We start from the raw sequence: 57,671 nt of genomic DNA, 5'->3' as shown, positions 1-57,671 counted from the left end.
TTGATTGCTGTGGGTGCCCGTTTCGATGACCGAGTCACGGGCAAGCTCGATACCTTTGCGCCAAACGCTAAAGTCATCCATATCGATATCGATGCCGCTGAAATCCACAAGTTGCGCCAAGCCAATGCACCAGTACGTGGAGAGATCCCTGCCGTGCTTCCTCAGCTCGAGTTGACGCAAGACATCACCCCTTGGGTGAAGCACAGTGAAAGTCTGCGTAGTGACTTTAAATGGAACTACAATCACCCAGGCGAACTTATCTACGCCCCAGGCCTGCTGAATCAGCTGTCTGACATGATGCCAGACAGTTCGATCGTCTCAACCGACGTTGGTCAACACCAAATGTGGGCAGCGCAGCACATTCAACCACGCGAACCACAAAACTTCATCACATCAGCAGGCCTTGGCACCATGGGCTTTGGCCTTCCTGCTGCAATGGGTGCGGCAGTGGCGCGTCCTGATGACCAATCTATCCTTATTACAGGTGATGGGTCATTTATGATGAACGTGCAAGAGCTGGGGACACTTAAGCGTCGTCAAATCCCAGTGAAAATCGTTCTGCTCAATAACCAACGCCTAGGCATGGTTCGTCAATGGCAATCACTGTTCTTTGACGGACGCCATAGTGAAACGATTTTGGATGACAACCCAGATTTCGTCATGCTAGCAAAAGCTTTTGATATTCCTGGAAAAACCATCACCAAGAAAGAAGAAGTTGAGCCAGCACTGAAAGAAATGCTAGAAAGTAAGACGTCATACTTACTTCATGTTTTAATCGATGAAGAAGAAAACGTATGGCCACTTGTACCACCAGGTGCATCAAACAATGACATGCTGGAGAACACCTAACATGGAAAGATACTTAATCGACATCAAAGCTGACGATAAACCGGTACTGTTAGAGCGTGTTCTTCGCGTCGTGCGTCACCGCGGATTTGTGGTGAAACAAGTGGCTGGCACTCAAAATCACGAAAGCAAGGTTGCCAGCGTTGAAATCATTGTCGACAGCGATCGCCCTATCTCATTCTTAACCAATCAAATTGAGAAGCTTTGGGATGTGCGCACTGTTGAAGTCACGCAAATCGCTCGTGACGAACTCCCAAATAACAATTTACAACAAAAAATCTGTGCATAAGGAAGGCAATAAATGGCTACAAAAACAGCAGACTACATTTGGTTTAATGGTGAAATGGTTCCTTGGGCGGAGGCAAATGTACACGTTTTGACTCACGCGATGCACTATGGAACGTCAGTATTCGAAGGTGTACGTTGCTACAACACACCCAAAGGCCCAATTGTCTTCCGCCATCTAGAGCACGCAAAGCGCCTTAAAGATTCGGCAAAAATCTATCGCTTCCCAATCCCGTACACGGTTGAGGAGATCATGGAAGCAACGCGTGAAACCTTGCGTCAAAACAAACTTGAAAGCGCCTACATTCGCCCACTGGGCTTTGTTGGCAATGTAGGTCTAGGTGTATGCCCACCAGTCGGTACTGAAATGGATCTGATCATTGCGGCTTTCCCTTGGGGTTCTTACCTAGGTGAAGAAGCACTAGAGAAAGGCGTGGACGCGATGATCTCGAGCTGGAACCGCGCAGCGCCAAACACCATTCCTACCGCAGCAAAAGCGGGGGGTAACTACCTATCTTCACTACTTGTCGGTGGTGAAGCCCGTCGTCACGGTTACGACGAAGGTATCGCACTAAGCGTAGATGGTTACCTATCTGAAGGTGCAGGCGAAAACATCTTTGTGATTAAAGATGGTGTCATCACCACACCACCAGCAACCAGTGCAATCCTGCCGGGTATCACTCGCGATTCCATCATGACAATCGCTCGTGATCACGGTTATGAAGTTCGTGAAGCAAACATTGCTCGTGAAGCACTTTACCTAGCAGATGAAGTCTTTATGACCGGTACAGCAGCAGAGGTCGTTCCTGTTGCCACTATCGATAAGATTGAAGTCGGCACAGGCAAACGCGGCCCAATCACCAAAGAGCTCCAAGAAGCTTACTTCGGCCTATTCAATGGCACTACAGAAGACAAATGGGGTTGGCTCGATTACGTGTACCCACAAGACGCAGAAAAAGCTTAAAAAGCACCGGCAAATATAGGAAGTAACACAATGCCAAAATACAGATCAGCAACCACAACACATGGACGCAATATGGCCGGTGCGCGCGCTTTATGGCGTGCGACAGGTGTCAAAGACGAAGATTTCGGTAAACCGATCATCGCCGTGGTGAACTCATTCACCCAGTTTGTACCAGGCCACGTTCACCTAAAAGATATGGGCCAATTGGTTGCAGGTGAAATAGAAAAAGCTGGCGGTATCGCCAAAGAATTTAACACCATCGCCGTTGATGATGGTATCGCGATGGGCCACGGCGGCATGCTGTACTCACTGCCCTCACGTGAGCTTATCGCAGATTCGGTAGAGTACATGGTCAACGCGCACTGCGCCGATGCCATGGTATGTATCTCTAACTGTGACAAAATCACTCCGGGAATGCTGATGGCGTCAATGCGCCTAAACATCCCAGTAATCTTTGTCTCTGGCGGTCCAATGGAAGCGGGTAAAACCAAGCTTTCTGACCAAATAATCAAACTCGACCTTGTAGATGCGATGATCCAAGGCGCTGACCCGAAAGTCTCAGACGAGCAGAGTGAGCAGATCGAGCGTAGTGCTTGTCCTACTTGTGGTTCATGTTCAGGTATGTTCACGGCAAACTCGATGAACTGTCTAACTGAAGCACTAGGCCTTTCTCAGCCAGGTAATGGCTCAATGCTAGCAACGCACGCAGACCGTGAGCAGCTCTTCATCAACGCAGGTAAACGCATTGTTGAACTAACTAAACGTTACTACGAGCAAGACGACGAATCTGCATTGCCACGCAACATCGCAACATTTGATGCGTTTGAAAATGCGATGGCACTCGATATCGCGATGGGTGGCTCTACCAACACTATTCTTCACCTACTTGCAGCAGCGCAAGAAGGTGAAGTTGACTTCGATATGGAAGATATCGATCGCCTATCTCGCCAAGTTCCTCACCTATGTAAAGTGGCGCCATCAACCCAGAAATATCATATGGAAGATGTACACCGCGCAGGTGGTGTCATGGCGATTCTTGGTGAACTGGACCGCGCAGGCCTACTTCATAATCAAGCTCGCACGGTACTTGGTCTTTCGATGAAAGAGCAACTTGCGAAGTACGACATCATCCAAACGGAAGACGAAGACGTGTTGAAGTTCTTCCGCGCAGGCCCTGCTGGTATTCGTACCACTAAAGCGTTTTCACAAGATTGTCGCTGGGACCGTCTTGATGATGACCGCACTGAAGGTTGTATCCGTTCCATCGATAACGCGTTCTCACAAGAAGGTGGCCTAGCGGTACTTTCAGGCAATATCGCCCTTGATGGCTGTATCGTTAAGACAGCAGGTGTTGATGAAAGCATCCACAAATTCACCGGCCCTGCGGTTGTATTTGAAAGCCAAGAAGATGCGGTTGAAGGCATCTTAGGCGGCAAAGTCAAAGCCGGTGATGTTGTGGTGATTCGCTATGAAGGCCCTAAGGGTGGTCCGGGCATGCAAGAAATGCTCTACCCAACCACTTACCTAAAATCGATGGGTCTTGGTAAAGAGTGTGCTCTGCTGACTGATGGCCGTTTCTCGGGTGGTACATCAGGTCTGTCTATCGGTCACGCTTCTCCTGAAGCAGCAAACGGCGGCGCAATTGGTCTGGTAAAACAAGGCGATATTATCGCGATTGATATTCCTAACCGTTCAATCTCTCTAGAAGTATCTGAACAAGAGCTTGCAGAGCGCCGTGCAAAACAAGACGAGTTAGGCTGGAAACCAGTTGACCGTCAACGTGAAGTTTCATTTGCACTAAAAGCGTACGCAAGTATGGCGACCAGTGCAGACAAAGGCGCTGTACGAGATAAATCTAAGCTAGAGGACTAGCTTATGACTCTCACAAACCAAACTGGCGCAGATTATCTGCGCCAGATATTAAGAGCTCCAGTCTACGAGGTGGCAACGGTAACGCCACTTCAAGAGATGCCCCGCTTAGCCGCTCGCATTGGCAACAATGTACAAATCAAGCGTGAAGACCGCCAACCGGTGCACTCGTTCAAGCTGCGCGGTGCGTACAACATGGTGGCGAGCCTAACGGATGAGCAAAAAGCAGCAGGCGTAATTGCAGCATCAGCAGGTAACCACGCTCAAGGCATGGCGCTGTCTGGCACCAAACTCGGGATTAAGACCACCATTGTGATGCCAAAAACCACCCCAGACATCAAAGTCGAGGCGGTTCGGGGATTTGGTGGTAACGTGGTTTTACACGGTAGCAACTTTGATGAAGCCAAAGCCGAAGCAGAACGCTTGTCTGCTGAGCATGGCTACACTTTTGTGCCCCCATTCGATCACCCACTTGTGATTGCAGGTCAAGGGACGATTGGTATGGAGATGCTGCAGCAAAATGGCCATCTCGATTACATCTTCGTGCCTGTCGGTGGCGGCGGTCTTGCTGCAGGTGTTGCGGTGCTGGTGAAACAGCTGATGCCTGAAATCAAAGTGATTTCGGTTGAGCCTGAAGATTCTGCTTGTCTAAAAGCAGCACTCGATGCGGGCGAACCTGTGGTGCTTGACCAAGTCAGCATGTTTGCCGACGGTGTTGCGGTAAAACGCATCGGTGAAGAGACGTTCCGTTTATGTCAGCAATTCATCGATGGTCATATTTCGGTATCCAGTGATGAAATCTGTGCGGCCGTCAAAGACATCTTCGAAGACACTCGTGCGATTGCAGAGCCGTCTGGCGCGTTAGCTTTGGCAGGGTTAAAAAAGTTTGCCGAGCAAAACGAGCTTAAGGGTAAGAATCTAGGTACGGTTTTATCAGGGGCCAATACCAACTTCCACGGTCTACGCTATGTTTCTGAGCGTTGTGAACTGGGTGAAAAACGTGAAGGCTTGCTGGCAGTGACGATTCCTGAACGTCAGGGCGCTTTCTTCGAGTTCTGCAATCTCATTGGCGGCCGAGCGGTAACGGAATTTAACTACCGTTACAACGATGACGCGTTAGCTAATATTTTCGTCGGTGTCCGCCTGCAAGGTGGCCAAGATGAGCTAAACCACATCATTCACGATCTACGTGATGGAGGCTACCCAGTGGTAGACCTCTCCGATGACGAAATGGCAAAACTGCACGTACGCTACATGATTGGTGGTAAGCCTTCCAAGCCTCTCAAAGAGCGTTTGTACAGCTTTGAGTTCCCAGAGTACCCAGGAGCGCTACTGAAATTCTTGAGCACGCTCGGAACACACTGGAATATCAGCTTATTCAACTATCGCAATCACGGCGCGGATTATGGTCGTGTCCTATGTGGTTTTGAGCTTGATGAATCAGACTTATCCCGCTTCTCAGCACATCTGCGCGAACTTGGTTACCGGTGCAAGGACGAAACCGACAACCCGTCATACAAGTTCTTCCTCTCTTAACAATCTTAGAGCCAGTCAATCGACTGGCTCTAATTTTTATTGCCGCATTGCCACAGAATGCGTGATACGCATAGATATAATGCTAAAGTTTCATTTTAGTCATACCCAAATTAGGTCTACACTCATAACCAGTTTTTAAATTGCTGCTCTATTTGTGGAGATCACTATGTTTAACGCACTGATTCTAAACCAAGAAGAAAAACGTACTATCGCAACCATCGAACAGATCGATGAAGCGCAACTGCCGGAAGGCGAAGTACTGATCGATGTGGACTACTCATCACTAAACTACAAAGACGGTTTAGCAATCACAGGTAAGGGAAAAATCATCCGTAACTTCCCTATGGTACCGGGCATCGATCTCGCGGGTACAGTAGTAAGCTCAGTCGATGACCGTTACCAAGCAGGCGACAAAGTTGTGCTTACTGGTTGGGGAGTGGGTGAGAACCACTGGGGCGGCATGGCACAGCGTGCACGCCTAAAAGCAGATTGGCTAGTGCCACTACCAAAAGGTATCGACAGCAAAAAAGCCATGATGGTCGGTACAGCGGGCTTCACTGCAATGCTGTGTGTTCAAGCCATCATTGATGGTGGCGTGAAACCAGAAGACGGTGAAGTCCTAGTCACTGGCGCAAGTGGTGGTGTTGGCTCTGTAGCGGTGACGCTTCTATCAACACTAGGCTACAAAGTGGCAGCAGTGACAGGCCGCATTGAACAGAACGGTCCACTACTTGAAAAACTGGGTGCGAGCCGCATCATCGACCGCGTAGAGTTTGAAGAGCCAGCGCGCCCACTCGAAAAACAAGTTTGGGCAGGTGCGGTTGATACCGTTGGTAGCAAAGTGCTCGCGAAAGTGCTCGCTCAAATGGATTACAACAGCGTCGTTGCAGCGTGTGGTCTGGCTGGTGGCTTTGACCTACCAACAACAGTAATGCCATTCATCCTACGTAACGTGCGCTTACAGGGTGTGGACTCGGTCATGTGTCCAACAGACAAACGAATCGCAGCATGGGAAAAACTGGTTGAGCTACTTCCAGAGAGCTACTTTGAGCAAGCATGTACCGAGGTTGAATTAGCCGAAGCACCAAAATACGCAGAAGATATAACTAACGGCCAAGTCACGGGTCGTGTTGTGATTAAGCTGTAATAAACGCGACAAAGAAAAAGAGCCAGCACCTGTAATGCTGGCTCTTTTACATTTAGTCCAATCCAATGTCGTCAATGCGTTTAGCAATCAAGCGACTGCACTCTTCCTTTACAATTCCTCGCAACCACTCCTGAGCCGGAGAGTGCTCACAACGTGGGTGCCAAATCATTGAGTAGTCAAACGGCGTAAACTGAAATGGTAACGGCTTAATGACTAAGTCGTAACGCTCTGCGACTAGATACGCTAAGTCAGCGGGTACGGTAATAATGATGGGCATGGTATCAACGATCGCCAGCGCCGCTTCCAAATGGTAGGCACGCAGTACCATCTTACGCTTTGGCTGATCGACCAGTGCCCCCTCAATTAACGCTTTCACTCCATCACTGATTGCGATCATCGCGTGCGGATAAGTCAGATAATCCGCCAAGCTCATTTCTGCGTCCGCTAATGGATGCTGTTTAGAGAGCAAACAAAGCACCCCTACTCGGCCTAAGATCTCACTACGCAAAGGCTCAACAGGACCAATCGGGCGGCAAATGGCTAAATCAGCATTCTCGTAAGTGAGTTGGTCTGCCAATCTGTCATGCTGCAAGGGTAAAAAGTTAAACGAGACATTTGGCGCTTCTTGATAAATACGCGGCAAGGCAAACGGCAATATGGTTTGCATCGCGTAATCGGTCGTGGCGATAGTAAAGGTCTGATCGCAGCTTTGTGGATCGAACTCCAGCGGTGACAGCAACTGACGCAATGACTCGAGTGGCTCTCCCAAAGACCGATCAATTTCCAGCGCTTTTTCGGTTGGAATCAAATGCTGCCCTTGGCGGGTAAAGAGTGGATCTCCTAACATGTCACGCAACCGTCCTAGCACTCGACTCATCGCCGACTGGCTCAGATTTAAACGGTTTGCCGCTTTGCTTACGCTGCACTCTTCGATTAAAACGCGCAGTGCCACCAGCAAATTTAGATCACGACGATAGATGTCTTCTAGTTCCACGTTCTGCCAAGGTCATTAAAATGGGATGCGCTATTGTACCTTTTTCAGGCAAAAAAAATCCCGCTTTTCAGCGGGGAAGCCCAAGAAAACTGGGGATAGTGTCGGAATGTAGTTGAGTGTAGTGGCAAGTGCGGACAATAGTTGGAAGTCTATTGACCGTTCTCATGCTCTTCAGATGCACTCGGCCAGCGGTGCATCTCGAGCCAAATCCCTACGACCGTCGCGCCCATACCAAGTAACGGCATAAATGACGACGATTCAGATGGTGAACGTAAAACAAGAGCGCAAAAGGAAATAAAACACAGCACTGAATAGATTGTTAGCCGATCTAAAGCTGTCATAATATCTGCTCTCCGTTTTAAATGTTACCAACTTGTTAACTAAGTTAAAACAAAATGATCACTTTGCCAAGGGGTTATTGAATATTTTTTCTTCAGCAGTATCATCTAGGCCCAACTGAGGTAAAACAGATATGACCATGACATTCAATCCAGAACAGGCAAATAAAACACTAGAGGCAGAAGGATTACGTTGCCCAGAGCCAGTAATGATGGTCAGGAAGACAATTCGAACTATGCAAGATGGGGAAGTTTTGTTGGTCAAAGCAGACGACCCATCAACCACTCGAGATATCCCGAGTTTCTGTCGCTTTATGGATCATCAATTAATTGGTTCTCAGACAGAGGCGTTACCCTACCTGTATCTCATCAAGAAAGGGCTTAGCTAGACTAACCGCCGGATCGCATTTCATCGATTCACCACACAATTAGTCAGTTTTTCATTTTTCCTCCCTTCTAAGCTAGCAGTATTAAGGGAGGAAATTTTATGCAACGTAATCATTCCATTGATGCCATTCGCGGCACTTTGCTGCTGATCATGTCTGTTAACCACTTCATATGGATTACCGTGGGGTGGACAGATATTCAATACTTTACTCTTCAACCGCTCGGGCAAGTCGGAGCTGCGGAAGGCTTTATTCTCATTTCAGGCCTGATGGTTGGGCTAATATACTCGGCCTATGATCGCCAGGTGACCCGCCAAAAACTATTCCGCAGAGCCAAGCAACTCTACTTCTATCACATGGCAGCGATTGTCGGTTTACTGATCATCGCGTCGCTACAAATTGCGCTGGAACCCTCGATTCAAGCCTTTTACAACAAGATATTTCCAGGCCTGATGGAGAACAAACTGCTTGCGGTCGCGGCGAGTGCCACCTTGATTCACAAGCCGGCGTACTTCGATATTTTGCCCATGTACATTGTTTTCCTGCTACTTGCTCCACTTGTCCTGAGCCAGTTGCAAAACGGTCGCACTACTCAAGTGCTGATCGTCAGTGTTTTGCTCTGGCTGTCGAGTCGAGTGATAAATTTGTCAGAGTGGCTCACTCCATATTTCCCCGACAGCGAACTCAATACTGGCTACTTCAGTTTACTGGCTTGGCAGTTGATATTTGTTATTGGCATCACCTTGGGATACTACGCAAAGCACCAGCCGATAAACTGGTTTAAATATCGCTCTATCACGGTTGCCGTAGCTATCATCGCGACGATCATTTTCTTTCTCAATCGCAACGTATTGGCCGAGTATGGCATCCACTATGGGACACTGTATGAACTTGCAGATAAGCCTCTTATTGGCTGGCTAAGAGCCTTTAACTTGTTGCTGTTGGTCTACTTATTTTCTTGGCTGTTGCACTGCAAACCCAATGCGCTCGCCTTTAAGCCACTGGCCCTTCTTGGCCGCTATTCCCTCCATGTTTTTACTTGGCACTACGTGGTGATTTTTGCTCTCGCACCAATTGCATTGGGTCACTTTAACTTCCAGCCAAATTTCAACCTCTGCTTAGTTGCCGTCGCATTGTTGCTCTTTATTCCGCCATTCATAAAACAGCGACAACAACAGCTCAATACTTTAAATCTGACAAGGAGTTCCTAAATGAAAAGAAAGCTGATTGCCCTAATGGTAACCTCTATTGCCTTAATCGGGTGTAACGAGAGTGAAGAAGTCACCGTAGATGCGAGTAAAAAGCATGATCTGCAAGTGACTGTCACAGGTATCACCGAAGAGGGCGGAAATCTCTATATTGGAGTACGGGATAAACACAGTAATGTGGTCGCGGAGCATATGGCGCAGGCAGTAGCAGCATCGTCATCAATCCTGCTTGAGCAAATCCCTGCTGGAGAGTATGACATTTTTACTTTTCAAGATATTGACGGGAATAATGAACTGACCATGGCCGGTATGATGCCAAAAGAGCCGCTTGGCTACTCTGGCAATAACATTCTGACAGGTCCACCCCAGTTCTCTTCGACCAGTTTTAAACTGACTCAAAATAGCGAACAAACCGTCACGTTGTTTGATTATCGCTAACGCTTAGAAACCGGGATAAGCAGTTCAATACACCACTCTTGTCCCGGTAATTCGTCTGCTCGGGTTATCCACTCAAACCCTTGACGCAATACATACCCCACTTCGTGTAGGTGAGAGAAGTAAAGGCTATCAAGGTCTTCGCCAATTTTTGCCAAGCTTCCTTGCAAAACACACTTTAAGATCATGCCCGACTCTACAACGTTTGTACTGCCACCTTCTGGGGTAATCCGGCTCACACGGTAATCGTGGTTAGGCGCATAATCCGAGCTCATTGGTCGCCCAATCAGCCACTTTTCAGCGCCGGAGTTTAGCTTGGGTAATGATGCTCGAAAGTGGTTTAATACAAACGCCAAACGCTGGCATTTCTCCACACAAGTCTGTGGGATCTCCACCCCTTCAAAGCGACCAGACAAAGATTGCCCTTCCACTCGTGTAAGCAATTGAATCGACGAGGGCAGCGTTGCTGGACCTGAAAAACTTCTGAGTTCGACCCAAAACACCAACTCTCCTTCGCTATCCATTTGCCAAATGTAGGGTAAACGCTTAAGCGTCAGTTTACGTGGGATACAAAAGACTTGGTTGAGGTAGACAAATAAGGCCTTTAGAGGTGGGTTGTGGGACAATTGAAAACGCCACATTTTACGCTGTGGCAGGTCGATCCGCGCTATAGGATATGGGGACTCCTCTTTCTCCCCATTGCACACCGCCAACATCTGAAATTGACCGGACCTTACCGAACAATTATTACGATATTCCAACGCATAGTAGTCCCGAGCTTCATGTTGCCAGTCCGCAGTCGCCTCAACAAACGTTTGCCACATCTGCTCAACTTTATCGCCCGTCTCTTTCTCATCAAAAAAGACCGAAGCAAAATCACTGACGACGCCATAAAAGGTGTCCGCAGGGAAGATCACTTCCTCTGGAGGACAAGATTGCATTCGCTGAAAAAATGTTAAGTAGCTAATATCAATTGGTGGCACACCGAAGTACTTGGCCAAGGTTGGGTTGCGTTTAAAATGCTTTGGAGAGATGAGGAAGTTTTGTCTAACAGCGCGATACAAGGCTTCTTGCGATTCAAACCCGTAGTCGAGCGCAATATCGAGCACGTTTCGCTCTGAGCACGCCAGCGCCTTCATCGCTAACGTCAGCAAACGCAAGCGGTAGTAACGCCCCAGAGGAATCCCCGTATAGCGTTTAAATTCATGCTGAAGGTGCCATCGACTGACGTTTAAAGTGTCAGCAAGTGCGTTGATCTCAAGCTTGCACGGTAAGCGAGTTTCAACGGCTTCAACAATACGTAAAATAAAACAAAACTGGCGCATAACGCTAGTTGTAACAGCCCCTTAGAGCAGAGCAATAGCCTTACCGACAGTTTACGTTTCACTTCAAAAATTGGACAAAAAAAGCAGCCCGACGGCTGCTTTCAATTATTCATCATATTCTAAGGTGCGGACTTCCGATTGGAGCTTATTGAGCTGTTTTCTCATCGCTCTCATCTCCTCATGCATAGGAATAATGTGTGCGACGCGAATCCACGCCTCTACCGTCAACCCAGTTAAAATAAATGTCCCGGCAACAATGGGTAACCACATGTCGGTGAGCACCATTGCTAGTAAGCATAAGGCGAGACCAAAGGTGAACAAATAACTCTGACTTTTTGGGGTCATCCCCATGTAACGTGTAAGCATAAACTTGCCCTCTCGCTATCATCCACAGGATTAAATTAGCATGACAATTGTGACACTAATATGTCAGCGATCACGACTTCCACCGAATCTATTCAATGCGTCACGAAACTTGCTTTGTTATTGAAATACAAAGGCCCTAATCGAAATTAGGGCCTTGAAGGTTGGGGTTATCTTGCCCCTAGCTACGAGGCTTTAGATCAAGCACATGCAGTAAACGCTCAGGTGTGCCTTCCCAAATCATTGGGCGCCCTTTCGGATTATCCGCATTCCACCGGCCGGTAAAGCGGGTCGTATTGTATTGGTAGAAATTCGGCCCAGACAACACAGGAACCGTGACCTGATTTTCAGCAATGGTCTTTTGAATTGAGTGAGCGATGGATCTCTGCTCTTTAATATCAGCCGTTTTATAGAAACTGTCTAACAAGCTATCTAACTTCTCACTCTTCCAGTGGTGCATGGCAAATCGAGGCATCCCTTCCGATGCTTGCAAGCGTGAGTGATAGCCACTGTCCCAATATTTGTGTGGCGTCGGTCCATGGAAGTAGTTGGTGTACGCAATGTCGTAGTCTGCCCCTAGCATACTCTTATTGTAGATAGAGAAATCAGGCGTACGTGCTTTGACCTTAATCCCAACACTGACGAGCTGCTCTGCGGCCAACATGACCGTGTTATTGAAGTCGGTCCACCCTTGCGGAGACTGAATGCTCAATTCAAATTTTTCACCCGACGGAGACTCAACAAAGCCATCATTGTCGATATCTTTATAACCTGACTTGGCAAGTAACGCTTTGGCCTTCTCAGGCGAGTAAGTCATAAATGGCTTGTACTGGTTATGCACTTTTTCATCTGACCAAGCTTCAAACGCGTAGCCCAAACCAGAAGCAAAGTCATTCAAGACCGCATTTCCGTAGTTAGCGATATCAATCAATGTCTGGCGGTCGATCGCCATAGAGAAAGCACGACGGAAGTTAATATCGTTCAGCACCGCATGTTTGACTTTATCTTTCGATGCATAGTTAAACATAAATGCTTGGGTCCCTGCGGGTGGGTACCAATAACCATGGTTATTTGACGCTTTCATGTAGGTTTGGTCAATATCAGGAACAAAAGATCCAGCCCAGTCGATGCGCGAGTTCATCAATTCAGCGAGCACTTGGTCATTATGATTCATTTGCGGGACGCGTAAGCAGTCAACATCTAGGTTTGCTTGATCCCAATAGTGCGCATTACGACACTGGAGAAATAGTGTTGAAGTAAATTGAGGCAACTCAGTAAATGGTCCAGTACCAACAGGATTTGGGTTCATAAATGCGGCAGGATCGTCAACGGACTTCCATTGATGCTCAGGAACAACAGGTACTTGAGCGATCTCATAACCGATATTGGTATTCACCTTGTCCAGATTGAAACGCACCTGATATGGCCCCAATTTCTCAACCGACTTAATTTTGCTGTTGATACCACGGTCATCGATATTAGGGTTTTTACGCACAAGGTCAAAGGTAAACAACACATCATCGGCATCGAAGGTTTCTCCGTCTGACCATTTCACTCCTTCGCGAAGGTCAAAAGTGATACTCAGCAGATCATCGCTCATCGTGTACCCCGTCGCAAGGCGGTACTCTGGGACATTACCTTTTAGTTCATTGAAGATAACCAAAGGCTCAAAAATAAAGTCTCGAGCCGTATGTAAACGAGAAACCGCATAAGGGTTAAAGTTTCGAATCAGAGAAGGGTTGTGGTTGGGAATGATCGTCAACTTCGACATGTTGTCTAAGTTAGCATCGGCCACAGAATGGGCGGAAAATACTAATGATGACGTAATCAGAGTAGATAGAAGTTTTGTTTTCATGACAATACCTTACGAGTAGAGATGCATAAAAACTAACCGGACTATCGCTCTGCTTCAATATGAGTAAATTTTGATAAAAAACAGAAAGTTGCAAAAATAACACAAGAAAGCACTGTTTAATTATTAAGCAACCACAATTCTATCAAGATAGCGGATGCTTTGCGTGTCATATCATCAAATGACGCCGTGTTTGAAGGAAAATTACCACATCTTCCAGTGACATCAACCGCATACCAATCAACGAAAATGCGACCAGATTAAAACTCTTTCTGGTCGCCATCGTTGAGAACACCGACGCTTAAGAGAAAACCGCAGCGGCAACAGCCAAAGCAACAAACAGCAATGCGGTCACTTTTCGGATCAAGCTAAGGGGCATCTTATCAGCGGACAATTTGCCAATCAGCACAACCGGAACATTGGCAAGCAGCATACCAATCGTGGTACCTAGAATGACCCAAGTTAAGGCATCGGAGTACTGCGCACCTAAGATAGAGGTAGCTATCTGCGTTTTATCGCCAATTTCCGCAATGAAAAAGGCAATAAAACTGGCAACAAAAGGACCGCGATTGGAGATCTCTTCATCGTCATCCAGTTTGTCTGGAATCAGCACCCAAGCCGCCATGGCTAAAAAGCTAACAACGACCACCCACTTTAAGACTTCTGGAGAAAGGTAATCCGCAACCACGACCCCGAGCCATGCAGCTAAAGCGTGGTTGGCAATAGTGGCAAAAAAGATCGCTGCAATAATGGGAATGGGTTTACGGTATCGACTGGCCAGTAGCAAGGATAGCAATTGGGTCTTATCGCCAATTTCTGCTAAGGCTACGGTAGTAATTGAAATAGCTAAAACGCTCAAGACATGCTCATTGGGGCAGGGATTATAGTTTTTTAACCATAGATAAACCTCGCGCCCCACCCCGGTTCACGATGTTTATCTAAGGTCTTGCTAAGCTCATGTGCATGAGCCTCGAACGCCATGGTGATTTTGCACCAATTATGTTGACGGACGAACCTGATAAACGTGGTATCTATCAAGTAAGCTACTCCCCAAAGATGGCTGCATTTTAGTCATCTCATTGCAACATCTCAAGCAATAAACTGGTGAAAAACTCCCTTTTAGGAAAATTTGGACGAATAAGCCATTAAAAATCTACTAAAGGAGAATTTCGACTAGGAATTAATCAAGATTAGCGCTACTCCCATGCCAATTATCTGGGTATACTTGATTGTTATTTTTTGTCTATTTTAGACACAACTATTACTCAAAGAATCGCGCGAATTACTATGCAAAAATACGATATCAAAACCTTCCAGGGAATGATCCTCGCGCTGCAGGATTACTGGGCACAAAACGGTTGTACCATTGTTCAACCTCTAGATATGGAAGTAGGTGCAGGCACCTCTCACCCAATGACATGTCTACGTGCACTTGGCCCAGAGCCAATGTCGACAGCTTACGTTCAACCTTCACGTCGTCCTACCGATGGCCGTTACGGTGAAAACCCGAACCGTCTGCAGCACTATTATCAATTCCAAGTAGCCCTAAAACCTTCTCCTGATAATATTCAGGAGTTGTACCTAGGCTCACTTGAAGTTCTTGGTATCGACCCGCTAGTTCACGATATTCGTTTCGTAGAAGACAACTGGGAAAACCCAACGCTAGGCGCATGGGGTCTTGGTTGGGAAGTATGGCTAAACGGTATGGAAGTGACTCAGTTTACTTACTTCCAGCAAGTTGGTGGTCTTGAGTGTAAGCCAGTTACTGGTGAGATCACTTACGGTATCGAGCGTCTAGCAATGTACATCCAAGAAGTGGACTCTGTTTACGATCTAGTGTGGAACATCGCACCAGACGGCAGCAAGGTAACTTACGGTGATATCTTCCACCAAAACGAAGTTGAGCAATCAACTTACAACTTCGAGCACGCAGACGTAGATTTCCTATTCACGTTCTTCGACCAGTGCGAGAAAGAGTGTAAAGAGCTACTTGAGCTAGAGAAGCCACTTCCGCTTCCAGCTTACGAGCGCATTCTAAAAGCGGGTCACGCATTCAACATTCTTGATGCGCGCAAAGCTATCTCTGTAACAGAGCGCCAACGTTACATCCTTCGTATCCGCAACCTGACTAAGTCTGTTGCTGAAGCGTACTACGCATCACGTGAAGCGCTTGGCTTCCCCATGCTTAAAAAAGACGTGTGCCGTAAGGAAGAGGAGAAGTAATCATGGCTAAAGAATTTCTAATTGAACTGGGTACTGAAGAGCTACCACCAACGCAACTTCGCACTCTAGCGGAAGCGTTCGCAGCAAACTTCGAAGCTGAACTAAAAGGCGCAGACCTAGCACATGAAGGTGTGAAATGGTACGCCGCTCCTCGTCGTCTAGCACTTAAAGTTTCAGCGCTAGCTGAAGGTCAAGCTGACAAAGTGGTTGAGAAGCGTGGTCCTGCAGTTTCTGTCGCATTCGATGCTGACGGTAACGCGACTAAAGCGGCACAAGGCTGGGCGCGTGGTAACGGTATTACTGTTGAGCAAGCTGACCGTCTAGTAACAGACAAAGGCGAATGGCTTCTTTTCAAACAAGAAGTAAAAGGCCAAGCAACGACGGAAATCGTTGTTGAGCTAGCAGCAAAAGCACTGGGTAACCTGCCAATCGCTAAGCCAATGCGTTGGGGCAACAAGACGACTCAGTTTATCCGTCCAGTTAAAACACTAACTATGCTGATGGGCTCAGACCTTATCGAAGGTGAGATCTTAGGCGTAGCGTCTGACCGCACTATCCGTGGTCACCGCTTCATGGGTGAGCAAGAGTTCACTATCGAATCAGCAGAGCAATACCCAGCGATCCTAGAAGAGCGCGGTAAAGTTATGGCTGATTACGAAGCGCGTAAAGCGATCATCCTTGCTGACTCGCAAAAAGCAGCAGCGGCCGTTGGCGGTGTTGCTGATCTAGAAGACGATCTAGTTGAAGAAGTAACGTCTCTAGTTGAGTGGCCAGTTGTACTTACAGCGAAGTTTGAAGAAGAGTTCCTAAAAGTGCCTTCTGAAGCGCTGGTTTACACTATGAAAGGTGACCAGAAGTACTTCCCCGTCTATTCATATGAGAACGGCGATGACAACAAGAAGCTACTACCTAACTTCATCTTCGTTTCAAACATCGAATCGAAAGAGCCTCGCTACGTCATCGAAGGTAACGAGAAGGTTGTACGTCCACGTCTAGCGGATGCAGAGTTCTTCTTCAACACTGACCGTAAGCGCCCTCTAATCGACCGTCTACCTGAGCTAGAGCAAGCTATCTTCCAAAAGCAGCTTGGTACGATCAAAGACAAGACAGACCGCATCACAGAGCTAGCTGGCTACATCGCTGAGCAGATCGATGCTGACGTTGAAAAATCTAAGCGTGCAGGCCTACTGGCTAAGTGTGACCTAATGACCTCTATGGTATTCGAGTTTACCGATACTCAAGGTGTAATGGGCATGCACTACGCGACTCACGATGGTGAAGATGAGCAAGTTGCACTGGCACTTTACGAGCAATACATGCCTCGTTTCGCCGGTGACGACCTACCAAGCACAGGTATCTCATCTGCGGTAGCGATGGCAGACAAGCTAGATACTATCGTTGGTATCTTCGGTATTGGCCAAGCACCTAAGGGCAGCGACCCATTCGCACTTCGTCGTGCGTCACTAGGTGTACTACGTATCATCGTAGAAAACGGCTACAACCTAGACCTAACAGACCTAATCGCGAAAGCTCAGTCTCTATTCGGCGACAAGCTAACTAACGCGAACGTTGCAGACGACGTTATCGAATTCATGCTTGGTCGTTTCAATGCATGGTACAAAGACCAAGGCTTCAGCGTGGATATCATCCAAGCGGTACTGGCTAACCGTCCAACCAAGCCAGCAGACTTCGACCAGCGTGTGAAAGCGGTATCTCACTTCCGTGAACTAGAAGCCGCTGAAGCACTAGCCGCAGCGAACAAGCGTGTAGGTAACATCCTAGCGAAGTTCGACGGTGAACTCGCTGCTGAGATCGACCTTGCTCTTCTACAAGAAGACGCAGAGAAAGCTCTAGCAGAAAGCGTTGAAGTGATGACAGAAGCGCTAGAGCCAGCATTCGCTACAGGTAACTACCAAGAAGCACTAAGCAAGCTAGCGGGTCTACGCGAGCCTGTTGATGCATTCTTCGATAACGTAATGGTAATGGCAGAGGACGAAGCTCTGAAGAAGAACCGTCTAACGCTACTGAACAACCTACGTAACCTGTTCCTACAGATCGCAGATATCTCTTTACTACAAAAGTAAGCCTTCGATTAAACCTCAGAAGACCTTACTTAAAGTAAGACCTTTTAAAGCCCAACTCCACGGAGTTGGGCTTTATTTTTCCGCTTATTCTAGCCTGCCCCAATTTAGTGCTTTTCGTCTTATGGCCATTAAGGTATGTTCAAGGATTACTCGATTGATCAGCCACGCACTGATCTCTGATAACAAAAAGCAATGACAATAATGAATTAGGTAAAATCTGCGATGCAATTCTCTCAATTTGGTGAAAAATTTAATCAGTACTCAGGTATCACACAATTAATGGATGATCTCAATGATGGTCTTCGCACCCCTGGTGCCATCATGCTCGGAGGCGGTAACCCTGCCGCGATTCCAGCCATGCTCGATTACTTTCATCAAACCAGTGAAGAGATGCTCGCCAGTGGTGAACTCGTGGCCGCCATGGCGAACTACGATGGTCCCCAGGGCAAAGATGCCTTTGTTAAAGCACTCGCTCAATTACTCAAAGATACCTACGGTTGGAATATCAGTGAGAAGAACATCAGCCTGACCAATGGCAGTCAAAGTGGCTTCTTCTACTTATTCAACTTGCTGGCTGGTAAGCAACCTGACGGTTCACATAAAAAGATTCTTCTGCCACTTGCCCCTGAATATATTGGCTATGGCGACGCTGGCATTGATGAAGATATCTTCGTCTCTTACCACCCAGAAATTGAGCGACTTGATAACGGCCTGTTTAAGTACCACGTTGATTTTGAACAGCTTAAAGTCGATGACTCAGTTGCCGCGATTTGTGCCTCTCGCCCAACCAACCCGACAGGCAATGTACTCACTGATGAAGAAATCCATAAATTGGATAAGCTGGCACGTGAAAACAACATTCCACTGATCATCGATAACGCCTACGGCTTACCGTTCCCAAATATTATTTTTGAAGATGTTGAGCCATTTTGGAATGAAAACACCATTCTTTGCATGAGCCTATCAAAACTCGGTTTGCCGGGTGTGCGTTGCGGAATAGTGATTGCCAGTGAAGAAATCACTCAGGCGATGACCAATATGAATGGCATTATCAGTCTAGCGCCAGGCAGTTTAGGCCCTGCGGTGGCCAATCGTATGATCGAAAAAGGCGATCTGCTTGAGCTGAGTTCCAATGTGATTAAGCCGTTTTACCAACAAAAGTCTCAACGTGCGGTTAAATTGCTGCAAGAAGCCATTACCGATAAGCGCTTTCGTATCCATAAACCTGAAGGCGCCATCTTCCTATGGCTATGGTTTGATGAGTTGCCGATTACCACAATGGAGCTCTACAAACGCCTTAAATCCCGTGGTGTATTGATTGTCCCAGGAGAGTACTTCTTTATCGGTCAAGAAGATGATTGGGAGCATGCGCATCAGTGCTTGCGCATGAACTATGTTCAGGATGACGAGATGATGCAGAAAGGCATCAAGATTATCGCTGAAGAGGTCGAAAAGGCGTACCAACAAGGATAATACCTAGCAGTGGCCTGAATAACGAATGCTTGCCAAGTCGCTTACGCAAGATACAAAAAAGAGCACCTAGATGGTGCTCTTTCACTCGTTACTCGCAATTATTTGCTTTCAATAAGCTTGCTGCCGTTAATCGCAATTTTACGTGGCTGCATCGCTTCTGGGATTTCGCGCTCTAGGTCAATATGCAGTAGACCATTTTCCATACTTGCCCCCACGACTTTCACGTAGTCTGCCAGCTGGAATTTTCGCTCAAAATCGCGCTCTGCGATACCTTGATAAACGTATTGTTTCTCTTCTTCTGCTTTACGCTCACCTTTAACAATTAGCATGTTCTCTTTCTGAGTCAGATCTAACTGCTCTTCAGCGAAACCCGCTACGGCCATGGTAATACGGTAGTGGTTTTCGTCTTGCTGCTCGATGTTGTATGGAGGGTAACCGCCAGAAGAATTCTTTGATGTATTCGCTTCCATCATATTCAAAAGACGATCGAAGCCAATTGCGTTGCGGTAAAGTGGAGTGAAATCTACAGTTCTCATAATGCTATCCTCATAATAAGCAATAGTCTTAGCCGTGAGTTTGCGTAGATCGATGCTCTGTTCGATCCTTGCCGGCTAAGGGATTTATCTTCTACTCCTCGGGCTCAATCAGCACTGGGACGTAGTAATAAATCAGTTCAATTGTGTGCCTCTAAAGTCATCCTCTCTTGAGCGACACCTTATCAGCGAGTCCAGAGGTCTGTTTCTTCTCTCTTGAGCAAGACAGCTTCCCTCTTCACCAATAGATATGTGGATACTACAAATCAGTTTCAAGGGATTATTTTCAAAAATTTTTGTATTCCTACATTTTTCAGATACCTAAAAACAAAAAAGACCGCCATTTCGGGCAGTCCTTTTAATTCATTTTAGATTATTCCATTTAAGAAAAATCTATACATCCAAGTTAGCAACCTTTAACGCATTCTCTTCGATGAAGTTACGACGCGGCTCAACTTGGTCACCCATTAGTGTCGTGAACAGCTGGTCAGCACCAACTGCATCTTCGATCGTTACTTGCATCATACGGCGCGTTTCTGGGTCCATTGTGGTTTCCCAAAGCTGATCTGGGTTCATCTCACCTAGACCTTTGTAGCGCTGTAGGCTTAGACCACGACGAGACTCTTTAATTAACCACTCTAGTGCATCAACAAAGTTAGTCACTGGTTGAGTACGCTCACCACGTTTAATGTATGCGCCCTCTTCAATCAGACCATCTAGTGCTTCCGATAAGCTTGCTAGCTTGCCGTACTCTTTCGAGTTAATTAGGTCAATGCTTAGTACATGCTCATGCGTCACGCCGTGAGTACGTACCACAATCTTAGGTAGGCTTAGACCTAGCTCTGCGTGCAGCTCAACTTCTGCGTTGTATTGGCTTGCGCCCACTTCTTTCGCGTTTAGCTGCTCGACAAGTTGCTTAGTCCAAGCTTCTACTGCCGCGGCATCATGGCACTGCTCTGCGGTTAGACGCGGCGTGTAGATGAACTCATGAACAAGCGCGCGTGGGTAACGACGGCTCATGCGATCCACCAGCTTGATGCCAGCGTTGTATTGCTGAACCAGTTTCTCTAGTGCTTCACCCGCCAGTGCTGGTGCTTCTGCGTTTACGTGCAGAGATGCGTTATCAAGCGCCAATGCCACTTGGTATTGGTTCATCGCATCTTCATCTTTAATGTACTGCTCTTGCTTACCTTTCTTCACTTTGTAAAGCGGTGGCTGAGCAATGTACACGTAGCCACGCTCGATAAGCTCTGGCATTTGACGGTAGAAGAAGGTCAATAGTAGCGTACGGATGTGCGAACCATCGACGTCGGCATCGGTCATGATGATGATGTTGTGGTAACGCAGTTTGTCTGGGTTGTACTCGTCACGACCGATACCACAGCCTAGTGCAGTGATCAGCGTTGCTACTTCTTGAGAAGAAAGCATCTTGTCGAAACGCGCTTTCTCTACGTTAAGGATTTTACCTTTCAGAGGAAGAATCGCTTGGTTCTTACGGTTACGGCCTTGCTTTGCGGAGCCGCCTGCCGAGTCACCCTCCACTATGTAGAGTTCAGAGAGTGCTGGATCTTTTTCCTGACAGTCCGCCAGTTTGCCTGGTAGACCCGCTAAGTCTAGTGCGCCTTTACGACGAGTCATCTCACGTGCTTTACGCGCCGCATCACGAGCACGAGCTGCGTCGATGATCTTGGTACAAACGATTTTTGCTTCTGTTGGATGCTCAACAAGGAATTCTGACAGTTTCTCGCCCATTGCAGACTCAACCGCAGATTTCACTTCAGAAGAAACCAGCTTGTCTTTGGTTTGGCTTGAGAATTTTGGATCTGGCACCTTCACCGAGATAACCGCCGTTAGACCTTCACGCGCATCATCACCAGACGTTGCGGTTTTCGCTTTCTTCGAGAAGCCTTCTTTGTCCATGAACGAGTTCAAGGTACGCGTTAGCGCAGCACGGAAACCCGCAAGGTGGGTACCACCATCACGCTGAGGAATGTTGTTAGTGAAACAGAAGATGTTCTCTTGGTAACCGTCATTCCACTGCATCGCCACTTCAACTGCGATACCATCTTCACGCTCTGCGTTGAAGTGGAAGACTTTCTCGATAATTGGAGTCTTGTTGGTGTTCAAGTGATCGACAAAGGCTTGAATACCACCTTCGTACATGAAGTGATCTTGTTTGTCTTCTTCACGCTCGTCACGTAGCTTGATTGATACGCCAGAGTTTAGGAAAGATAGTTCGCGCAGACGTTTTGCGAGAATGTCGTAATGGAACTCAGTATTAGAGAAAGTCTCTTCACTCGGCCAGAAACGGATTTCTGTACCCGTTTTATCTGTCTCACCAATCACAGCCAGTGGTGCTTGAGGCTCACCATGATGATAAGTTTGAGTGTGAATTTGCCCACCGCGATGGATAGTTAGCGTTACTTGCTTAGACAGTGCGTTTACCACCGAAACACCAACACCGTGCAGACCACCCGATACCTTGTATGAGTTGTCGTCAAACTTACCACCCGCGTGAAGTACCGTCATGATAACTTCCGCCGCTGAGACTTTTTCTTCTGGGTGCATCTCGGTAGGAATACCACGACCATCGTCGCGTACCGATACCGAGTTATCTTCATGAATTGTAACCACGATGTCCTGACAGTGACCCGCTAACGCTTCATCAATTGAGTTATCCACCACCTCAAAAACCATGTGGTGCAGACCGGTACCATCATCCGTGTCGCCGATGTACATACCAGGACGCTTACGTACCGCGTCCAGACCTTTTAGTACTTTAATACTCGATGAATCGTAATTTTCAGACATGAGTTATCTTCCACTATATATTTTGCTCTATTGTGCCATGTTCCACATGGAACATCTTACCATTTTCATCTGCCATGTCGGCAATCTGGCTTTGCGTAATAGAGCTTACAAAAACTTGTGCCCCCGTCTCTTTTAAGCAGTCCGCAAGACGCTCCCGACGTTGGCTATCTAATTCCGATGCAAAGTCATCTATAAGGTAAACACACTGTTTGCCTGTCATTTCAGTCAAGTGTTGGCCTTGCGCCACTCGTAAGGCACATACCATCAGCTTAAGCTGGCCACGAGATAACACATCCTCAACAGGCGTGCCATTTACCTTAATTTTTAAATCTGCCTTATTTGGGCCACTAAAGGTGTAACCTAGGGCCTGATCCCGTTCAAAATTCTTCTCAAGAATTTGCTGATATGGGGTCTCTTTGTCCCAGCCTCGGTAATACTTCAACTGGATATCAAACTCCGGCAGGAAAGTTTGACAGATTTCTTCAGCCTTTGACTTCATTTGCTCAACATACACTGAGCGCCACTGACTGATATTTTCAGCCAACCGAGCCATCTCTTGATCCCAATAACTGAGCTCTCGATAACTGGTTGCTGTTTTCAATAAGGCATTGCGCTGCTTGTTCAAGCGCTTAAATCGCCCCCACGCATCATAGAATGCCGACTCGGTATGAAATACCCCCCAATCGATAAATGCGCGGCGATGTTTAGGCCCATCCGTCAGCAAATCGAACCCTTCAGGGTGTATTAATTGCAGGGGTAAAACCTGCGCTAACTGAGCGAGCTTTTGCCCAGATTGACCGCCTATTTTAACCTCTGTTGAGCCATCACGCTGCTTATTAATGCCAATTGGTAGCTCAAATTGATCCGAGTTCAAAAAACGCCCATGAACAAACAGTTCATTACAGTCATTTTGAATAATTCTGCCGGTCAAAGAGCTCTTGAAAGAACGGCCATGACCCAACAAATAGATCGCCTCTAAGACGCTGGTTTTGCCACTGCCATTCGGGCCAATAAGAAAGTTAAAGCCTGCTGACAGGTTAATGTCACAGGCTTCAATGTTTCTAAATTGCTTAATGATGAGACGTGTAAGCGGCATGCTAAAGTCGAATTGGCATCACCACGTACATGGCACTGTCGTCTTCTGCATTTTCAATCAGAGCACTGGCATTCGCATCCGACATCGAGACCCGTACTTTTTCGCAGCGTAACGTGTTGAGCACATCCAATACGTAGCTGACGTTGAAGCCAATTTCGATCGGCTCACCATCAAAGCTCACATCCAACATCTCTTCCGCTTCTTCCTGCTCTGGGTTGTTGGCGGTAATGCGCATTTCAGTATCGGCTAGATTCACACGCACGCCACGGAATTTTTCATTGGAAAGAATCGCAGCTCGAGAAAACGCGGAACGCAATTCATCGCAACCCGCTTCCAACGTCTTGGTTGTATTTTGCGGCATTACGCGGCGATAATCTGGGAAACGGCCATCAACAAGCTTGGATGTGAAGACAAAGTTATTCACTTCAGCGCGCACATTGGAGCTGCCAATTTGCAACGTGACGGGCTGCTCAGGCGCATCCATCAACTTGACCAACTCAAGGACCCCTTTACGCGGCACAATGATCTGTTGCTGAGCAAAATCAGCGCCCAGTGCCGTTTGCGAAACGGCCATTCGGTGACCATCAGTCGCCACACTGCGCAACGTTGAACCTTCAATTTCAAACAACATACCATTGAGGTAGTAGCGCACATCTTGGTTGGCCATTGAGAACTGAGTTTTCTCAATCAGTCCGCGCAGCTCTGCTTGGGTCAATGAGATTTCAACTTCGCTTTGCCAATCTTCGATATTCGGAAAGTCATTAGCTGGTAGCGTCGCTAGGGAGAAGCGGCTACGACCAGAGCGAACTTGAACGCGATCACCTTCTAAGACAAAGGTAATCACCGAGTCATCGGGTAAACCACGACAAATATCAAGGAACTTACGCGACGGGACAGTGATGCTCCCTGCCTCAAAATCGCCTTCTAACGTCACTCGGCTGATCAGTTCCACTTCTAAGTCGGTTGCTGTCATTGACAGTACATTGTCTTCGACTTTGAGTAGCAGGTTACCAAGAATAGGCAGAGTTGGACGACCACCTAAAGCCCCTGAGACTTGCTGGAGAGGCTTCAGTAAATGGCTACGCTCAATGGAAAATTTCATAGGACGCTCTTATCAGAATTCTTCTAGCTTTATAAAAGAGATTAGTTCAGGTGCAATGGCCTCGAACATTCAAGGCCATAGAATACTGCGAATTACGAAGAAAGGGTACGAATCAAGTTCGAGTAATCTTCTTTGATGTCATGGCTCTCTTCGCGAAGCTGCTCAATCTTACGACAAGCATGCAAAACTGTCGTGTGGTCACGACCACCAAACGCATCACCGATTTCAGGTAAGCTGTGGTTGGTGAGCTCTTTGGCCAATGCCATCGCAAGCTGACGCGGACGAGCCACCGAACGTGAACGGCGTTTGGACAAGAGGTCCGCCACTTTAATCTTGTAGTATTCCGCGACCGTCTTTTGAATGTTATCAATGGTCACTAGCTTCTCTTGCAGAGCAAGCAAGTCGCGCAGTGCTTCACGAACAAAGTCAATGGTAATAGGACGACCAGTAAAGTTAGCGTTGGCGATAACGCGGTTCAATGCACCTTCCAACTCACGAACGTTAGAGCGCAGACGCTTAGCAATGAAGAATGCCACTTCATCAGCTAGGTGGATTTGGTGGTCTTCCGCTTTTTTCATCAAGATCGCAACGCGCGTTTCAAGCTCAGGTGGCTCGATCGCAACCGTCAGACCCCAACCAAAACGGGATTTCAAACGATCTTCTACACCGTTGATCTCTTTCGGGTAACGGTCAGAAGTGAGGATGATCTGTTGATTACCTTCCAATAACGCATTGAAGGTATGGAAAAACTCTTCTTGCGAGCGCTCTTTGTTGGCGAAAAATTGAATATCATCGATAAGTAGAGCATCAACACTGCGATAGTAACGTTTGAACTCTTCAATCGCGTTATTCTGCAGTGCTTTTACCATATCTTGCACGAAGCGCTCAGAATGCATGTAAACCACTTTAGCATTCGGTTTGTTGTCCACAATCGCGTTACCGACCGCGTGCAACAAGTGTGTTTTACCTAGGCCAGTACCACCGTATAAGAACAGCGGGTTGTATGCTGAACCAGGGTTATCCGACACCTGACGCGCTGCCGCTAAACCGAGCTGGTTCGATTTACCTTCAACGAAGTTAGTAAACTTGTGTTTTGGGTTGACGTTAGAGCGGTGATTAATGTCAGCAATGGCTTGTGCGTCGTCATCCCAGGTTTTATGAACCGGTTTACGAGCTTGCAATTGTGCCGGTGCCGACGACTCTGCAGCAACATCGGCTGGCGTGCGTTTCGGTGTCGGCTTAGGTGCAGAAACAGGTCTGCTGCCCACTTCAAAGCGCAGGTTCGGAATGTCATTGCCACAATACTCTTGCAGCAGTCGATTAATGCTGTTGAGGTACTTATCGCGAACCCAATCGAGGACAAAGCGGTTTGGGGCAAACAAGGTGAGCGTATTGTCATTAAGCTCCGCTTGTAGCGGACGAACCCACATGCTGAATTCAGTTGCTGGTAGCTCTTCTTGAAGCTGTTGCAGACATTGCAACCAAAGCGAAGATGACACGGTGCCCCCACTCGAAGTAATTGATTGGAAAAGATTGGCAATTTTACCTGTTGATAACCAAGATCGCTAGCAATAGATCGACGATCCAGTGAATAAGATCCAAGTTATTCACAATATTTTCGACATTATTCGGCGGATCCCCACACACTGCCCCATTTTTACTCACACATTGATCCACATAAGGGCAATTTCCGCCCGATCCTGACTCTGGTGATAACTCTGTGCATGAAATATCGATCGCCACCTTCACAGGATCGAAAAATAATCCTCCGCCCCGTAAGATTTAGACCAAAATATCAACCTTATTACTCTACTATCTAGGATATTGCTCTTAGTTATTTATCTAATTAACTAAAGTAACAGTAATATTTCTCCCCATAATTATATGGAGTTGTACTATGAAAATCTGGTTTAAGGCTGCAGTTGCAGCAATCGCTCTGTCTGCTGCGACTGTGCAGGCTGCTACGGAAGTCAAAGTTGGCATGTCTGGCCGTTATTTCCCATTCACTTTCGTTAAGCAAGATCAGTTACAAGGCTTCGAAGTGGACCTATGGGACGAGATTGGTAAACGTAATGATTACAAAGTGGAATACGTAACCGCAAACTTCTCTGGTTTGTTCGGTCTACTCGAAACAGGACGCATCGATACAATTTCTAACCAAATTACAATGACAGACGCTCGTAAAGCAAAATACCTATTTGCTGACCCATATGTGGTGGATGGCGCGCAAATTACGGTTCGTAAAGGCAACGACGAGATCAAAGGTGTTCAAGATCTTGCGGGCAAGACGGTAGCTGTAAACCTAGGTTCAAACTTTGAACAGCTACTGCGTGATTACGATAAAGATGGCAAGATTAATATCAAGACTTACGACACAGGTATCGAGCACGATGTTGCACTAGGCCGCGCTGATGCATTCGTGATGGATCGCCTTTCAGCACTAGAGCTAATTAAAAAGACAGGTCTTCCTCTTCAACTTGCAGGCGAACCGTTTGAAACGATTCAAAACGCTTGGCCATTTGTAAACAATGAAAATGGTAAGAAACTGCAAGCAGAAGTTAACCAAGCGCTTGCAGCAATGCGCGCAGACGGTACTCTAGCGCAAATTTCTGAAAAGTGGTTTGGTGCAGACATCACTAAATAATGTGACCACTCCGCTACTTTTGTTGAAGTAGACTTTTCTAACCCACTGCTTTCCTTCCTTTGCAGTGGGTTTTGCTTTTCTATGTCGTTATAAACTGGGACACGTTATGGGATTCGATTTTAACTACATGCTGGAGTTGATGCCGATACTGCTTAAGTATCTGGGAACAACTATGGAGATGGCCGTTTGGGGTCTGATCTTCTCTTTAATACTGTCAGTGATTCTCGCCAATATCCGCGTATTCAAGGTTCCAGTGCTCGATCAACTGAGCCAGCTGTATATCAGCTTCTTCCGTGGCACGCCTCTGTTAGTACAGCTGTTTTTGCTTTACTACGGCTTACCACAGATTTTCCCATGGATGGTCGGGCTAGATGCTTTCAGTGCCGCTGTCATCGGTTTGACCTTACACTTCGCCGCCTACATGGCAGAAAGTATTCGCGCTGCCATTATTGGTATTGATCGAAGCCAGATGGAAGCGAGCCTCTCAGTCGGCATGACGACGACACAAGCGATGCGTCGCGTCATTTTGCCGCAAGCGACTCGTGTGGCCTTGCCTTCACTGATGAACTACTTCATCGATATGATCAAATCAACGTCACTGGCATTTACGCTAGGCGTTGCAGAGATTATGGCCAAAGCACAAATGGAGGCATCATCAAGCTTCCGTTTCTTTGAAGCGTTTCTTGCGGTTGCACTCATTTACTGGGGTGTGGTGGTTATCCTTACTCGTGTTCAAATCTGGGCAGAAGCTAAACTCAATAAGGCGTACGTACGATGATCAAACTGAGCAATATTCAAAAACGCTTTGGGGATACTGAAGTGCTAAAAGGGATTGATCTTGAGATAAAACAAGGTGAGATCATTGTCATTATTGGCTCTAGCGGAACCGGCAAGTCGACATTACTTCGCACAGTAAATTTCTTAGAGAATGCCGACAAAGGGGTTATCACGATTGATGATGTCAGCGTCGATAGTGAAAATCACACCAAAGCCGAAGTTCTCGCTTTGCGTCGTAAGACAGGCTTTGTGTTCCAAAACTATGCGCTTTTCGCCCACATGACCGCGAGACAAAACATCGCTGAAGGGCTGATTACTGTGCGCGGTTGGAAAAAAACAGACGCACTTCAACGCGCGCAAGAGATTCTTGATGATATTGGCTTAGGCGATAAGGGTGACAGTTATCCAGCGGCGTTGTCTGGTGGTCAGCAGCAGCGTGTGGGTATCGGACGCGCTATGGCGCTGCAACCAGAACTGCTGCTGTTCGATGAGCCAACATCGGCACTTGATCCTGAATGGGTGGGTGAAGTTCTTAATTTAATGAAGGACTTAGCTACAAAACATCAGACCATGCTGGTGGTCACTCATGAGATGCAATTTGCTAGAGAGGTCGCCGATCGGGTGATCTTTATGGCAGAAGGGCATATTGTTGAGCAAGGTTCTCCACAGGATATCTTTGGAAATCCACAAGATCCTCGCTTACAAAAATTCCTTCGACAAGTTGGTGCAGAGTAAAGATCACAAAAGAGGATCGTTTGATCCTTGAGATTTTGCTCACACTACGTATAATCGCTCGGCCGGAATTTAGCGCTTGCACAAAGATTGACACTTTGTGTGACTGTGATTACAATTCCGCCTCTTTGTTGAGAGGCGTCGGTTTGTCCTCTTTATATTATAGAGAAGACCTCGTATACCCACGCCGGGTTAACATTGACCTAAAACTACTGATCAGTAAAGGTAATAACCATGTCTAAACGCACTTTTCAACCTTCAGTTCTAAAGCGCAAGCGTACTCACGGTTTCCGTGCACGTATGGCTACTAAGAACGGTCGTGCAACAATCAACGCACGTCGTGCTAAAGGCCGTAAGCGTCTTTCTAAGTAATCTTCGATTATTTTGAATACGTACGCGTTCAATCGGGAGTTACGCTTGTTAACTCCCGAGCATTATCAAAATGTCTTTCAGCAAGCTCATCGAGCTGGCTCACCTCATTTCACTATCATTGCTCGCAAAAATTCCTTATCTCACCCAAGACTAGGTTTAGCCGTTCCGAAGAAACAGATTAAAACTGCTGTTGGTCGTAATCGCTTCAAGCGTCTCGCTCGCGAAAGCTTTCGTAACAAACAACATCAGCTTCCTAACAAAGATTTTGTTGTTATTGCCAAGAAAAGCGCGCAAGATTTAAGCAACGATGAAATGTTTAAACTGTTTGATAAATTATGGCAGCGTCTGTCTCGCCCCTCTCGCGGTTAGCGATCGGCCTCGTCCGACTCTATCAAGGCTTTATTAGTCCACTTCTTGGACCGCGTTGTCGTTTTACTCCAACCTGCTCTACTTATGCCATTGAAGCGTTGAAAGCTCACGGTTTTGTAAAAGGGTGTTGGTTATCAAGCAAACGTCTATTAAAATGCAACCCTTTAAATAAAAAGGGTTGGACATACGACCCCGTTCCACCAGTCCAAAAACAAGACAGAGACAATTAACGATGGATTCTCAACGTAATATCCTGTTAATCGCGCTAGCACTGGTTTCTTTCCTATTGTTCCAACAATGGCAAGTTGCAAAGAACCCAACGCCTCAGCCGGTTGAGCAGGCTCAATCAAGCAGTACTCTACCTGCCCCATCTTTTGCTGACGAGCTAGATCCAGCTCCTGGTCAGCAAGCTTCTGCTAAAACGATTACCGTGACCACTGATGCATTGACTCTGTCGATTGATACAGTTGGTGGTGATGTCATTCACGCAGATCTAAACCAATACTCGGCTGAGATGGATTCTGCTGATGCATTCGTTTTACTCAAAAACGAGCCTGGTCACCAGTTCATCGCTCAAAGTGGCCTTGTTGGCCCTCAAGGTATCGACCTAAGCAGTACTAACCGTCCTGCATATGCAGTCAGCGCGGATAGCTTCACTCTAGCAGATGGCCAAGACGAACTTCGCGTTCCAATGACATACGCAGCAAACGGCTTAGAGTACACCAAGACATTCATCCTTAAGCGTGGCAGCTACGCGATCGACGTTGAATACAACGTTGTGAACAACTCTGGCAACAACGCGACATTCGGTATGTACGCTCACCTACGTCAAAACCTTCTTGACGCTGGTGGCAGCATCACAATGCCAACTTACCGTGGTGGCGCATACTCAACAGAAGATACGCGCTACAAGAAATACAGCTTCGAAGATATGCAAGATCGTAACTTGTCTCTAAACCTGCCAGATGGTCAAGGTTGGGCGGCAATGATCCAGCACTACTTCGCATCAGCATGGATTCCACGCAACGAGCCAGGCACCAACCTATACACTCGCGTTATTGGCAATCTTGGCGATATCGGCGTTCGTATGCCGAACAAAACCATCGCAACCGGTGACAGCGCTCAAATGACGGCAACGCTTTGGGTAGGTCCAAAACTTCAAGACCAGATGGCTGAAGTTGCTCCAAACCTAGACCTTGTTGTCGATTACGGCTGGCTATGGTTCATTGCGAAACCTCTGCACTCACTGCTTTCGTTTATTCAAAGCTTTGTTGGCAACTGGGGTGTAGCAATCATCTGTTTGACGTTCATCGTACGTGGAGCCATGTACCCACTAACGAAAGCGCAATACACATCTATGGCGAAAATGCGCATGCTGCAACCTAAACTGCAAGCAATGCGTGAGCGTATTGGCGATGACCGTCAGCGCATGAGCCAAGAAATGATGGAACTGTACAAGAAAGAGAAAGTGAACCCACTAGGTGGCTGTCTTCCTCTTATCCTACAGATGCCTATCTTCATCGCACTATACTGGGCATTGATGGAGTCGGTTGAGCTACGTCACTCACCATTCTTCGGTTGGATTCATGACCTTTCAGCGCAAGACCCGTACTACATCTTGCCACTACTGATGGGTGCATCCATGTTCCTAATCCAGAAGATGAGCCCGACGACCGTGACGGATCCAATGCAGCAGAAGATCATGACCTTTATGCCGGTTATGTTTACTTTCTTCTTCCTGTTCTTCCCATCAGGTCTGGTTCTATACTGGCTGGTATCGAACATCGTAACGCTTATCCAACAAACGCTTATTTACAAAGCATTGGAGAAAAAAGGCTTACACTCTAAGTAACCTTTAATGCGAAATTATTATCAAAGGCGGCCAAAAGGTCGCCTTTTTTATTTGAGCTGATTACAATTCATCACATTACTTATTTGCCATGCAATGGCACCGAGATTCTACAGGCACAACTATGACTACAGATACCATTGTCGCCCAAGCAACCGCGCCTGGTCGTGGCGGCGTCGGCATTATTCGAGTATCCGGCCCACTGGCAGAGAAAGTCGCTCAAGAAGTAACAGGGAAAACTCTGCGTCCACGTTATGCAGAATACTTACCCTTTACCTCGCAAGATGGCTCCCAGCTTGACCAAGGTATCGCATTGTACTTCCCGAACCCGCATTCATTCACAGGTGAAGATGTCCTTGAACTGCAAGGTCATGGCGGCCCTGTCGTGATGGACATGCTAATTAAACGCATCCTACAAATACCGGGGATTCGTACCGCAAGACCGGGCGAGTTTTCAGAGCGCGCATTTTTAAATGACAAACTCGATCTCGCTCAAGCAGAAGCCATTGCTGACTTGATCGATGCAAGTTCGGAAGAAGCGGCTAAATCCGCCCTACAATCACTGCAAGGTGCGTTCTCGCAACGTATTCACACTCTGGTCGAATCCCTGATCCACCTTCGCATCTATGTTGAAGCGGCAATTGACTTCCCAGAAGAAGAGATCGACTTTCTGGCTGATGGAAAAGTAGCAGGCGATCTGCAAGCCATCATTGATAACCTGAGTGCGGTACGCCAAGAGGCGAACCAAGGCGCGATTATGCGTGAAGGCATGAAGGTGGTTATCGCTGGTCGTCCGAATGCGGGCAAATCAAGCCTGCTCAATGCACTATCAGGCAAAGAGTCGGCCATTGTGACCGACATAGCAGGAACCACACGTGACGTGCTGCGTGAACATATCCATATTGACGGAATGCCACTGCATATTATCGATACCGCAGGTCTGCGTGACGCCTCTGATGAAGTCGAGAAAATCGGCATTGAACGCGCTTGGGACGAAATCGCTCAAGCGGACCGCGTACTCTTTATGGTTGATGGCACAACCACAGATGCCACCGATCCAAAAGAAATTTGGCCAGACTTCGTTGATCGCCTACCAGATAACATTGGTATGACAGTGATCCGCAATAAAGCCGATCAAACCGGTGAAGATCTTGGCATTTGTCATGTCAACGATCCAACTCTTATCCGCTTATCAGCGAAGACGGGTGAAGGTGTCGAGTCACTACGCAGTCATTTAAAAGAGTGCATGGGCTTTGCAGGAGGTAATGAAGGCGGCTTTATGGCTCGTCGCAGACACCTAGAGGCACTGGAACGTGCAGCCGAACACCTAGACATTGGTCAACAGCAGCTTGAAGGTTATATGGCTGGGGAGATTTTGGCAGAAGAGCTGCGTATCGCTCAGCAACATTTGAGTGAAATCACTGGCGAGTTCAGCTCAGACGACCTACTGGGCCGCATCTTCTCTTCTTTCTGTATTGGTAAATAATCATCGACAGTGCGACCTCTAGGTCGCACTTCTTTTAGTAAAGGACGAACAATGATTCACATTATAACAGGCAGCACTTTAGGCGGAGCTGAATATGTGGGTGACCACCTAAGTGATCTTCTCATTGAGAAAGGGTTTGAAACCACAATCCACAACCAACCAGACATTAACGATATTGAAAACAAGGGGACATGGCTTGTTATCACATCAACTCATGGTGCGGGCGAATATCCAGATAACATTCAGCCCTTCATTAGCGCATTGCAAAACACACCACCTAAAATGAGTGAGGTTAAGTATGCCGTGATCGCGATTGGTGACTCGAGCTACGACACCTTCTGTGCCGCTGGAAAACATGCCCATAACCTTCTGGAAGATATTGGTGCAACCCCCATTACTGACTGTTTAACCATCGATGTACTCAGCCACTCAGTTCCCGAAGATGCAGCTGAAACTTGGTTGCTAGAACATATTGAGCGCTTCTAATCCCCAATTCAGAGTCGTTTTTCGGCTCTGATTTCCTCTCTGTGAATAACTTCTCCCACCACTTTTAAGTTTACTTGGTCAAAAAGCAACCATTCGGCCTGTGGATAAACTAGATCAAATCCAGTGACTTTCCTATAGTTATCCCAATAACAACTCGGATCCTTTTTCACCCCTGTGCATAACCATCAATTTTGATCTCAGGAAATCCTCGATCTGATCAAAGGCTGATCACAGATTACGATCCATAAAAGATCCATGATCTTGTTGATCATTTTTGAGTTATCCACAGAGATCGTCGATCCTAATAATAGATCTAATAAAAGATCATATATATAGATCTTATATATATAAGTCTTTCAAGCCTTTAAATGAAAAGTCTCAAAAGCGTTTCCACACTCTGTGAAAGAAGGTAGAATAACGCTCTTTTATCTTTCTATAGCTTGATTGAATACCTGAGGTCAGTTCATGCTCTATCACGAAAACTTTGACGTCATTGTCGTTGGTGGCGGTCACGCAGGAACGGAAGCCGCATTAGCATCTGCACGGACAGGTCAAAAGACCCTTTTGCTTACTCACAATATCGATACTTTGGGCCAAATGTCATGTAACCCAGCAATCGGTGGTATTGGTAAAGGTCACCTAGTCAAAGAAGTCGATGCAATGGGTGGTTTAATGGCTCAGGCTATCGATCATGCGGGTATTCAATTTCGAACTCTCAATGCCTCTAAAGGCCCAGCTGTACGAGCGACTCGAGCGCAAGCAGACCGTGCCCTGTACAAAGCGTATGTTCGTGAAGCGCTTGAAAATGCTGACAACTTAACGCTTTTCCAACAGTCAGTGGATGACCTAATTGTGGAAAACGACACCGCTGTAGGTGTTGTAACCCAAATGGGGCTTAAGTTTCGAGCAAAAGCCGTGGTCCTTACCGTCGGCACCTTTTTAGGTGGCAAGATCCACATTGGTATGGAGAGCTCTTCAGGTGGTCGAGCTGGGGATCCACCTTCGATCGCGCTAGCTGATCGTCTCCGTGAGCTCCCATTCCGTGTTGATCGTCTTAAAACAGGCACACCTCCAAGGATCGATGCTCGAAGTGTCGATTTCTCAGAGTTGGAAGTACAACACGGTGATAATCCAACACCAGTATTTTCATTCATGGGACAACGCACTCAGCATCCTCGTCAAATCCCATGTTTCATCACGCATACTAACGAAAGTACGCATGAAGTGATCCGCAACAACCTTGATCGCAGTCCAATGTACGCAGGGGTGATTGAAGGGATTGGTCCTCGTTACTGTCCTTCGATTGAAGACAAAGTGATGCGTTTTGCTGACAAAAACAGCCACCAGATTTTTATTGAACCAGAAGGTTTGACGACTCACGAACTCTATCCAAATGGTATTTCCACCAGCTTACCATTTGATGTTCAAGTTCAGATCGTGCGTTCGATGAAAGGGTTTGAAAACGCGCATATTGTTCGTCCTGGTTATGCGATTGAATACGATTTCTTTGACCCACGTGATTTGAAACAGACTTACGAAACCAAGTTTATTAGCGGTCTGTTTTTTGCCGGCCAAATCAACGGCACAACGGGTTACGAAGAAGCGGCTGCACAGGGCTTGATGGCGGGCTTGAACGCAAGCTTGCACAGCCAAGGTAAAGAAGGCTGGAGCCCACGTCGCGATCAAGCTTACATGGGCGTGCTAATTGACGATTTGTCTACCATGGGTACCAAAGAGCCGTACCGCATGTTCACTTCTCGTGCAGAATACCGTCTCTTGTTGCGTGAAGATAACGCAGACTTGCGTTTGACAGAAAAAGCTCGCGAGCTAGGTTTGATTGATGATGCGCGTTGGGCTCGTTTCAACGAAAAACTCGACAACATGGAAAAAGAGCGTCAACGTCTGAAAGAAACGTGGATGAATCCTAAGTCAGAAGGTATCGATGCCCTTAATGCGATTTTAAAATCGCCAATGTCTCGTGAAGCAAGTGGCGAAGATCTTCTGCGTCGTCCTGAGATGACCTATTCACAGCTCACGGCTCTGGATCGTTTTGCGCCTGCACTTGAGGATCAACAAGCCGCTGAGCAAGTTGAAATCCAAGTGAAGTACGAAGGTTACATTCAGCGACAGCAAGATGAAATCGAAAAATCTCTGCGCCACGAGAACACGAAACTACCTGTCGATATGGATTACTCGAAAGTCAGTGGCCTTTCCAATGAAGTAGTAGCGAAACTGACGGAGGCGAAACCTGAAAGCATCGGTATTGCTTCTCGTATTTCAGGTATTACTCCTGCTGCGATTTCCATTTTACTGGTTCACTTGAAAAAGCAAGGCATTTTAAAAAAAGGTGAGGTCGCGTAATGAGCCAACTTCGTAATAAGCTTGATGAACTCATCGCGCAAACTGACTTAGAGGTGTCTGAACTGCAACGTAACCAGCTGGTTGAGTACGTTGAAATGCTCAATAAGTGGAACAAAGCGTACAACTTGACTTCGGTTCGTGATCCCGAAGAAATGCTGGTGAAACATATTCTAGATAGCATTATTGTTAGCACTCACTTACAAGGTGAGCGCTTTATTGATGTTGGCACAGGTCCTGGACTTCCGGGAATTCCTCTGGCCATTATGTGTCCAGATAAGCACTTTCACTTACTCGACAGCCTTGGCAAGCGTATCCGTTTTATCAAACAAGCACTCCATGAGCTGAAGATCGAAAATGTGATGCCGATTCAAAGTCGCGTCGAAGAGTTTCAACCAGAAGAAAAGTTTGATGCCGTACTGAGCCGTGCATTCGCATCTATGGTAGATATGGTAAGTTGGTGTCACCACCTTCCCAAAGCCGAGACAGGGCTATTTTTGGCACTGAAGGGGCAATTACCACAGGGTGAGATTGATGAACTTCCTGAGTGGTGTTGTGTGACCGACATCAAAGCTTTGAATGTTCCTCAATTGGAAGGTGAGCGTCATCTAGTAACCTTATCGCGCAAGGAATAATAGCGAGGTCCATTGTGGGTAAAATCGTAGCGATCGCCAACCAGAAAGGTGGAGTTGGTAAAACAACAACCTGTATCAACTTAGCGGCCTCTATGGCTGCGACTAAGCGTAAAGTCTTGGTGATTGATCTTGATCCACAAGGGAACGCAACCATGGCCAGTGGCGTTGACAAGTATCAAGTCGATGCCACTGCCTATGAACTTCTCGTCGAAGATGTACCGTTTTCTGAAGTGGTTTGTACGAACACATCAGGAAACTATGATCTGATTGCCGCGAACGGAGATGTAACGGCGGCTGAAATCAAGCTAATGGAAGTCTTCGCTCGAGAGGTACGCCTAAAGCACGCTCTTGCGTCAGTTCGCGATAACTATGATTTCATCTTTATCGATTGTCCTCCCTCTCTAAACCTTCTTACAATCAATGCCATGGCCGCAGCGGATTCGGTCTTGGTTCCTATGCAGTGTGAGTACTTTGCATTAGAAGGTTTAACGGCGTTAATGGACACAATCAGTAAGCTTGCGGCCGTGGTGAATGAGAACCTAAAGATTGAAGGGTTGCTGCGCACCATGTATGACCCTCGCAATAGGCTCTCGAATGAAGTGTCCGATCAACTGAAGAAGCACTTTGGCAACAAGGTGTACCGCACTGTTATTCCTCGTAATGTTCGTTTGGCTGAAGCGCCAAGCCATGGTAAACCAGCCATGTACTACGACAAATACTCTGCAGGCGCAAAAGCCTATCTCGCGCTTGCTGGCGAAATGCTTCGCCGTGAAGAAGTACCTGCATAAACCAACCAAAGGAACTCCGTCTCATGTCTAAACGTGGTTTGGGTAAAGGGCTTGATGCTCTGCTTTCGACTAGTTCGCTAGCGCGTGAAAAACAGCAAAATGCGCTCCAGAGTCAACAGCTCTCGTCTGAAGGTGAACTGACCGACTTAAGCATCAACAGCCTTAAGCCTGGTGTTTATCAACCTCGCAAAGATATGTCACCTGAGGCATTAGAGGAGTTGGCTGCGTCGATCGAATCCCAAGGCATTATCCAGCCGATTGTCGTTCGTCAGGTTGAACACGACAAATTTGAGATTATCGCAGGTGAGCGGCGTTGGCGTGCGGCGCGGAAAGCCGGTCTAAAACAAGTGCCTTGTGTGATCAAAAATGTGGAAGATCGCGCGGCGATCGCGATGGCATTGATCGAAAACATTCAACGCGAAGATCTCAACGTGATTGAAGAGGCGGTTGCGCTTGAACGTTTGCAAACTGAGTTCTCACTGACTCATCAGCAGGTCGCTGATGTGATTGGTAAATCTCGAGCGGCTGTCAGCAACATATTACGTCTTAATCAGTTGGAAAATGACGTAAAAGGTTTGGTTTCAGACAATTTACTCGATATGGGGCATGCTCGAGCACTGCTAGCTCTTGAGGGCGAACAACAGATCGAAGTTGCCCTGCAAGTGGCCAAGAAGCATTTAACGGTTCGTCAAACGGAACAACTTGTAAAAAAATGTCTGCAACCGGCGGTTGAAGATAAAAATGCTCCTCAAGATGTGGAGATACAAGAATTGTCACAAAAATTGAGTGTAATGCTCGGGGGTAAAGTTGCTATTGTCCGAAACCCTAGCGGAAAGTCGAAAGTGACGATTAGTCTTGATGAGCCTCACAAATTAGAGCAACTGATTGCCAAGCTAGAGAGCTAAATGAGATAATTGATCTCAATCAATTATGTAAAAAACTATTTTTTGTGCGAAAGTTGTCGGTTTGTAAACAAAAATGTAACTTTTTGCGGGCTTTTAATTGCATTAAGGCACACTGACCGTATAATTTTTGCCAATTTCCCAGCACAGAGTGAAGTCGTGCAAAGTGGATATTACTAGAGGTACGAATACATGGTGGCTGCGTTAGCTAGACCAGGACGAGAGCTTGCTAAGCGATTGTTGTTGATCGAAATGGGCGCGGTTACGTTAGTGGCAGCAGGAATGGCGATTGCTGTAAATACTGAATGGGGAGTTTCAGCGCTAATTGGTGGTGGCATTTTTGTTATCGCTAATGCTGTATTTGCCTTGTGTGCTTTTCTCTTTGTAGGGGCTCGTGCTGCCAAAATGGTCGCTGCGTTTTTCTACACAGGGGAAGCACTAAAGATTCTCATCACAGTGGCACTCTTTTCCGTTGCTTACATGTATATGCAGGTGGAACTCGTTCCCCTGAAACTAACCTATTTGCTGGTACTTGGGATTAACATCTTTGCGCCAGCGCTATTCATTAACAACAAAAAATAGGATGAGTTATGGCTGCGCCAGGTGAAGCGCTAACAGCTTCCGGTTACATCACTCACCACCTTACTCACCTTTCAACTTACAAGTTGGGGTTAGTGGCGGAAGAGACGAGTTTCTGGAACATACACATCGATAGCCTGTTGTTTTCTTGGATCACTGGTTTAATGTTCTTAGGAGTATTTTACAAAGTAGCTAAGAAGTCGACAGTAGGTGTGCCGGGTAAGCTTCAATGTTTTGTTGAAATGATCGTAGAATTTGTCGCGGAAAACGTCAAAGATACGTTCCATGGACGCAACCCATTGATTGCCCCTCTCGCACTGACTATCTTTTGTTGGGTATTTTTAATGAACTTGATGGACCTTGTGCCTATCGATTTCTTACCTTACCCAGCAGAGCATTGGCTAGGTATTCCTTATCTTAAGATAGTACCTTCTGCTGATGCGAACATCACCATGGGAATGGCAATAGGCGTATTCGCTCTGATGATTTTCTACAGCATCAAAGTGAAAGGTCTAGGTGGGTTTGCCAAAGAACTAGCATTACATCCATTTAATCACTGGACAATGATTCCGTTTAACCTATTGATTGAAGTGGTATCGCTACTAGCGAAGCCTCTGTCACTTGGTATGCGTCTATTCGGTAACATGTTCGCAGGTGAGGTTGTATTCATTCTTTGTGCGGCAATGCTACCATGGTTCCTTCAATGGATGGGTTCACTACCGTGGGCGATTTTCCATATTCTGGTAATCACGATTCAGGCCTTCGTGTTTATGATGCTAACGATTGTTTATATGTCAATGGCACACGAAGACAGCGATCACTAATTTTTTAAACTCTTATTAGTCAAAAGTATATTTGGAGATAGTAATGGAAACTGTATTGAGCTTTTCAGCAATCGCAGTAGCAATCATCGTTGGTCTATGTGCAGTAGGTACTGCAATCGGCTTCGCAGTACTAGGTGGTAAATTCCTAGAAGGTGCTGCACGTCAACCAGAAATGGCACCAATGCTACAAGTTAAGATGTTCATCATCGCGGGTCTACTGGATGCGGTTCCAATGATCGGTATCGTAATCGCTCTACTATTTACTTTCGCAAACCCATTCGTTGGTCAACTAGCTGGTTAATCTTTGCTTTTCAAAGGCAAACATCGGTTTGTCATTGATTAACACTAAGTCCAATAAAGAGGGGTAGCTGTTGTGAATATGAACGCAACTCTGCTAGGTCAAGCAATCTCGTTCGCAATGTTTGTGTGGTTCTGCATGAAATATGTATGGCCGCCAATCATGAACGCTATTGAAGAACGTCAGAAAAAAATCGCTGATGGCCTTCAAGCGGCAGAACGAGCTGAGAAAGACTTGAATCTAGCTCAAGCTAATGCTTCTTCTCAAATGAAAGAAGCGAAGCGCACAGCAACTGAGGTCATTGAGCAAGCGAACAAGCGTAAGACTCAAATTCTAGACGAAGCTCGCGAGGAAGCTCAGGCAGAACGCCAGAAAATCCTTGCTCAAGCGGAAGCTGAAATTGAAGCTGAACGCAACCGTGCGCGCGATGAACTGCGCAAACAAGTTGCAACTCTGGCTTTAGCTGGTGCTGAGAAAATCCTTGAGCGTTCAATCGATAAAGATGCGCACAAAGATCTTCTCGACAACATTACTGCAAAACTTTAAGTCTGGGGGCGCACATGGCTGATATGACTACTATCGCACGCCCCTATGCTAAAGCAGCATTCGACTTTGCTGTTGAAAAAGGCCAACTAGACCAATGGGGTCAAATGTTGTCTTTTGCAGCGGAAGTTGCCAATAACGAACAAATTCATGAGCTTTTAACCAGCTCAATGTCTGCAGACAAACTTGCAGAAGTATTTGTTGCGGTATGTGGCGAACAAGTTGATGAGTTCGGTCAAAACCTGATTAAGGTGATGGCTGAGAATGGTCGATTACAGGCCCTTCCTGATGTATGCGCTGAGTTCTTGTTACTTAAGCAAGAACACGAGAAAGAAATCACCGTTGAAGTGACTTCAGCAACAGAACTTTCTGAACAGCAAAAAGCAGACATCAGCAGCAAACTTGAAACGCGTCTTGAACGCAAAGTCCAGCTGAATTGCAGCGTAGATGAGGCCCTACTTGGTGGGGTTATTATTAGAGCCGGAGACTTAGTCATCGATAACTCAGCACGTGGCCGTTTAAGCCGCCTGAGCGATGCATTGCAGTCTTAATGGGGATTGGAGCATGCAACTTAATTCCACGGAAATTAGCGATCTAATCAAACAACGTATCGAATCTTTCGAAGTTGTTAGTGAAGCTCGCAACGAAGGTACTATCGTATCGGTAAGCGATGGTATCATTCGCATTCACGGCCTAGCGGACGTGATGCAAGGTGAAATGATTGAATTACCGGGTGGCCGTTATGCACTAGCACTTAACCTTGAGCGTGACTCGGTTGGTGCGGTTGTAATGGGCCCATATGCTGACCTTAAGGAAGGCATGAAAGTTACAGGTACTGGTCGTATCCTTGAAGTACCAGTTGGTCCTGAAATGCTTGGTCGTGTTGTTAACACACTAGGTGAGCCAATTGATGGTAAAGGTCCAATCGAAGCGAAACTGTCTTCGCCTGTAGAAGTGATTGCACCAGGTGTAATCGACCGTAAATCGGTTGATCAGCCTGTTCAAACTGGTTACAAATCTGTTGACTCAATGATCCCAATCGGTCGTGGTCAGCGTGAGCTTGTAATCGGTGACCGTCAGACTGGTAAAACAGCAATGGCGATCGATGCAATCATCAACCAGAAAGACTCTGGTATTTTCTCTATCTACGTAGCTATCGGTCAGAAAGCATCGACTATCGCTAACGTAGTTCGCAAACTAGAAGAGCACGGCGCGCTAGCAAACACTATCGTTGTTGTTGCATCGGCTTCTGAATCTGCAGCGCTACAATACCTAGCGCCATACGCAGGTTGTGCGATGGGTGAATACTTCCGTGATCGCGGCGAAGACGCACTGATTGTTTATGATGATCTATCTAAGCAAGCGGTAGCTTACCGTCAGATCTCTCTACTACTAAAACGCCCACCAGGTCGTGAAGCATTCCCAGGTGACGTTTTCTACCTCCACTCACGTCTACTAGAGCGTGCAGCTCGTGTAAGCGAAGAGTACGTAGAAAAGTTCACTAACGGAGAAGTGAAAGGTAAGACAGGTTCTCTAACTGCACTGCCTATCATTGAAACTCAAGCTGGTGACGTTTCAGCATTCGTACCGACAAACGTAATCTCGATTACTGACGGTCAGATCTTCCTACAGACTGAGCTATTCAACGCAGGTGTTCGCCCAGCGGTTGACCCAGGTATCTCAGTATCTCGTGTTGGTGGTTCTGCACAGACGAAAATCATCAAGAAGCTATCAGGCGGTATCCGTACAGCACTAGCTCAGTACCGTGAACTTGCGGCATTCGCACAGTTCTCTTCTGACCTTGATGAAGCGACAAAGAAACAGCTAGACCACGGTCAGAAAGTTACAGAACTAATGAAGCAGAAGCAGTACGCTCCTATGTCTGTATTTGACCAAGCGCTAGTAATCTTTGCGGCAGAGCGCGGCTACCTAGCAGATGTTGAACTAAGCAAACTGCTAGATTTCGAAGCGGCTCTACTATCGTTCGCTCGCGGTCAATACGCTGAATTTGCAGCTGAGATCGACAAGACGGGTGCATATAACGATGAAGTTGAAGCACAGCTTAAGAAGCTGACTGACGACTTCGTAGCAACCCAAACTTGGTAATAGGTCGGTGGCAGTAATGCCACCAACTAATGGAGAGTAACGATGGCCGGCGCAAAAGAGATACGTAATAAAATCGGTAGTGTTAAAAGCACTCAGAAGATTACGAAAGCAATGGAAATGGTAGCAGCTTCAAAAATGCGTCGTTCTCAAGATGCAATGGAAGCTTCTCGTCCATACGCTGAAACAATACGTAAAGTGATCGGTCACGTAGCAAACGCAAGTCTAGAGTATCGTCATCCATACCTAGAGGAGCGTGAAGCTAAACGTGTTGGTTACATCATCGTTTCAACAGACCGTGGCCTATGTGGCGGCTTGAACATTAACGTGTTCAAAAAAGCTGTCATAGACATGCAAAGCTGGAAAGAGAAAGGTGCTGAAGTTGAACTGGCATTGATTGGTTCAAAAGCAACTGGCTTCTTTAATAACAGCGGTGCAAAAGTAGCGGCTCAGGTTTCTGGTTTAGGCGATAGCCCAAGCCTTGAAGACCTAATCGGTTCTGTTAGCGTAATGCTGAAGAAATACGATGAAGGTGAATTGGACCGCCTATATGTTGTGAGCAACAAGTTTGTGAACACCATGGTTCAACAACCAACGATCGATCAATTACTACCTTTGCCTAAATCGGACAGCGAAGAGATGCAGCGTACCCACCAGTGGGACTACATCTACGAGCCAGAACCAAAAGCACTACTAGACACGCTTCTAGTGCGCTATGTGGAATCTCAAGTATACCAAGGTGTGGTTGAGAACCTTGCTTGTGAGCAAGCGGCTCGAATGATTGCAATGAAAGCTGCAACTGATAATGCGAGCAACCTGATTGATGACTTAGAGCTTGTGTATAACAAGGCGCGTCAAGCGGCGATTACACAAGAGCTATCTGAAATCGTTTCAGGTGCGGCAGCGGTTTAAGCTTAGGTAAAACGAAACAGTTTAGAGGATTAACGATGGCTACAGGTAAGATCGTACAGATCATCGGTGCAGTAGTCGACGTAGAGTTCCCACAGAGTGAAGTACCAAGTGTATATGACGCTCTGAACGTAACAGAATCAAAAGAGCGTCTAGTTCTTGAGGTTCAACAACAGCTAGGCGGTGGCGTAGTTCGTTGTATCGTAATGGGTAGCTCTGATGGTTTACGTCGTGGAGTTGAAGTAGTAAATACAGGCGCTCCAATTTCAGTACCAGTAGGTACTAAGACCCTAGGTCGTATCATGAACGTTCTAGGTGACGCAATTGACGAGTGTGGTGAAATCGGTGCGGAAGAGACTTACTCTATCCACCGTGAAGCACCAAGCTACGAAGAGCAATCAAACGAGATCGCTCTACTAGAAACTGGCGTTAAAGTAATCGACCTAGTTTGTCCATTCGCTAAGGGTGGTAAAATCGGTCTATTCGGTGGTGCAGGTGTAGGTAAGACCGTTAACATGATGGAACTTATCAACAACATCGCACTTCAACACTCGGGCCTATCAGTATTCGCTGGTGTAGGTGAGCGTACTCGTGAAGGTAACGATTTCTACTTTGAGATGCAGGAAGCAGGCGTTGTTAACGTTGAAAACCCTGAAGAATCTAAAGTAGCGATGGTTTACGGTCAGATGAACGAGCCACCAGGTAACCGTCTACGTGTTGCACTGACTGGTCTAACAATGGCAGAGCGCTTCCGTGACGAAGGTCGTGATGTACTACTGTTCGTTGATAACATCTACCGTTACACACTTGCAGGTACAGAGGTATCAGCACTGCTAGGTCGTATGCCTTCAGCGGTAGGTTACCAGCCAACTCTTGCAGAAGAGATGGGTGTACTACAGGAGCGTATCACGTCAACGAAATCAGGTTCTATCACGTCTGTTCAGGCGGTATACGTACCAGCCGATGACTTGACTGACCCGTCTCCAGCAACAACGTTCGCGCACTTGGATGCAACGGTTGTACTTAACCGTAACATCGCTGCAATGGGTCTATACCCTGCGATCGACCCACTAGATTCAACATCTCGTATGCTTGACCCTCTAGTTGTTGGTCAAGAGCACTACGACATTGCTCGTGGCGTTCAGCAGACACTTCAGCGCTACAAAGAGCTGAAAGATATCATTGCGATTCTAGGTATGGATGAGCTATCTGAAGAAGATAAGCAAGTTGTATCTCGTGCACGTAAGATTGAGCGTTTCCTAACTCAGCCTTACCACGTAGCGGAAGTATTTACTGGCGACCCAGGTGTTTACGTACCTCTAAAAGAGACTCTACGTGGCTTTAAAGGTCTACTAGCTGGTGATTACGATGACATTCCAGAGCAAGCTTTCATGTACTGTGGTGCAATTGAAGATGCTATCGAGAATGCGAAGAAGCTATAAGGCTAACTAGGAGGCGATATGGCAGCAATAACCTTTCACCTAGACGTAGTAAGCGCTGAGAAGAAAATCTTCTCTGGTCGTGTTGAAACGTTTCAGGTGACCGGTAGCGAAGGTGAACTTGGTATTTTCCATGGACACACTCCGCTGCTAACCGCTATCACGCCTGGAATGGTGCGACTTGTTAAGCAGCACGGCCACGAGGAATTTATTTATGTTTCTGGTGGTATGGTAGAAGTTCAACCTGGTACAGCGACTGTACTGGCTGATACAGCTATCCGTGGTGAAGAACTGGACGCAGCTAAGGCTGAAGAAGCTAAGCGTTGTGCTCAAGAAGCAATTCAAAACCAGCACGGTGATATGGACTTCGCTCAAGCGGCTAGTGAACTGGCTAAAGCCATTGCTCAGCTACGAGTAATCGAGCTGACGAAACAGCGTCGTTAAGCAACGGTGTTGTTTTAAAAGTGATAAAGGCGGTCATTAGACCGCCTTTTTGCTTATTTTTTATTAGAAATTTTTCCTGATCAATTAACTAATTAACGATTAGTGTCTAAAATACCTCTCAATTTTAATACAACGTCATACAGGTCCATTCATGAAATTTAGCGCGGTGATTCTCGCAGCGGGTAAAGGCACTCGCATGTACTCTAACAAGCCTAAGGTGCTCCACACGTTGGCAGGCAAACCTATGGTCAAACATGTGATTGATACTTGTAATAGCCTCGGAGCGCAGAATATTCATTTGGTTTATGGTCACGGCGGTGATCAAATGCAAACAGAGCTCGCGCAAGAGAATGTGAACTGGGTACTTCAGGCGGATCAATTGGGTACAGGTCATGCAGTGGATCAAGCTTCTCCTCAGTTTGAAGATGATGAAAAGATCTTAGTGCTTTATGGTGATGTACCACTGATCTCGGAAGAAACGATCGAAGGTTTGTTGGATGCGCAGCCTACAGGTGGTATTGCACTGTTGACTGTCGTCCTTGATAACCCAATGGGCTATGGTCGTATCGTTCGCCGCAATGGTCCTGTTGTTGCTATCGTCGAGCAAAAAGATGCAACCGATGAGCAGAAGTTGATCAAAGAAATCAATACTGGCGTCATGGTAGCAACTGGCGGCGATCTTAAGCGCTGGCTATCGGGTCTTAACAATGAAAATGCACAGGGTGAATACTACCTAACGGATGTCATTGCGGCTGCACACGACGAAGGTCGAGCGGTAGAGGCTGTACACCCTGTTAACCCAATCGAAGTTGAGGGTGTTAACGACCGAGCTCAGTTGGCTCGACTTGAGCGCGCATTTCAGTCAATGCAGGCAAAAAAACTGCTTGAGCAAGGGGTAATGTTGCGCGACCCAGCACGTTTTGATCTACGTGGTGAGCTTCAATGTGGTATGGATTGTGAAATTGATGCCAACGTTATCATCGAAGGTAACGTATCTCTGGGTGACAATGTTGTAATCGGCACGGGTTGTGTTTTGAAAGATTGTGAAATCGACGACAACACGGTTATTCGCCCATACAGCGTAATCGAAGGTGCTACTGTTGGCGAAGAATGTACAGTGGGGCCATTCTCTCGTCTGCGTCCAGGTGCTGAGATGCGTAACGACTCTCACGTCGGTAACTTCGTTGAAGTGAAGAATGCACGTATTGGTGAAGGCTCGAAAGCTAATCACTTAACTTACTTAGGTGATGCAGAGATCGGCCAACGCACGAATATCGGCGCAGGTACTATTACGTGCAACTACGATGGTGCAAACAAGTTTAAGACTGTGATCGGTAACGATGTGTTTGTTGGCTCTGACAGCCAGCTTGTTGCGCCTGTCACTATCGCTGATGGCGCAACTATTGGCGCAGGCACGACGCTGACCAAAGATGCCGCTGAGGGTGAATTAGTCATCACTCGTGCGAAAGAGCGTAAGATTACCGGCTGGCAGCGTCCTGTCAAAAAGAAGTAAGTACTAACAAGCTTTAAGTCATTTTTTCTAAGCCGCTTTTTATGAGCGGCTTTATTATTGAGGGTTAATGGCTTGGAATAGCGATACGTTTTTCTAGCCAGCGCACGGCTTGAGAAACCAACAAAATCAACACTAAGTACTCGAGAACTAAGAAGGTGTAAATTTCTAGAGGTAAGTACTCATTAACCACTAGTTCATTGGCTCGTCTTGTTAGGTCACTCAAACCAATCACACTCACCAAAGAGCTCATCTTAAGAATATAAACAAACTGGTTGCCAAGCGGCGGTAAGATCTGCCTAAACGCTTGGGGTAGAATCACCAAGCGCATCTTCTGCCAATAACTTAGCCCCAACGACTCCGCTGCTTCATGCTGACCACGGCTTATCGCTTGGATCCCTCCCCGAAAGACCTCGGCCATAAAAGCACTTTCGGCGACGGTTAGAGCAATTACCCCCGCCCAGAAGTGATCCAAAGACACATCCAGCAACGTCGGCATTCCATAATAGACCCACAGCAATAGGACTAAGACGGGGATCGAGCGAATGATCTCCACATAGAGGCGATTTATCCCCTTTAGGATAGGTGAGTTGGAAAGTGCAGGGAGCGCGACGAGCAAACCGATGGTCATGGCAAACAACATGCTGAGTAGTGACACTTGGATCGTGTCCTTAAAACCGGCGACCAAAAACTTGATGTTTGTCAGCCCTTGCTCGGTTGAAGGATCCAGCACATACCAACCCCACTGATAATCCGAGCAACCAGTCAGTAAAAATGGGAAAAACAGCCACAGAGTTCGATTATTCAATCTTCATTTCCTAACTTGACTAATAAATGCCGCTTGTTACTGCTATGTTATCAAGAGTGTTTTTATAAATCTCGAATCAAAATAAATATATAAGGAAATAGAATGAGAAAGCTAATTTTTGCTGTTGGTCTTTGGTTACTCGCGCTTACTCAGTTAGCTTATGCGGATAGCCGATTACACGAAATACTAGAGAATGGTGTGTTACGTGTTGGCACCACTGGAGACTGGAATCCAATGACAATGAAAGATCCCGCGACCAACAGTTATCGTGGGTTCGATATTGATGTGACCACAGAGTTAGCAAAAGATTTGGGTGTTGAGGTGGAGTTTGTCGCTACCGATTGGAAAACACTCGTGAATGGGATTACTGCGAACAAATATGACATCACCGGCAGTGCATCGTTAAATATGTCACGAGCGAAGGTAGCGGGTTATAGCCAACCATATTTCTACCTCGCGTTTGTACCTGTGGTGCAAAAGAAAGATTTGGCGAAATTCTCTGACTGGGCTGATTTCGATAAACCGGATGTAAAAGTGGCCGCAACGCTTGGTACCGTACAAGAAAAAATGGTCAAAGACTTCTTCCCATCAGCGCAACACATTGTGATTGAAGCGCCTGCTCGTGATTTCCAAGAACTGCTTGCCCGTCGAGCTGATGTTTCCGTTACCTCAAATGTAGAAGCCGCAACGCTGGTGGAAAAGTTTAAGCAGTTGGCTATTGTGCCAGTGAAAGAACTACGCAAACCAACGCCAATTGCCATGTTGTTACCGCAAGATGACCAAGTATGGATCAACTACATTAACCACTGGGTTGAACTGAAAAAAACGCAAGGCTTCTTCAATCAAACCGCCGAAAAGTGGGGATTAAAGAGTATGTAACGTCTCTAATTGAGATAGAGAGCCGCACAACAGCGGCTCTTACGATTAAAAATTAGAGTTCCTCTTCACTCACGACGCGAGCATTATCAGGCGTTGTGAAGTGCTGAGAGAGTTCTCGATTTGACACGATATAACCCACCCATAGTCCACCCATACAGATGATGATTGCAACGCCTGTGACCATCTGAGCTTGGCTTGCCATCGCGGCAACAAGTGCACTTGAAAGGCTGCTCACGGTAATTTGTAGGCTGTTTTGCAGACCCGCAGCCGTCGCTGGGCTTTGCTTCGCACTTGCTAATGCACGGTTTACTACGATTGGGTACAGCGCACCATTCGCTACCGCAATCAAGCAGAAAGGCGCTAGGATTGGCCAGATTGATGTTAGTTGCCACTGTGAAGCGAGGAAAATAAGCAGAGCAGCAACGCTGAACAGACCTATCAGTTGGCGCAGCACTTTCTCATCGCCAAACTTGCTTACGCCCACCTTACCCAAGTAACCACCTAGCATGAAGGCGATGGTTTGTGGGATAAAACTTAAACCAATGTCCTTCGCTTCGTAGCCCAGTTGCGCCATGATTTCTGGCATTCCGGTCAGGTAAGCAAAGAACGCCGCAGAGGCGGTGGCGAACATCAACACGTTACCAAGGTACGTTTTAGAGCCGAGTAATGTCTTAATGTCTGACGATATGCTGGTTTGCTTTGATTCTACTTCTTCATTGTTTTGTGCCATCGTCGCTATAACTAGCATGATGCCCATTAGCGTGAGCGCAATAAAAATACTGCTCCAGCCAAAATTATCGGCGAGAAGCACGCCTAATTGTGGGGCTAATGCGGGGGATAATGCGACTAATGGCATGATGGTAGCAAAAATTTGTTGGCTACTGCTCGAGTAACGCTTAATGACCATCGCTTGCCAGATAACAGCTGGCGCGCACACACCGATCGCTTGGACAAAGCGCAATGTGAGAAGTTGCCACACTTGGTCACTGTAAGCCAAGCCAAATGAAGCAACGGTGAATAGTGTTAGACCTGCCGCCAGAGTATTTCTATGACCAAATTTATCCGAAGCTAGGCCCCATAAGAGTTGGCCAAGTGCCATACCCACTAAGAATACGGTAAGAGATAGGGCGATTTGCTCTGGTCCTGTAGCAAAATCTATCTCCATCGCTTTAAATGCAGGCAAATACATATCAGTAGCAATGAAGCCGAGCATAGATAAAAGAGCTAGGTAAAAAAGTTGTAATTTTGAAATATTCATCATTTTTCCATTCAAAATAATTGATAGATAGTTATCAGTCGGCGCCAACCTTTTTATTAACTTGAGTAGTCTATTCTTCACTTTTAATAAAATAAAACGCTAAAATTTGCAGTTATCAATCAAAAAAATTGAAAGGTAGTTATGAGTGCTTTTTCCCAATCGTCCCTAGAGCTGGTGGACACCGTTGCGCGGCTAGAGAGCTTTACCGCTGCCGCTGAGGTACTACATAAAGTACCTTCTGCCATCAGTTATAGCATTCGGCAAATAGAACAAGAGTTGGATGTGGTTTTGTTTAAGCGACTGCCGAGAAAGGTAGAGCTGACTCCTGCGGGAGAGCTTTTCCTTACTCAAGCTAGAACGATGCTTAGGCAGATGGAAGAGGTAAAAGCCCAGACTCGGAGGGTCGCTCAAGGGTGGAAGAAAACACTTAAGTTGACGCTGGATAATGTGGTTAAGCTGGAGCGGCTCAAGCCTCTAATTGAAGATTTCTATCAAATATTTCCCAATGCGGAGCTGCAGATCAATATGGAAGTGTTCAATGGCTCGTGGGAGGCTATTTCACAGGGGCGTGCCGATATTGTTGTTGGCGCGACATCGGCCATTCCAGTCGGTGGAGACTTTGAAGTCAAAGCCATGGGTCTCTTGGATTGGGCGTTTGTGATGTCATCAAGCCATGCCTGTGTGAAACAGCAGTACTTAACAGAAGAGTTTGTCAGCCAATTCCCTGCAATTTGTTTAGATGATACCTCGAGTGTGCTACCAAAGCGTCACACCGTTCATTATCCAAAGCAGCGTCGATTGTTATTGCCTAACTGGTATAGCGCTATTGAATGCTTAAAGCATGGTGTTGGGGTGGGTTATATGCCGCGCCATATCGCGCAGCCGTTGATCACTGAAGGCATTTTGGTCGAGAAAATTCTTCCTGAAGATAAGCCGCTGAGCCACTGTTGTTTAGTTTGGCGCAAAGATGAAAACCACAAGATGATTCAATGGATGGTCGATTATTTGGGTTCGAGTGATCAGCTTTATCAAGATTGGTTACAAGCGTAATGAAAAAGCGCCAGTGTAGACTGGCGCTTTGACTACATAAATATAGCTTACTAAGGTCGCTCAAACACGGTCGCGATACCCTGACCTAAACCGATACACATGGTTGCCAGGCCGTATTTCGCGTCTTTGGCTTCCATTAGGTTGATCAGAGTCGTCGAGATACGTGAGCCAGAACAACCAAGCGGGTGACCCAATGCAATCGCACCACCGTTAAGGTTGACCTTCTCATCCATCACATCAAGCAGACCCAAGTCTTTAGCACATGGTAGAGACTGCGCGGCAAATGCTTCGTTTAGCTCAACCACATCCATGTCTTCAATTGAAAGACCAGCACGCTTGAGCGCTTTTTGCGTCGCAGGTACAGGGCCGTAACCCATAATGGAAGGATCACAACCCGCAATCGCCATGCCTTTAATACGTGCACGAATCTTCAAGCCAAGTTCATTGGCTTTCTCTTCGCTCATGATCAGCATTGCTGATGCGCCATCAGACAGCGCTGATGATGTGCCGGCTGTTACTGTGCCGTTTGCTGGGTCGAAAACAGGACGAAGTTGAGATAGACCTTCAACGGATGTTTCAGGGCGAATCACTTCATCGTAATCTAGAGTGAACAGCGTGCCGTCAGCCGCATGACCTTCAATTGGTAGGATTTCGTTTTTAAAACGACCCTCTACGGTTGCAGCATGTGCACGAGCATGAGAGCGCGCAGCAAATTCGTCTTGTTGCTCACGGCTAATGCCATGCAGCTTACCAAGCATTTCTGCCGTTAAGCCCATCATGCCTGCTGCTTTTGCAACTGTCTTGGACATACCTGGATGGAAGTCCACGCCGTGGTTCATCGGTACGTGTCCCATGTGCTCAACACCACCAATTAGGCAGATTTCAGCGTCACCCGTCATGATCGCACGTGTACCGTCGTGAAGCGCTTGCATTGATGAACCACACAAGCGGTTAACCGTCACGGCGCCAATCTCAATTGGTAGGCCAGCAAGCAGCGCTGCATTACGAGCAACGTTAAAGCCTTGCTCTAGTGTTTGTTGTACACAGCCCCAGTAGATATCTTCAATCTCACTTGGGTTCACCTGTGGGTTACGCGCAAGAATACCTTTCATCAGGCGCGCAGATAGATCTTCTGCTCGAGTATGACGGAAAGCACCACCTTTAGAGCGACCCATTGGAGTACGTAGACAATCGACTACGACAACATTTCTTGTTTGATTAGTCATTTTAGAATCCCTCCTTAGATAGAACCTTGCTGTTGTGCACCGTAAAAGCTTTCACCTTTCGCCGCCATATCAATCAGCATCTGTGGTACTTGGTACATAGCACCAAGCTCTGAGTATTGTTTTGCCATTGCAACAAACTCAGCGATACCTACGCTATCTAGGTAGCGGAATACGCCGCCGCGGAATGGAGGGAAACCAAGACCGTAAACCAGTGCCATATCCGCTTCTTGTGGAGTGGCAATGATGCCTTCTTGTAGACACAGTACCACTTCGTTGATCATCGGAATCATCATACGTTGAATGATGGTCTGATCGTCAAAGTCCTGCTTATCGGCACAAACGTCAGCGAGCACTGGCAAGATCTCTTCAGAGAAGGTTTTCTTCGGCTTACCTTTTCTATCAATGGTGTAGCTGTAGAAACCATTGCCATTTTTCTGGCCGTATTTATCTGCTTCGAACAGCGCATCGATCGCGTCACGGCCTTGTTTGCCCATACGCTCAGGGAAACCCTGCGCCATTACGGCCTGTGCGTGGTGAGCAGTATCAATACCAACAACATCCAGCAAGTATGCAGGTCCCATAGGCCAGCCAAACTTACGTTCCATGATTTTGTCGATTTTCGTAAAGTCTGCACCGTCACGAAGTAGCATGCTGAAGCCGCCAAAGTATGGGAACAATACGCGGTTTACAAAGAACCCAGGGCAGTCATTAACGACAATTGGTGATTTGCCCATTTTCGCTGCGTACGCAACAACGCGATTGATGGTTTCATCAGAGGTATGTTCACCACGGATGATCTCAACAAGAGGCATGCGATGCACTGGGTTGAAGAAGTGCATGCCACAGAAGTTTTCTGGGCGTTTTAGCGATTTTGCCAACAGGTTGATAGGAATCGTCGAGGTGTTTGAGGTGATAACCGTGCTGTCACCGACATGCGATTCGACTTCACTCAAAACTGCTGCTTTTACTTTCGGGTTTTCTACTACGGCTTCAACAATCACGTCTGATTCTTCGATGCCTGCGTAATGTAGGCTTGGTGTGATAGACGCTAAAATGCCAGCCATCTTAAAGCCATCAATACGACCACGAGACAAGCGTTTATTTAGCAGCTTAGATGCTTCAGTCATGCCTAAGTCGAGTGAAGGTTGCGCGATGTCTTTCATTAACACCGGAACGCCTTTTAATGCAGATTGGTAAGCGATGCCGCCGCCCATGATACCCGCACCAAGCACAGCCGCACGTTGCGTGTCTTTACTTGCTGACTTAGCTGATTTTTTCGCAAGCCCTTTGATGTATTGGTCGTTGAGGAATAAACCAACCAGTGATTTTGCTTCTTCAGACTTAGCCAGTTTTACAAAGTGCTTACGTTCAATGTCGAGTGCTTCGTTACGAGCGAAGCGAGCGCCTTCTTCAATCGTAATAACGGCAGTCATTGGTGCTGGGTAGTGAGGACCTGCTTTTTGTGCCACCAGACCCTTCGCCATGGTAAAGCTCATCATTGATTCGAGCTTACTTAGCGTAAGTGGTGATGTCTTTTGCTTACGACGAGCTTGCCAGTCCAACTTCTCGTTAATTGCCGAGGTCAGTGTCTTGAGTGCTGACTCGTAAAGTGCATCGCTATCGACAACCGCATCAAGAAGACCAATCTTTAATGCTTCATCCGCACGACACGCTTTGCCCTGTGTGATCACTTCCATCGCGCTGTCGGCACCAATAACACGTGGCAGGCGTACACAACCACCAAAGCCCGGCATGATACCCAGTTTCGTTTCTGGTAAACCGATGCTGGTGGTCTTGTCACCAATTCTCATGTCAGTTGCAAGCACACACTCACAACCGCCACCTAACGTATGACCTTTTAGTACCGAGATAGTCGGGATCGGTAAGTCTTCCAGCTTGTTAAAGATGCTGTTAGCAAATTGCAGCCACTGATCGAGTTCAGCGTCTGTCTTGGCAAAAAGACCTAAGAATTCGGTGATATCAGCGCCAACAATGAACGCGTCTTTATCTGAGGTGAGCATCAAGCCCTTCAGCCCTTGGTGCGCTTTTAGTGCATCAAGGGCTTTGTCGAGTGACTCTAGTGTCGCTAGGTCGAGCTTGTTAACGGATTTTGGAGAGCAGAAGCTTAGTTCTGCAATGCCATTTTGTACTTCCTTTACCTGTAGGGTTTCGGCTTGGTAAATCATTGTCTATCTCCATGACATACAATCTTGGATTGTGTGTTCACCTGTCACATAAGGCATGTAATAGGCAAGCAGGAAAGTTGTTATATTTTTAATCTGGTTTGACCAGTGGGATTAGTTTGGATCGGTCCTTGGTTAAATTCAATACATTTTTTAAACAAGTGTTTAACATTGTGCGCTGGTGCAGATCAAGGGCGACGAGTAAAGAGTGGTCGTGATAGACTCAAATGATCTGAGAAAACCTAGCGTTATTATGAACGACACACCTTATTTAATACCTTCTGAACCTTGTCAGTTTGAAGAGGAAATAAAGAAAAGCGTCTTTATTACCTACTTAGCTCACACGCCAAATATTGATGCAGCGAAAGCTTTTGTCGAAAAAATAAAAAACAAACATTCAGGCGCTCGCCATAATTGTTGGGGATTCGTAGCTGGGCGACCAGAAGATTCCATGCAGTGGGGCTTCAGTGATGATGGAGAACCTTCAGGGACTGCAGGTAAACCGATCCTTGCTCAGCTATCTGGTTCCGGAGTTGGAGAGATTACAGCGGTAGTCACTCGATATTCTGGCGGCATCAAGCTCGGTACAGGTGGCTTGGTCAAAGCTTATGGCGGCGGCGTGCAACAAGCGCTCAAGCTGCTTCAAACAATTGAGAAAAAAATAACCGCACAATTGCAACTAGAGTTAGACTATGGGTTTATGCCTATTGCTCAGTCCCTCATCGGCCAATTTGAAGGCCATGAAATATCGGCAGAGTATAGTGACCAAGTGCGAATGGTGGTTGAGATCGAGCGCAGACATGTCGCAGATTTCACCCAGAGCGTAATCAATAAAAGTGGTGCAAAAGCACATGTTACCCCTCTGAAGGGACAATAAATACTAGGAAGTTGGAAGCTCTGCTTCATTCATTAATCACACATGCAATTTCGTTCAATTATTCGCATTGTCGGGCTATTGCTCGCCCTTTTTAGTGTCTCCATGCTTGCGCCCGCTTTGGTTGCGCTTATTTATCGTGATGGCGCGGGGGTTGCGTTTGTTACTACTTTTTTCGTACTGCTATTTTGTGGGGCAGTATGTTGGTTCCCCAATCGTCGATTTAAGCACGAATTAAAAGCTCGAGATGGTTTTTTGATCGTCGTCCTGTTTTGGACTGTACTTGGTAGTGCCGGCTCCATTCCCTTTTTGCTCTCAGATAACCCAAATATTTCGGTAACCGATGCGTTCTTTGAATCCTTTTCTGCCTTAACAACCACTGGTGCTACAGTGATTGTTGGTTTGGATGATTTGCCAAAAGCCATCTTGTTCTATCGCCAGTTTCTGCAATGGTTTGGTGGTATGGGCATCATTGTTCTCGCCGTTGCCATCCTTCCAGTATTAGGTATCGGTGGTATGCAGCTTTACCGCGCAGAAATCCCTGGTCCGGTAAAAGACTCCAAGATGACTCCTAGGATTGCTGAGACAGCAAAAGCGCTTTGGTATATCTATCTGAGTTTAACTTTAGCCTGTGCTGGTGCGTTTTGGCTAGCGGGCATGACTCCATTCGATGCGATTAGTCATAGCTTCTCTACTATCGCAATTGGTGGCTTCTCCACACACGATGCGAGTATGGGTTACTTTGATAGTTACGCTATTAACATGATTACTGTTGTCTTCTTGTTAATCTCGGCATGTAACTATTCTTTGCACTTCGCCGCGTTTGCATCTGGTGGTGTTCATCCTAAATACTATTGGAAAGATCCAGAGTTTCGCGCCTTTCTATTCATTCAAGCGATCTTATTTGTTGTATGTTTTTTAGTGTTGTTGAATCACCACTCTTATGATTCGGTGTACGACGCATTTGACCAAGCTCTATTCCAAACTGTTTCCATATCAACTACAGCGGGTTTTACCACAACAGGTTTCTCTGATTGGCCATTGTTCTTACCAGTGTTGCTATTGTTTTCTTCTTTTATCGGTGGTTGTGCTGGCTCGACAGGTGGTGGCATGAAAGTGATCCGTATTCTGCTACTGACCTTACAAGGTGCTCGTGAGCTGAAGCGTTTGGTTCACCCGCGCGCGGTTTATACCATCAAAGTGGGTGGTACCGCCTTGTCACAGCGTGTTGTTGATGCGGTTTGGGGATTCTTCTCTGCTTATGCGCTAGTGTTCGTGGTTTGTATGCTAGCGTTAATCGCGACGGGTATTGATGAGCTGAGCGCTTTCTCTGCGGTCGCAGCGACATTGAACAATTTAGGCCCTGGTTTAGGTGAGGTGGCGCTTCATTTTGGTGATATTAATGACAAAGCAAAGTGGGTGTTGATCGTATCCATGCTGTTTGGTCGTCTAGAAGTGTTCACTCTTCTTATACTACTCACGCCTACGTTTTGGCGGAGTTAAGGAACAATTTTGGCTAAAGCACTATTTTTATACTCTTCTCGTGAAGGGCAGACAAAAAAAATTCTTCATTATATAGAAGAACAACTCACAGGCTTCGAGTGTGAGCTGGTGGACCTACATACTGTCCCAACGGTCGACTTCAGTCATTACGACAGGGTCTTGATTGGAGCTTCTATTCGTTATGGTCACCTTAATAAGAAACTGTATCAGTTTATTGAGCAGAATCTCGAACATCTAGAACGAAATAAAGTCGCATTCTTTTGCGTGAATCTAACCGCTCGTAAAGAAGAGCAGAGAAAAGACACACCTGAAGGCAGTGCGTATATTCGTACCTTCTTGAAAAAGTCGCCCTGGCATCCTGAGCTTATCGGAGTGTTTGCTGGCGCTCTCTATTACCCTCGTTATGGTCTATTCGATAAAATGATGATTAAGCTGATTATGACCATGACTGGTGGAGAGACAGATACAACAAAAGAAGTGGAGTACACCAACTGGGAAAAAGTCGCCTTATTTAGCCAAAAGTTTGTGGATTTGTAATCATAAGGTATGTTTTTAGCTGTTTTGGCCTAATTATTGACCGAACAGTCAAAAAGTTAGAAAAAAAGGCAAAAAGGGGTTGCCAAGATAATTCCGATCCCTATAATGCCACCTCGCTGACACGGCAACGCTTCGAAAGAAACGAGAGCCCAGTTAGCAAGGTCAATTAGCCAAGCGGAAACGCTTGAAAAAAAGTTTAAAAAAAGTGGTTGACACTAAACTTTATCTCGCTAAAATGGCCGTCCGATTTGAGCGAAGCTCAAGCGGAAAGTTCTTTAACAATATAAACCTATCAATCTGTGTGGGCACTCGTTGATGATAATCCAATTAGAAGCTTAGGCTTCAAATTAGGTTTCAATGAAACGAAGTGACCATTGAATCGAAAGATTCAGCACAGTCAATTCAAACATTACTTATGCTATTTATTAGCAAGAGC

The 57,671-nt window shown here is 46.6% G+C and carries 55 protein-coding genes and 1 riboswitch (1 of these 56 running past the window's edge); of the genes, 40 read left to right on the top strand and 15 right to left on the bottom strand.

What is annotated here, in order from left to right:
- From ilvG to acuI, 6 genes are all read left to right on the top strand, one after another.
- On the top strand, nt 1-849 hold the 3' portion of the coding sequence (ilvG, locus tag OH458_RS20640) for an acetolactate synthase 2 catalytic subunit (protein ID WP_269979665.1). Its footprint begins 798 nt before the window's first position; only the last 849 of its 1,647 coding nucleotides appear in the window; the start codon falls outside the window, past its left edge; its stop codon occupies nt 847-849.
- A gap of 1 nt (nt 850) precedes the next feature.
- Nucleotides 851-1,135 (top strand): acetolactate synthase 2 small subunit, encoded by a 285-nt coding sequence (gene ilvM, locus OH458_RS20635; RefSeq protein ID WP_005472540.1) that lies wholly within the window; start codon nt 851-853, stop codon nt 1,133-1,135.
- A gap of 12 nt (nt 1,136-1,147) precedes the next feature.
- Nucleotides 1,148-2,095 (top strand): branched-chain-amino-acid transaminase, encoded by a 948-nt coding sequence (gene ilvE / locus OH458_RS20630; protein ID WP_269979664.1) that lies wholly within the window; start codon nt 1,148-1,150, stop codon nt 2,093-2,095.
- Nucleotides 2,096-2,125: 30 nt separating this feature from the next.
- Complete coding sequence (gene ilvD, locus OH458_RS20625; protein WP_269979663.1) at nt 2,126-3,967, top strand: dihydroxy-acid dehydratase; 1,842 nt, start codon at nt 2,126-2,128, stop codon at nt 3,965-3,967.
- Nucleotides 3,968-3,970: 3 nt separating this feature from the next.
- On the top strand, nt 3,971-5,500 hold the full coding sequence (ilvA, locus tag OH458_RS20620; RefSeq protein WP_269979662.1) for a threonine ammonia-lyase, biosynthetic: 1,530 nt from the start codon (nt 3,971-3,973) through the stop codon (nt 5,498-5,500).
- A 166-nt stretch (nt 5,501-5,666) separates the two neighbouring features.
- Nucleotides 5,667-6,647: an acrylyl-CoA reductase (NADPH) gene (gene acuI, locus OH458_RS20615; RefSeq protein ID WP_269979661.1), complete on the top strand. Its 981-nt coding sequence runs from the start codon at nt 5,667-5,669 to the stop codon at nt 6,645-6,647.
- Between the two features lie 52 nt (nt 6,648-6,699).
- On the opposite strand, the gene OH458_RS20610 is transcribed toward acuI, so the two are convergent.
- Both OH458_RS20610 and OH458_RS20605 read right to left on the bottom strand, forming a co-directional pair.
- Nucleotides 6,700-7,641, bottom strand: a complete 942-nt coding sequence (locus OH458_RS20610) for a LysR family transcriptional regulator (RefSeq protein WP_005472544.1) — start codon at nt 7,639-7,641, stop codon at nt 6,700-6,702.
- 149 nt (nt 7,642-7,790) lie between these two features.
- Nucleotides 7,791-7,985 (bottom strand): hypothetical protein, encoded by a 195-nt coding sequence (locus tag OH458_RS20605; RefSeq protein ID WP_038141338.1) that lies wholly within the window; start codon nt 7,983-7,985, stop codon nt 7,791-7,793.
- A 134-nt stretch (nt 7,986-8,119) separates the two neighbouring features.
- Here OH458_RS20605 and tusA point away from each other — a divergent pair, with 134 nt between their 5' ends.
- The 3 genes from tusA (at nt 8,120) to OH458_RS20590 (ending at nt 10,011) form a co-directional block, all read left to right on the top strand.
- Nucleotides 8,120-8,368: a sulfurtransferase TusA gene (gene tusA, locus OH458_RS20600; protein WP_038141339.1), complete on the top strand. Its 249-nt coding sequence runs from the start codon at nt 8,120-8,122 to the stop codon at nt 8,366-8,368.
- Between the two features lie 98 nt (nt 8,369-8,466).
- On the top strand, nt 8,467-9,576 hold the full coding sequence (opgC, locus tag OH458_RS20595) for an OpgC domain-containing protein (protein WP_269979660.1): 1,110 nt from the start codon (nt 8,467-8,469) through the stop codon (nt 9,574-9,576).
- A complete protein-coding gene (locus tag OH458_RS20590; RefSeq protein WP_052131378.1) occupies nt 9,577-10,011 on the top strand; it encodes a DUF2141 domain-containing protein in 435 nt (144 codons plus the stop codon). It abuts the gene before it with no gap.
- Here OH458_RS20590 and OH458_RS20585 read toward each other — a convergent pair.
- The 4 genes from OH458_RS20585 to OH458_RS20570 form a co-directional block, all read right to left on the bottom strand.
- Entirely contained in the window at nt 10,008-11,333 is a 1,326-nt protein-coding gene (locus tag OH458_RS20585) for a helix-turn-helix transcriptional regulator (protein ID WP_269979659.1), read from the bottom strand. The two genes, OH458_RS20590 and OH458_RS20585, sit on opposite strands and share 4 nt — an antisense overlap.
- A 105-nt stretch (nt 11,334-11,438) precedes the next feature.
- Nucleotides 11,439-11,699 (bottom strand): hypothetical protein, encoded by a 261-nt coding sequence (locus OH458_RS20580; RefSeq protein WP_005451077.1) that lies wholly within the window; start codon nt 11,697-11,699, stop codon nt 11,439-11,441.
- A 178-nt stretch (nt 11,700-11,877) separates the two neighbouring features.
- Nucleotides 11,878-13,551, bottom strand: coding sequence for an ABC transporter substrate-binding protein (locus OH458_RS20575; protein ID WP_269979658.1), 1,674 nt, complete (start codon nt 13,549-13,551; stop codon nt 11,878-11,880).
- A 298-nt stretch (nt 13,552-13,849) separates the two neighbouring features.
- On the bottom strand, nt 13,850-14,407 hold the full coding sequence (locus OH458_RS20570) for a TMEM165/GDT1 family protein (protein ID WP_269979657.1): 558 nt from the start codon (nt 14,405-14,407) through the stop codon (nt 13,850-13,852).
- Between the two features lie 92 nt (nt 14,408-14,499).
- Nucleotides 14,500-14,612: riboswitch (yybP-ykoY riboswitch) on the bottom strand.
- 223 nt (nt 14,613-14,835) lie between these two features.
- On the opposite strand from OH458_RS20570, the gene glyQ reads away from it, so the two are divergent.
- From glyQ to OH458_RS20555, 3 genes are all read left to right on the top strand, one after another.
- A complete protein-coding gene (gene glyQ / locus OH458_RS20565) occupies nt 14,836-15,771 on the top strand; it encodes a glycine--tRNA ligase subunit alpha (RefSeq protein WP_269979656.1) in 936 nt (311 codons plus the stop codon).
- Nucleotides 15,772-15,773: 2 nt separating this feature from the next.
- Entirely contained in the window at nt 15,774-17,855 is a 2,082-nt protein-coding gene (gene glyS / locus OH458_RS20560; RefSeq protein WP_269979655.1) for a glycine--tRNA ligase subunit beta, read from the top strand.
- Between the two features lie 222 nt (nt 17,856-18,077).
- Nucleotides 18,078-19,328, top strand: coding sequence for a valine--pyruvate transaminase (locus OH458_RS20555; protein ID WP_269979654.1), 1,251 nt, complete (start codon nt 18,078-18,080; stop codon nt 19,326-19,328).
- A gap of 98 nt (nt 19,329-19,426) precedes the next feature.
- On the opposite strand, the gene OH458_RS20550 is transcribed toward OH458_RS20555, so the two are convergent.
- From OH458_RS20550 to dnaA, 5 genes are all read right to left on the bottom strand, one after another.
- Nucleotides 19,427-19,864 (bottom strand): Hsp20 family protein, encoded by a 438-nt coding sequence (locus OH458_RS20550; protein WP_039478828.1) that lies wholly within the window; start codon nt 19,862-19,864, stop codon nt 19,427-19,429.
- Between the two features lie 390 nt (nt 19,865-20,254).
- Nucleotides 20,255-22,672 (bottom strand): DNA topoisomerase (ATP-hydrolyzing) subunit B, encoded by a 2,418-nt coding sequence (gene gyrB, locus OH458_RS20545; RefSeq protein ID WP_269979653.1) that lies wholly within the window; start codon nt 22,670-22,672, stop codon nt 20,255-20,257.
- A 13-nt stretch (nt 22,673-22,685) separates the two neighbouring features.
- Nucleotides 22,686-23,768: a DNA replication/repair protein RecF gene (gene recF / locus OH458_RS20540; protein ID WP_005472484.1), complete on the bottom strand. Its 1,083-nt coding sequence runs from the start codon at nt 23,766-23,768 to the stop codon at nt 22,686-22,688.
- A 1-nt stretch (nt 23,769) separates the two neighbouring features.
- Complete coding sequence (dnaN, locus tag OH458_RS20535) at nt 23,770-24,870, bottom strand: DNA polymerase III subunit beta (RefSeq protein WP_005472478.1); 1,101 nt, start codon at nt 24,868-24,870, stop codon at nt 23,770-23,772.
- Between the two features lie 92 nt (nt 24,871-24,962).
- On the bottom strand, nt 24,963-26,369 hold the full coding sequence (dnaA, locus tag OH458_RS20530) for a chromosomal replication initiator protein DnaA (RefSeq protein ID WP_269979652.1): 1,407 nt from the start codon (nt 26,367-26,369) through the stop codon (nt 24,963-24,965).
- Between the two features lie 398 nt (nt 26,370-26,767).
- Here dnaA and OH458_RS20525 point away from each other — a divergent pair, with 398 nt between their 5' ends.
- The 23 genes from OH458_RS20525 (at nt 26,768) to glmU (ending at nt 46,920) form a co-directional block, all read left to right on the top strand.
- Nucleotides 26,768-27,514: an amino acid ABC transporter substrate-binding protein gene (locus OH458_RS20525; protein ID WP_039478832.1), complete on the top strand. Its 747-nt coding sequence runs from the start codon at nt 26,768-26,770 to the stop codon at nt 27,512-27,514.
- A 106-nt stretch (nt 27,515-27,620) separates the two neighbouring features.
- Entirely contained in the window at nt 27,621-28,292 is a 672-nt protein-coding gene (locus tag OH458_RS20520; RefSeq protein ID WP_005472539.1) for an amino acid ABC transporter permease, read from the top strand.
- On the top strand, nt 28,289-29,026 hold the full coding sequence (locus OH458_RS20515) for an amino acid ABC transporter ATP-binding protein (protein WP_039478835.1): 738 nt from the start codon (nt 28,289-28,291) through the stop codon (nt 29,024-29,026). Before OH458_RS20520 ends, OH458_RS20515 begins: the two co-directional genes overlap by 4 nt.
- A gap of 231 nt (nt 29,027-29,257) precedes the next feature.
- On the top strand, nt 29,258-29,395 hold the full coding sequence (rpmH, locus tag OH458_RS20510; RefSeq protein ID WP_038141364.1) for a 50S ribosomal protein L34: 138 nt from the start codon (nt 29,258-29,260) through the stop codon (nt 29,393-29,395).
- A gap of 45 nt (nt 29,396-29,440) precedes the next feature.
- Nucleotides 29,441-29,764, top strand: a complete 324-nt coding sequence (rnpA, locus tag OH458_RS20505; RefSeq protein ID WP_050796250.1) for a ribonuclease P protein component — start codon at nt 29,441-29,443, stop codon at nt 29,762-29,764.
- The gene (gene yidD, locus OH458_RS20500; RefSeq protein WP_072016668.1) at nt 29,731-29,994 is read left to right on the top strand and encodes a membrane protein insertion efficiency factor YidD; all 264 of its coding nucleotides are present in this window, start codon (nt 29,731-29,733) and stop codon (nt 29,992-29,994) included. Before rnpA ends, yidD begins: the two co-directional genes overlap by 34 nt.
- Nucleotides 29,995-29,996: 2 nt before the next feature.
- Nucleotides 29,997-31,616, top strand: a complete 1,620-nt coding sequence (gene yidC / locus OH458_RS20495; RefSeq protein ID WP_038141369.1) for a membrane protein insertase YidC — start codon at nt 29,997-29,999, stop codon at nt 31,614-31,616.
- 121 nt (nt 31,617-31,737) lie between these two features.
- Nucleotides 31,738-33,099, top strand: coding sequence for a tRNA uridine-5-carboxymethylaminomethyl(34) synthesis GTPase MnmE (gene mnmE, locus OH458_RS20490; protein ID WP_039478842.1), 1,362 nt, complete (start codon nt 31,738-31,740; stop codon nt 33,097-33,099).
- A 51-nt stretch (nt 33,100-33,150) separates the two neighbouring features.
- On the top strand, nt 33,151-33,585 hold the full coding sequence (gene mioC / locus OH458_RS20485) for an FMN-binding protein MioC (RefSeq protein WP_269979651.1): 435 nt from the start codon (nt 33,151-33,153) through the stop codon (nt 33,583-33,585).
- Between the two features lie 465 nt (nt 33,586-34,050).
- Entirely contained in the window at nt 34,051-35,946 is a 1,896-nt protein-coding gene (gene mnmG / locus OH458_RS20480; RefSeq protein WP_269979650.1) for a tRNA uridine-5-carboxymethylaminomethyl(34) synthesis enzyme MnmG, read from the top strand.
- Nucleotides 35,946-36,578, top strand: a complete 633-nt coding sequence (gene rsmG / locus OH458_RS20475; RefSeq protein ID WP_269979649.1) for a 16S rRNA (guanine(527)-N(7))-methyltransferase RsmG — start codon at nt 35,946-35,948, stop codon at nt 36,576-36,578. The genes mnmG and rsmG overlap by 1 nt, the downstream gene beginning before the upstream one ends.
- A gap of 14 nt (nt 36,579-36,592) precedes the next feature.
- Complete coding sequence (locus OH458_RS20470; RefSeq protein WP_005476196.1) at nt 36,593-37,366, top strand: ParA family protein; 774 nt, start codon at nt 36,593-36,595, stop codon at nt 37,364-37,366.
- A 23-nt stretch (nt 37,367-37,389) separates the two neighbouring features.
- Complete coding sequence (locus OH458_RS20465) at nt 37,390-38,271, top strand: ParB/RepB/Spo0J family partition protein (RefSeq protein WP_269979648.1); 882 nt, start codon at nt 37,390-37,392, stop codon at nt 38,269-38,271.
- Nucleotides 38,272-38,460: 189 nt separating this feature from the next.
- Nucleotides 38,461-38,850, top strand: coding sequence for a F0F1 ATP synthase subunit I (locus OH458_RS20460; protein ID WP_269979647.1), 390 nt, complete (start codon nt 38,461-38,463; stop codon nt 38,848-38,850).
- Nucleotides 38,851-38,858: 8 nt separating this feature from the next.
- The gene (atpB, locus tag OH458_RS20455; protein ID WP_005476192.1) at nt 38,859-39,671 is read left to right on the top strand and encodes a F0F1 ATP synthase subunit A; all 813 of its coding nucleotides are present in this window, start codon (nt 38,859-38,861) and stop codon (nt 39,669-39,671) included.
- Between the two features lie 43 nt (nt 39,672-39,714).
- Nucleotides 39,715-39,972, top strand: a complete 258-nt coding sequence (atpE, locus tag OH458_RS20450; RefSeq protein ID WP_000450922.1) for a F0F1 ATP synthase subunit C — start codon at nt 39,715-39,717, stop codon at nt 39,970-39,972.
- Between the two features lie 72 nt (nt 39,973-40,044).
- Nucleotides 40,045-40,515, top strand: coding sequence for a F0F1 ATP synthase subunit B (gene atpF, locus OH458_RS20445; RefSeq protein WP_038191821.1), 471 nt, complete (start codon nt 40,045-40,047; stop codon nt 40,513-40,515).
- A 14-nt stretch (nt 40,516-40,529) separates the two neighbouring features.
- The gene (gene atpH, locus OH458_RS20440; protein WP_269979646.1) at nt 40,530-41,063 is read left to right on the top strand and encodes a F0F1 ATP synthase subunit delta; all 534 of its coding nucleotides are present in this window, start codon (nt 40,530-40,532) and stop codon (nt 41,061-41,063) included.
- A 13-nt stretch (nt 41,064-41,076) separates the two neighbouring features.
- Nucleotides 41,077-42,618, top strand: a complete 1,542-nt coding sequence (gene atpA / locus OH458_RS20435) for a F0F1 ATP synthase subunit alpha (protein ID WP_138972880.1) — start codon at nt 41,077-41,079, stop codon at nt 42,616-42,618.
- A gap of 42 nt (nt 42,619-42,660) precedes the next feature.
- Entirely contained in the window at nt 42,661-43,527 is an 867-nt protein-coding gene (atpG, locus tag OH458_RS20430; RefSeq protein WP_004411115.1) for a F0F1 ATP synthase subunit gamma, read from the top strand.
- Between the two features lie 35 nt (nt 43,528-43,562).
- Nucleotides 43,563-44,966, top strand: a complete 1,404-nt coding sequence (gene atpD, locus OH458_RS20425; RefSeq protein WP_269979645.1) for a F0F1 ATP synthase subunit beta — start codon at nt 43,563-43,565, stop codon at nt 44,964-44,966.
- Nucleotides 44,967-44,984: 18 nt separating this feature from the next.
- On the top strand, nt 44,985-45,407 hold the full coding sequence (locus tag OH458_RS20420) for a F0F1 ATP synthase subunit epsilon (RefSeq protein ID WP_005476200.1): 423 nt from the start codon (nt 44,985-44,987) through the stop codon (nt 45,405-45,407).
- A 151-nt stretch (nt 45,408-45,558) separates the two neighbouring features.
- Nucleotides 45,559-46,920, top strand: a complete 1,362-nt coding sequence (glmU, locus tag OH458_RS20415; RefSeq protein WP_269979644.1) for a bifunctional UDP-N-acetylglucosamine diphosphorylase/glucosamine-1-phosphate N-acetyltransferase GlmU — start codon at nt 45,559-45,561, stop codon at nt 46,918-46,920.
- Between the two features lie 64 nt (nt 46,921-46,984).
- Here glmU and OH458_RS20410 read toward each other — a convergent pair whose 3' ends face one another.
- Nucleotides 46,985-47,725 carry an amino acid ABC transporter permease gene (locus OH458_RS20410; protein WP_269979643.1) on the bottom strand — a complete coding sequence of 247 codons (741 nt, stop codon included), beginning with the start codon at nt 47,723-47,725 and terminating at the stop codon, nt 46,985-46,987.
- Nucleotides 47,726-47,827: 102 nt separating this feature from the next.
- Between OH458_RS20410 and OH458_RS20405 the strand changes: the two genes are divergently transcribed.
- The gene (locus OH458_RS20405; RefSeq protein WP_269979642.1) at nt 47,828-48,604 is read left to right on the top strand and encodes a transporter substrate-binding domain-containing protein; all 777 of its coding nucleotides are present in this window, start codon (nt 47,828-47,830) and stop codon (nt 48,602-48,604) included.
- 52 nt (nt 48,605-48,656) lie between these two features.
- Here OH458_RS20405 and punC read toward each other — a convergent pair whose 3' ends face one another.
- Nucleotides 48,657-49,862, bottom strand: a complete 1,206-nt coding sequence (gene punC / locus OH458_RS20400) for a purine nucleoside transporter PunC (protein ID WP_269979641.1) — start codon at nt 49,860-49,862, stop codon at nt 48,657-48,659.
- Between the two features lie 141 nt (nt 49,863-50,003).
- Here punC and punR point away from each other — a divergent pair, with 141 nt between their 5' ends.
- Nucleotides 50,004-50,912: a DNA-binding transcriptional activator PunR gene (gene punR, locus OH458_RS20395; protein ID WP_269979640.1), complete on the top strand. Its 909-nt coding sequence runs from the start codon at nt 50,004-50,006 to the stop codon at nt 50,910-50,912.
- 50 nt (nt 50,913-50,962) lie between these two features.
- Here punR and fadA read toward each other — a convergent pair whose 3' ends face one another.
- Both fadA and fadB read right to left on the bottom strand, forming a co-directional pair.
- The gene (fadA, locus tag OH458_RS20390; protein WP_005426042.1) at nt 50,963-52,138 is read right to left on the bottom strand and encodes an acetyl-CoA C-acyltransferase FadA; all 1,176 of its coding nucleotides are present in this window, start codon (nt 52,136-52,138) and stop codon (nt 50,963-50,965) included.
- 14 nt (nt 52,139-52,152) lie between these two features.
- Nucleotides 52,153-54,324, bottom strand: coding sequence for a fatty acid oxidation complex subunit alpha FadB (gene fadB / locus OH458_RS20385; protein WP_269979639.1), 2,172 nt, complete (start codon nt 54,322-54,324; stop codon nt 52,153-52,155).
- Nucleotides 54,325-54,574: 250 nt separating this feature from the next.
- Between fadB and OH458_RS20380 the strand changes: the two genes are divergently transcribed.
- Genes OH458_RS20380 through hemG form a run of 3 tightly spaced genes read left to right on the top strand, consistent with a single transcriptional unit; the run spans nt 54,575 to nt 57,235 of the window.
- Nucleotides 54,575-55,198 (top strand): YigZ family protein, encoded by a 624-nt coding sequence (locus OH458_RS20380; RefSeq protein WP_039478940.1) that lies wholly within the window; start codon nt 54,575-54,577, stop codon nt 55,196-55,198.
- 42 nt (nt 55,199-55,240) lie between these two features.
- Nucleotides 55,241-56,698, top strand: a complete 1,458-nt coding sequence (locus OH458_RS20375; RefSeq protein ID WP_005476124.1) for a TrkH family potassium uptake protein — start codon at nt 55,241-55,243, stop codon at nt 56,696-56,698.
- A gap of 9 nt (nt 56,699-56,707) precedes the next feature.
- The gene (gene hemG, locus OH458_RS20370; RefSeq protein ID WP_269979638.1) at nt 56,708-57,235 is read left to right on the top strand and encodes a menaquinone-dependent protoporphyrinogen IX dehydrogenase; all 528 of its coding nucleotides are present in this window, start codon (nt 56,708-56,710) and stop codon (nt 57,233-57,235) included.
- Nucleotides 57,236-57,671 lie beyond the last annotated feature (436 nt).

This window comes from Vibrio sp. MarTm2 (assembly GCF_027587055.1).
Lineage (GTDB): Bacteria > Pseudomonadota > Gammaproteobacteria > Enterobacterales > Vibrionaceae > Vibrio > Vibrio sinaloensis_D.
Note: the sequence above shows the minus strand (reverse complement) of the source record. Positions and strands in the feature narration are given on the sequence as shown.

Excerpts from the sequence above, each read along its gene's own strand:
- ilvM (WP_005472540.1), top strand. The coding sequence starts at position 851 with ATGGAAAGATACTTAATCGACATCAAAGCTGACGATAAACCGGTACTG.
- ilvE (WP_269979664.1), top strand. The coding sequence starts at position 1,148 with ATGGCTACAAAAACAGCAGACTACATTTGGTTTAATGGTGAAATGGTT.
- ilvD (WP_269979663.1), top strand. The coding sequence starts at position 2,126 with ATGCCAAAATACAGATCAGCAACCACAACACATGGACGCAATATGGCC.
- ilvA (WP_269979662.1), top strand. The coding sequence starts at position 3,971 with ATGACTCTCACAAACCAAACTGGCGCAGATTATCTGCGCCAGATATTA.
- acuI (WP_269979661.1), top strand. The coding sequence starts at position 5,667 with ATGTTTAACGCACTGATTCTAAACCAAGAAGAAAAACGTACTATCGCA.
- tusA (WP_038141339.1), top strand. The coding sequence starts at position 8,120 with ATGACATTCAATCCAGAACAGGCAAATAAAACACTAGAGGCAGAAGGA.
- opgC (WP_269979660.1), top strand. The coding sequence starts at position 8,467 with ATGCAACGTAATCATTCCATTGATGCCATTCGCGGCACTTTGCTGCTG.
- OH458_RS20590 (WP_052131378.1), top strand. The coding sequence starts at position 9,577 with ATGAAAAGAAAGCTGATTGCCCTAATGGTAACCTCTATTGCCTTAATC.
- OH458_RS20585 (WP_269979659.1), bottom strand. The coding sequence starts at position 11,333 with ATGCGCCAGTTTTGTTTTATTTTACGTATTGTTGAAGCCGTTGAAACT.
- OH458_RS20580 (WP_005451077.1), bottom strand. The coding sequence starts at position 11,699 with ATGCTTACACGTTACATGGGGATGACCCCAAAAAGTCAGAGTTATTTG.
- OH458_RS20575 (WP_269979658.1), bottom strand. The coding sequence starts at position 13,551 with ATGAAAACAAAACTTCTATCTACTCTGATTACGTCATCATTAGTATTT.
- glyQ (WP_269979656.1), top strand. The coding sequence starts at position 14,836 with ATGCAAAAATACGATATCAAAACCTTCCAGGGAATGATCCTCGCGCTG.
- glyS (WP_269979655.1), top strand. The coding sequence starts at position 15,774 with ATGGCTAAAGAATTTCTAATTGAACTGGGTACTGAAGAGCTACCACCA.
- OH458_RS20555 (WP_269979654.1), top strand. The coding sequence starts at position 18,078 with ATGCAATTCTCTCAATTTGGTGAAAAATTTAATCAGTACTCAGGTATC.
- OH458_RS20550 (WP_039478828.1), bottom strand. The coding sequence starts at position 19,864 with ATGAGAACTGTAGATTTCACTCCACTTTACCGCAACGCAATTGGCTTC.
- gyrB (WP_269979653.1), bottom strand. The coding sequence starts at position 22,672 with ATGTCTGAAAATTACGATTCATCGAGTATTAAAGTACTAAAAGGTCTG.
- recF (WP_005472484.1), bottom strand. The coding sequence starts at position 23,768 with ATGCCGCTTACACGTCTCATCATTAAGCAATTTAGAAACATTGAAGCC.
- dnaN (WP_005472478.1), bottom strand. The coding sequence starts at position 24,870 with ATGAAATTTTCCATTGAGCGTAGCCATTTACTGAAGCCTCTCCAGCAA.
- OH458_RS20525 (WP_039478832.1), top strand. The coding sequence starts at position 26,768 with ATGAAAATCTGGTTTAAGGCTGCAGTTGCAGCAATCGCTCTGTCTGCT.
- OH458_RS20520 (WP_005472539.1), top strand. The coding sequence starts at position 27,621 with ATGGGATTCGATTTTAACTACATGCTGGAGTTGATGCCGATACTGCTT.
- OH458_RS20515 (WP_039478835.1), top strand. The coding sequence starts at position 28,289 with ATGATCAAACTGAGCAATATTCAAAAACGCTTTGGGGATACTGAAGTG.
- rpmH (WP_038141364.1), top strand. The coding sequence starts at position 29,258 with ATGTCTAAACGCACTTTTCAACCTTCAGTTCTAAAGCGCAAGCGTACT.
- yidD (WP_072016668.1), top strand. The coding sequence starts at position 29,731 with ATGGCAGCGTCTGTCTCGCCCCTCTCGCGGTTAGCGATCGGCCTCGTC.
- yidC (WP_038141369.1), top strand. The coding sequence starts at position 29,997 with ATGGATTCTCAACGTAATATCCTGTTAATCGCGCTAGCACTGGTTTCT.
- mnmE (WP_039478842.1), top strand. The coding sequence starts at position 31,738 with ATGACTACAGATACCATTGTCGCCCAAGCAACCGCGCCTGGTCGTGGC.
- mioC (WP_269979651.1), top strand. The coding sequence starts at position 33,151 with ATGATTCACATTATAACAGGCAGCACTTTAGGCGGAGCTGAATATGTG.
- mnmG (WP_269979650.1), top strand. The coding sequence starts at position 34,051 with ATGCTCTATCACGAAAACTTTGACGTCATTGTCGTTGGTGGCGGTCAC.
- rsmG (WP_269979649.1), top strand. The coding sequence starts at position 35,946 with ATGAGCCAACTTCGTAATAAGCTTGATGAACTCATCGCGCAAACTGAC.
- OH458_RS20465 (WP_269979648.1), top strand. The coding sequence starts at position 37,390 with ATGTCTAAACGTGGTTTGGGTAAAGGGCTTGATGCTCTGCTTTCGACT.
- OH458_RS20460 (WP_269979647.1), top strand. The coding sequence starts at position 38,461 with ATGGTGGCTGCGTTAGCTAGACCAGGACGAGAGCTTGCTAAGCGATTG.
- atpB (WP_005476192.1), top strand. The coding sequence starts at position 38,859 with ATGGCTGCGCCAGGTGAAGCGCTAACAGCTTCCGGTTACATCACTCAC.
- atpE (WP_000450922.1), top strand. The coding sequence starts at position 39,715 with ATGGAAACTGTATTGAGCTTTTCAGCAATCGCAGTAGCAATCATCGTT.
- atpH (WP_269979646.1), top strand. The coding sequence starts at position 40,530 with ATGGCTGATATGACTACTATCGCACGCCCCTATGCTAAAGCAGCATTC.
- atpA (WP_138972880.1), top strand. The coding sequence starts at position 41,077 with ATGCAACTTAATTCCACGGAAATTAGCGATCTAATCAAACAACGTATC.
- atpG (WP_004411115.1), top strand. The coding sequence starts at position 42,661 with ATGGCCGGCGCAAAAGAGATACGTAATAAAATCGGTAGTGTTAAAAGC.
- atpD (WP_269979645.1), top strand. The coding sequence starts at position 43,563 with ATGGCTACAGGTAAGATCGTACAGATCATCGGTGCAGTAGTCGACGTA.
- OH458_RS20420 (WP_005476200.1), top strand. The coding sequence starts at position 44,985 with ATGGCAGCAATAACCTTTCACCTAGACGTAGTAAGCGCTGAGAAGAAA.
- glmU (WP_269979644.1), top strand. The coding sequence starts at position 45,559 with ATGAAATTTAGCGCGGTGATTCTCGCAGCGGGTAAAGGCACTCGCATG.
- OH458_RS20405 (WP_269979642.1), top strand. The coding sequence starts at position 47,828 with ATGAGAAAGCTAATTTTTGCTGTTGGTCTTTGGTTACTCGCGCTTACT.
- punC (WP_269979641.1), bottom strand. The coding sequence starts at position 49,862 with ATGAATATTTCAAAATTACAACTTTTTTACCTAGCTCTTTTATCTATG.
- punR (WP_269979640.1), top strand. The coding sequence starts at position 50,004 with ATGAGTGCTTTTTCCCAATCGTCCCTAGAGCTGGTGGACACCGTTGCG.
- fadA (WP_005426042.1), bottom strand. The coding sequence starts at position 52,138 with ATGACTAATCAAACAAGAAATGTTGTCGTAGTCGATTGTCTACGTACT.
- fadB (WP_269979639.1), bottom strand. The coding sequence starts at position 54,324 with ATGATTTACCAAGCCGAAACCCTACAGGTAAAGGAAGTACAAAATGGC.
- OH458_RS20380 (WP_039478940.1), top strand. The coding sequence starts at position 54,575 with ATGAACGACACACCTTATTTAATACCTTCTGAACCTTGTCAGTTTGAA.
- OH458_RS20375 (WP_005476124.1), top strand. The coding sequence starts at position 55,241 with ATGCAATTTCGTTCAATTATTCGCATTGTCGGGCTATTGCTCGCCCTT.